General features: G+C 72.4%; 55 protein-coding genes (1 of these 55 running past the window's edge). 13 read left to right on the top strand and 42 right to left on the bottom strand.

Features of this window, described 5'->3' with window-relative positions:
* Positions 1–51 carry the 3' end of a GtrA family protein gene (locus tag IF04_RS0132065; protein WP_030265949.1) on the top strand. Its footprint begins 468 nt before the window's first position, so the window shows 51 of its 519 coding nt (coding positions 469–519); its start codon lies off the left edge, out of view; its stop codon occupies positions 49–51.
* Here the strand turns inward: IF04_RS0132065 and IF04_RS0132060 are convergent.
* Together IF04_RS0132060 and IF04_RS0132055 are read right to left on the bottom strand one after the other, a co-directional pair.
* The gene (locus tag IF04_RS0132060) at positions 37–1,317 is read right to left on the bottom strand and encodes an ATP-binding protein (protein ID WP_030265946.1); all 1,281 of its coding nucleotides are present in this window, start codon (positions 1,315–1,317) and stop codon (positions 37–39) included. The two genes, IF04_RS0132065 and IF04_RS0132060, sit on opposite strands and share 15 nt — an antisense overlap.
* A gap of 40 nt (positions 1,318–1,357) precedes the next feature.
* Positions 1,358–2,038 carry a response regulator transcription factor gene (locus IF04_RS0132055; protein ID WP_030265943.1) on the bottom strand — a complete coding sequence of 227 codons (681 nt, stop codon included), beginning with the start codon at positions 2,036–2,038 and terminating at the stop codon, positions 1,358–1,360.
* 441 nt (positions 2,039–2,479) lie between these two features.
* Between IF04_RS0132055 and IF04_RS0132050 the strand changes: the two genes are divergently transcribed.
* On the top strand, positions 2,480–4,006 hold the full coding sequence (locus IF04_RS0132050) for a peptide MFS transporter (RefSeq protein ID WP_030265940.1): 1,527 nt from the start codon (positions 2,480–2,482) through the stop codon (positions 4,004–4,006).
* 74 nt (positions 4,007–4,080) lie between these two features.
* Here the strand turns inward: IF04_RS0132050 and IF04_RS0132045 are convergent, their stop codons facing one another.
* Positions 4,081–4,446, bottom strand: a complete 366-nt coding sequence (locus tag IF04_RS0132045) for a hypothetical protein (RefSeq protein WP_030265936.1) — start codon at positions 4,444–4,446, stop codon at positions 4,081–4,083.
* Positions 4,447–4,600: 154 nt separating this feature from the next.
* Here IF04_RS0132045 and IF04_RS36225 point away from each other — a divergent pair, with 154 nt between their 5' ends.
* Positions 4,601–5,497 carry an alpha/beta hydrolase family protein gene (locus IF04_RS36225; protein ID WP_063829561.1) on the top strand — a complete coding sequence of 299 codons (897 nt, stop codon included), beginning with the start codon at positions 4,601–4,603 and terminating at the stop codon, positions 5,495–5,497.
* Positions 5,498–5,551: 54 nt separating this feature from the next.
* Here IF04_RS36225 and IF04_RS39400 read toward each other — a convergent pair whose 3' ends face one another.
* The 6 genes from IF04_RS39400 to IF04_RS0132010 form a co-directional block, all read right to left on the bottom strand.
* Positions 5,552–6,970 carry a hypothetical protein gene (locus IF04_RS39400; RefSeq protein WP_078601064.1) on the bottom strand — a complete coding sequence of 473 codons (1,419 nt, stop codon included), beginning with the start codon at positions 6,968–6,970 and terminating at the stop codon, positions 5,552–5,554.
* On the bottom strand, positions 6,970–7,980 hold the full coding sequence (locus tag IF04_RS0132030) for a hypothetical protein (protein WP_051831759.1): 1,011 nt from the start codon (positions 7,978–7,980) through the stop codon (positions 6,970–6,972). The genes IF04_RS39400 and IF04_RS0132030 overlap by 1 nt, the downstream gene beginning before the upstream one ends.
* Positions 7,977–8,867 carry a COG1470 family protein gene (locus tag IF04_RS0132025; RefSeq protein WP_078601071.1) on the bottom strand — a complete coding sequence of 297 codons (891 nt, stop codon included), beginning with the start codon at positions 8,865–8,867 and terminating at the stop codon, positions 7,977–7,979. The genes IF04_RS0132030 and IF04_RS0132025 overlap by 4 nt, the downstream gene beginning before the upstream one ends.
* 6 nt (positions 8,868–8,873) lie before the next feature.
* On the bottom strand, positions 8,874–9,560 hold the full coding sequence (locus tag IF04_RS0132020; RefSeq protein ID WP_030265921.1) for an LPXTG cell wall anchor domain-containing protein: 687 nt from the start codon (positions 9,558–9,560) through the stop codon (positions 8,874–8,876).
* A 182-nt stretch (positions 9,561–9,742) separates the two neighbouring features.
* Positions 9,743–10,243 carry an ATP-binding protein gene (locus tag IF04_RS0132015; protein ID WP_030265918.1) on the bottom strand — a complete coding sequence of 167 codons (501 nt, stop codon included), beginning with the start codon at positions 10,241–10,243 and terminating at the stop codon, positions 9,743–9,745.
* Between the two features lie 195 nt (positions 10,244–10,438).
* Positions 10,439–10,810, bottom strand: a complete 372-nt coding sequence (locus IF04_RS0132010) for an STAS domain-containing protein (RefSeq protein ID WP_030265916.1) — start codon at positions 10,808–10,810, stop codon at positions 10,439–10,441.
* A gap of 262 nt (positions 10,811–11,072) precedes the next feature.
* Between IF04_RS0132010 and IF04_RS0132005 the strand changes: the two genes are divergently transcribed.
* On the top strand, positions 11,073–12,005 hold the full coding sequence (locus IF04_RS0132005; protein WP_030265913.1) for an RNA polymerase sigma factor SigF: 933 nt from the start codon (positions 11,073–11,075) through the stop codon (positions 12,003–12,005).
* A 165-nt stretch (positions 12,006–12,170) separates the two neighbouring features.
* Here IF04_RS0132005 and hutI read toward each other — a convergent pair whose 3' ends face one another.
* The 4 genes from hutI to hutU form a co-directional block, all read right to left on the bottom strand.
* Positions 12,171–13,337 (bottom strand): imidazolonepropionase, encoded by a 1,167-nt coding sequence (gene hutI / locus IF04_RS0132000; RefSeq protein ID WP_030265911.1) that lies wholly within the window; start codon positions 13,335–13,337, stop codon positions 12,171–12,173.
* Between the two features lie 83 nt (positions 13,338–13,420).
* On the bottom strand, positions 13,421–14,761 hold the full coding sequence (locus IF04_RS0131995) for a formimidoylglutamate deiminase (protein WP_425428481.1): 1,341 nt from the start codon (positions 14,759–14,761) through the stop codon (positions 13,421–13,423).
* Entirely contained in the window at positions 14,758–15,945 is a 1,188-nt protein-coding gene (locus tag IF04_RS0131990) for an allantoate amidohydrolase (RefSeq protein WP_030265903.1), read from the bottom strand. Before IF04_RS0131990 ends, IF04_RS0131995 begins: the two co-directional genes overlap by 4 nt.
* Positions 15,946–15,962: 17 nt before the next feature.
* Positions 15,963–17,627 (bottom strand): urocanate hydratase, encoded by a 1,665-nt coding sequence (hutU, locus tag IF04_RS0131985; protein WP_030265901.1) that lies wholly within the window; start codon positions 17,625–17,627, stop codon positions 15,963–15,965.
* A gap of 132 nt (positions 17,628–17,759) precedes the next feature.
* On the opposite strand from hutU, the gene IF04_RS0131980 reads away from it, so the two are divergent.
* A complete protein-coding gene (locus tag IF04_RS0131980; protein WP_030265898.1) occupies positions 17,760–19,103 on the top strand; it encodes a type III PLP-dependent enzyme domain-containing protein in 1,344 nt (447 codons plus the stop codon).
* A 108-nt stretch (positions 19,104–19,211) separates the two neighbouring features.
* Positions 19,212–20,594, top strand: a complete 1,383-nt coding sequence (locus IF04_RS0131975) for an APC family permease (protein WP_030265895.1) — start codon at positions 19,212–19,214, stop codon at positions 20,592–20,594.
* 40 nt (positions 20,595–20,634) lie between these two features.
* Here IF04_RS0131975 and IF04_RS0131970 read toward each other — a convergent pair whose 3' ends face one another.
* Entirely contained in the window at positions 20,635–21,507 is an 873-nt protein-coding gene (locus tag IF04_RS0131970; RefSeq protein WP_051831758.1) for a MurR/RpiR family transcriptional regulator, read from the bottom strand.
* 189 nt (positions 21,508–21,696) lie between these two features.
* Here IF04_RS0131970 and IF04_RS0131965 point away from each other — a divergent pair, with 189 nt between their 5' ends.
* Positions 21,697–23,109 (top strand): purine-cytosine permease family protein, encoded by a 1,413-nt coding sequence (locus IF04_RS0131965; RefSeq protein ID WP_051831757.1) that lies wholly within the window; start codon positions 21,697–21,699, stop codon positions 23,107–23,109.
* 245 nt (positions 23,110–23,354) lie between these two features.
* Here IF04_RS0131965 and IF04_RS0131960 read toward each other — a convergent pair whose 3' ends face one another.
* Positions 23,355–24,746 carry a cystathionine beta-synthase gene (locus IF04_RS0131960; RefSeq protein ID WP_030265886.1) on the bottom strand — a complete coding sequence of 464 codons (1,392 nt, stop codon included), beginning with the start codon at positions 24,744–24,746 and terminating at the stop codon, positions 23,355–23,357.
* A gap of 209 nt (positions 24,747–24,955) precedes the next feature.
* On the opposite strand from IF04_RS0131960, the gene IF04_RS0131955 reads away from it, so the two are divergent.
* The 3 genes from IF04_RS0131955 to IF04_RS0131945 all read left to right on the top strand — a co-directional run bounded on the left by IF04_RS0131955 (position 24,956) and on the right by IF04_RS0131945 (position 28,683).
* Entirely contained in the window at positions 24,956–25,975 is a 1,020-nt protein-coding gene (locus IF04_RS0131955; RefSeq protein ID WP_030265883.1) for an SGNH/GDSL hydrolase family protein, read from the top strand.
* Between the two features lie 195 nt (positions 25,976–26,170).
* Positions 26,171–27,391: an acetyl-CoA C-acetyltransferase gene (locus tag IF04_RS0131950; RefSeq protein WP_030265881.1), complete on the top strand. Its 1,221-nt coding sequence runs from the start codon at positions 26,171–26,173 to the stop codon at positions 27,389–27,391.
* 401 nt (positions 27,392–27,792) lie between these two features.
* On the top strand, positions 27,793–28,683 hold the full coding sequence (locus IF04_RS0131945) for a hypothetical protein (protein ID WP_030265878.1): 891 nt from the start codon (positions 27,793–27,795) through the stop codon (positions 28,681–28,683).
* Between the two features lie 98 nt (positions 28,684–28,781).
* Here IF04_RS0131945 and IF04_RS0131940 read toward each other — a convergent pair whose 3' ends face one another.
* Positions 28,782–29,102, bottom strand: coding sequence for a hypothetical protein (locus IF04_RS0131940; protein WP_030265875.1), 321 nt, complete (start codon positions 29,100–29,102; stop codon positions 28,782–28,784).
* Between the two features lie 98 nt (positions 29,103–29,200).
* Between IF04_RS0131940 and IF04_RS0131935 the strand changes: the two genes are divergently transcribed.
* On the top strand, positions 29,201–29,428 hold the full coding sequence (locus tag IF04_RS0131935; RefSeq protein ID WP_030265873.1) for a DUF4287 domain-containing protein: 228 nt from the start codon (positions 29,201–29,203) through the stop codon (positions 29,426–29,428).
* 129 nt (positions 29,429–29,557) lie between these two features.
* On the opposite strand, the gene IF04_RS0131930 is transcribed toward IF04_RS0131935, so the two are convergent.
* The 7 genes from IF04_RS0131930 to IF04_RS38495 all read right to left on the bottom strand — a co-directional run bounded on the left by IF04_RS0131930 (position 29,558) and on the right by IF04_RS38495 (position 35,512).
* On the bottom strand, positions 29,558–30,442 hold the full coding sequence (locus tag IF04_RS0131930; RefSeq protein WP_030265870.1) for a Bax inhibitor-1/YccA family protein: 885 nt from the start codon (positions 30,440–30,442) through the stop codon (positions 29,558–29,560).
* Between the two features lie 279 nt (positions 30,443–30,721).
* Complete coding sequence (locus tag IF04_RS0131925; protein WP_030265867.1) at positions 30,722–31,648, bottom strand: LLM class flavin-dependent oxidoreductase; 927 nt, start codon at positions 31,646–31,648, stop codon at positions 30,722–30,724.
* Positions 31,649–31,764: 116 nt separating this feature from the next.
* Positions 31,765–32,349 (bottom strand): NADPH-dependent FMN reductase, encoded by a 585-nt coding sequence (locus IF04_RS0131920; RefSeq protein ID WP_030265863.1) that lies wholly within the window; start codon positions 32,347–32,349, stop codon positions 31,765–31,767.
* 188 nt (positions 32,350–32,537) lie between these two features.
* The gene (locus tag IF04_RS0131915) at positions 32,538–33,137 is read right to left on the bottom strand and encodes a DsbA family oxidoreductase (RefSeq protein WP_030265860.1); all 600 of its coding nucleotides are present in this window, start codon (positions 33,135–33,137) and stop codon (positions 32,538–32,540) included.
* 41 nt (positions 33,138–33,178) lie between these two features.
* Positions 33,179–34,435, bottom strand: a complete 1,257-nt coding sequence (locus tag IF04_RS0131910) for an MFS transporter (protein WP_051831755.1) — start codon at positions 34,433–34,435, stop codon at positions 33,179–33,181.
* Positions 34,432–35,121 carry a YczE/YyaS/YitT family protein gene (locus tag IF04_RS0131905; RefSeq protein WP_030265854.1) on the bottom strand — a complete coding sequence of 230 codons (690 nt, stop codon included), beginning with the start codon at positions 35,119–35,121 and terminating at the stop codon, positions 34,432–34,434. Before IF04_RS0131905 ends, IF04_RS0131910 begins: the two co-directional genes overlap by 4 nt.
* 64 nt (positions 35,122–35,185) lie before the next feature.
* Positions 35,186–35,512 (bottom strand): VOC family protein, encoded by a 327-nt coding sequence (locus IF04_RS38495; protein ID WP_051831754.1) that lies wholly within the window; start codon positions 35,510–35,512, stop codon positions 35,186–35,188.
* A 175-nt stretch (positions 35,513–35,687) separates the two neighbouring features.
* On the opposite strand from IF04_RS38495, the gene IF04_RS0131895 reads away from it, so the two are divergent.
* Complete coding sequence (locus tag IF04_RS0131895) at positions 35,688–36,356, top strand: TetR/AcrR family transcriptional regulator (RefSeq protein WP_030265849.1); 669 nt, start codon at positions 35,688–35,690, stop codon at positions 36,354–36,356.
* Between the two features lie 217 nt (positions 36,357–36,573).
* Positions 36,574–37,350: a response regulator transcription factor gene (locus IF04_RS0131890; protein WP_030265846.1), complete on the top strand. Its 777-nt coding sequence runs from the start codon at positions 36,574–36,576 to the stop codon at positions 37,348–37,350.
* Between the two features lie 183 nt (positions 37,351–37,533).
* Here the strand turns inward: IF04_RS0131890 and IF04_RS0131885 are convergent, their stop codons facing one another.
* From IF04_RS0131885 to IF04_RS0131795, 19 genes are all read right to left on the bottom strand, one after another.
* Positions 37,534–38,817, bottom strand: a complete 1,284-nt coding sequence (locus IF04_RS0131885) for an MFS transporter (RefSeq protein WP_051831753.1) — start codon at positions 38,815–38,817, stop codon at positions 37,534–37,536.
* Positions 38,814–39,725: an alpha/beta fold hydrolase gene (locus tag IF04_RS0131880; RefSeq protein WP_030265841.1), complete on the bottom strand. Its 912-nt coding sequence runs from the start codon at positions 39,723–39,725 to the stop codon at positions 38,814–38,816. Before IF04_RS0131880 ends, IF04_RS0131885 begins: the two co-directional genes overlap by 4 nt.
* Before the next feature lie 107 nt (positions 39,726–39,832).
* A complete protein-coding gene (locus IF04_RS40185) occupies positions 39,833–39,964 on the bottom strand; it encodes a hypothetical protein (protein ID WP_263301759.1) in 132 nt (43 codons plus the stop codon).
* A gap of 27 nt (positions 39,965–39,991) precedes the next feature.
* A complete protein-coding gene (locus IF04_RS0131870; protein ID WP_030265839.1) occupies positions 39,992–40,198 on the bottom strand; it encodes an acyl-CoA carboxylase subunit epsilon in 207 nt (68 codons plus the stop codon).
* 10 nt (positions 40,199–40,208) lie between these two features.
* Complete coding sequence (locus IF04_RS0131865; RefSeq protein WP_051831763.1) at positions 40,209–41,714, bottom strand: acyl-CoA carboxylase subunit beta; 1,506 nt, start codon at positions 41,712–41,714, stop codon at positions 40,209–40,211.
* 127 nt (positions 41,715–41,841) lie between these two features.
* Complete coding sequence (locus IF04_RS0131860) at positions 41,842–42,588, bottom strand: 4'-phosphopantetheinyl transferase family protein (RefSeq protein ID WP_063829559.1); 747 nt, start codon at positions 42,586–42,588, stop codon at positions 41,842–41,844.
* Complete coding sequence (locus IF04_RS36810; RefSeq protein ID WP_051831752.1) at positions 42,585–43,064, bottom strand: acyl carrier protein; 480 nt, start codon at positions 43,062–43,064, stop codon at positions 42,585–42,587. Before IF04_RS36810 ends, IF04_RS0131860 begins: the two co-directional genes overlap by 4 nt.
* Positions 43,061–44,455 (bottom strand): MFS transporter, encoded by a 1,395-nt coding sequence (locus tag IF04_RS0131850; RefSeq protein WP_245654579.1) that lies wholly within the window; start codon positions 44,453–44,455, stop codon positions 43,061–43,063. Before IF04_RS0131850 ends, IF04_RS36810 begins: the two co-directional genes overlap by 4 nt.
* A 128-nt stretch (positions 44,456–44,583) precedes the next feature.
* Complete coding sequence (locus IF04_RS0131845; RefSeq protein ID WP_030265822.1) at positions 44,584–46,887, bottom strand: SDR family oxidoreductase; 2,304 nt, start codon at positions 46,885–46,887, stop codon at positions 44,584–44,586.
* 1 nt (position 46,888) lies between these two features.
* Positions 46,889–47,824: an aromatase/cyclase gene (locus tag IF04_RS0131840; RefSeq protein WP_030265820.1), complete on the bottom strand. Its 936-nt coding sequence runs from the start codon at positions 47,822–47,824 to the stop codon at positions 46,889–46,891.
* A 51-nt stretch (positions 47,825–47,875) separates the two neighbouring features.
* Entirely contained in the window at positions 47,876–48,661 is a 786-nt protein-coding gene (gene fabG, locus IF04_RS0131835) for a 3-oxoacyl-ACP reductase FabG (protein WP_030265818.1), read from the bottom strand.
* A gap of 101 nt (positions 48,662–48,762) precedes the next feature.
* Positions 48,763–49,026 (bottom strand): acyl carrier protein, encoded by a 264-nt coding sequence (locus IF04_RS0131830; protein ID WP_030265815.1) that lies wholly within the window; start codon positions 49,024–49,026, stop codon positions 48,763–48,765.
* Positions 49,027–49,086: 60 nt separating this feature from the next.
* Positions 49,087–50,301 (bottom strand): ketosynthase chain-length factor, encoded by a 1,215-nt coding sequence (locus tag IF04_RS0131825; RefSeq protein WP_030265812.1) that lies wholly within the window; start codon positions 50,299–50,301, stop codon positions 49,087–49,089.
* Complete coding sequence (locus tag IF04_RS0131820) at positions 50,298–51,569, bottom strand: beta-ketoacyl-[acyl-carrier-protein] synthase family protein (protein WP_030265810.1); 1,272 nt, start codon at positions 51,567–51,569, stop codon at positions 50,298–50,300. Before IF04_RS0131820 ends, IF04_RS0131825 begins: the two co-directional genes overlap by 4 nt.
* On the bottom strand, positions 51,566–51,895 hold the full coding sequence (locus IF04_RS0131815; RefSeq protein WP_030265807.1) for a TcmI family type II polyketide cyclase: 330 nt from the start codon (positions 51,893–51,895) through the stop codon (positions 51,566–51,568). The genes IF04_RS0131820 and IF04_RS0131815 overlap by 4 nt, the downstream gene beginning before the upstream one ends.
* Positions 51,896–51,945: 50 nt before the next feature.
* Positions 51,946–53,418, bottom strand: coding sequence for an FAD-dependent monooxygenase (locus tag IF04_RS0131810; RefSeq protein ID WP_030265805.1), 1,473 nt, complete (start codon positions 53,416–53,418; stop codon positions 51,946–51,948).
* A gap of 80 nt (positions 53,419–53,498) precedes the next feature.
* Positions 53,499–54,368, bottom strand: a complete 870-nt coding sequence (locus IF04_RS0131805) for an SCO6745 family protein (protein ID WP_030265804.1) — start codon at positions 54,366–54,368, stop codon at positions 53,499–53,501.
* Positions 54,365–55,009, bottom strand: coding sequence for an antibiotic biosynthesis monooxygenase (locus IF04_RS40010; protein WP_051831751.1), 645 nt, complete (start codon positions 55,007–55,009; stop codon positions 54,365–54,367). The genes IF04_RS0131805 and IF04_RS40010 overlap by 4 nt, the downstream gene beginning before the upstream one ends.
* A 3-nt stretch (positions 55,010–55,012) precedes the next feature.
* The coding region (locus IF04_RS0131795) for a biotin/lipoyl-containing protein (protein WP_157847737.1) at positions 55,013–55,754 on the bottom strand (742 nt) is incomplete at its 5' end.

Here is a 55,754-nt window from a genome sequence, read left to right as displayed (position 1 = left end):
ACGGAGAAGGGCCGCTCCGAGGCGTCCCGGCGCGGCTCATCGCGGTCCTGACCCGTCCCCCTCGGCCGACGCCGGCCGGTAATGCTCGGACTCCCGGCTGAGGAAGAGCGCGAAGACCGGCGGCTCCTGCTGGAGCAGCTCCAGCCGCCCGCCGTCCGCCTCCGCCAGGTCGCGGGCCACCGCGAGCCCCAGGCCCGTGGAGTTCCGGCCGCTCACCGTCCGCTCGAAGACCCGGGAGCCCAGGTCGGGCGGTACACCGGGGCCGGCATCCGTGACCTCGACGACGACCTGGTTCCCGGTGACCCGGGTACGCAGCGCCACCGTGCCGTCACCGTGCATCAGCGCGTTCTCGATCAGGGTCGCGAGCACCTGGGCCACCGCGCCCGGCGTCCCGACGGCCCGCAGATGCTTCTTGCCCGAGCGGACGATGGCCCGGCCCGCGCTGCGGTACGCCGGGCGCCACTCCTCGATCTGCTGCTTGACGACCTCGTCCAGGTCGAAGGCGACGGCGGAGCCTGAGCGCGGGTCGCGGGAGTTCGTCAGCAGCCGCTGGACGACGTCGCTGAGCCGGTCGACCTGCCCCAGCGCGATCGTCGCCTCCTCCTTCACCGTCTCCGGGTCATCGGTGAGGGTGATCTCCTCCAGCCGCATGGACAGCGCGGTCAGCGGCGTACGGAGCTGGTGGGAGGCGTCGGCGGCGAGCCGGCGCTCGGCGGTCAGCATCCGCGCGATCCGCTCGGCGGAGGCGTCCAGCACGTCGGCGACCCGGTCCAGCTCGTGCACGCCGTACCGGCGGTGCCGGGGCCTGGGGTCGCCGGAGCCGAGGCGCTCGGCGGTCTCGGCGAGGTCCGTGAGCGGGGCGGTCAGCCGGCGGGCCTGCCGTACGGCAAGGATCACGGCCGCCACGATGGCCAGCGCCGCGACCGCCAGGATGATCAGCAGCGTGCGGCCGATCTCGGCGCTGACGGCGGAGCGGGGCTCCTGCACGGTGACGGTCTCGCCCTGCTCACCGTGGACGGTGGAGGCGATGACGTCGCCGGAGGGCCGGCTGCCGATCTGTACGGGGGCGTGGCCCGGCACCTCGATCAGCGCGTACCGGTCTGTGGTGATCTGTTCCGACAGCACCTCGGCGGTGATCTTCTCGCCGCCGCTCAGTCGGCTCTCGACCATGCCCACCAGGCGCACGGCCTCCGCCCCCACGCTCTCCTGGGCCCCCGCCTGGATGGTGCGGGTCTCCACGATGACGAGCGAGACGCCGAAGACGGCGATCACGACGAGCACCACGGCGAGGGTGGAATTGATCAGTCGGCGGCGCACGGTGCCCTCCCGGGCGGGGTGGTGGTTCTGGGGGAGAGCTTCAGCTCTTCTCGAAGCGGAAGCCCACCCCGCGCACGGTGGCGATGTACCGCGGGTTGGCCGCGTCGTCGCCCAGCTTCTTCCGCAGCCAGGAGATGTGCATGTCGAGCGTCTTCGTCGAGGACCACCAGGTGGTGTCCCAGACCTCGCGCATCAGCTGATCGCGGGTCACCACCCGGCCGGCGTCCCGCACCAGCACCCGCAGCAGGTCGAACTCCTTCGCCGTGAGCTGCAGTTCCTCCTCGCCCATCCAGGCGCGGTGGGACTCCACGTCGATCCGTACGCCATGGGTGGCCGGCGGCTGCTGGGGCTCGGCGGTCGTGCCGCGGCGGAGCAGGGCCCGGACCCGCGCGAGCAGTTCCGCCAGCCGGAAGGGCTTGGTGACGTAGTCGTCGGCGCCGGCGTCCAGGCCGACCACGGTGTCCACCTCGTCCGCGCGGGCCGTGAGGACCAGGATCGGGAAGGAGTGGCCTTCGTTGCGCAGCCGGCGGGCGACCTCCAGGCCATCCATACCGGGCAGGCCCAGGTCGAGTACGAGCAGGTCGATATTGCCCTGCAGACCGGCGTCGAGCGCCGTGGGGCCGTCCTCACGCACCTCGACTTCGTAACCCTCACGGCGGAGTGCGCGGGCCAGCGGCTCCGAGATGGACGCGTCGTCCTCGGCGAGCAGTACACGGGTCATGGCCCGATGGTAGTCCGACAGGTCACGGCCCCGATGCCCCTCCGGGGGTCCCGGGCTGCGGCGGTGGGCGCACCGCCCGGTTCCCCGCGCCGGGTGTGACCGTTGTCTCACTGAGCCCTACCTAAGCTACGCGCGTCGTACAGTGGCAGGAACGTCCGTTGTACACCCCGGGACCATGACGCTCATTTGACGTCACGGTCCCTGTTGTGTGCGGGGCCGGCACGACCGGACCCGCGGGCAAATGACCTCCTAGACCGGGTCCATCGCACGTAAAACGGGGGCGTGGATTCCGGTGTACGGCCGTCCTGTCGATTCCTCTCTCCACAGTGGTGTCGCACCCTCCTACCGGGCGTGGGCGGGCGGACGGCACTGCGCCGGTGCCGGTCAGCCGACCCGGGCGCGCAGCCCCACCTGTGCGTCCCGATCACCCAAGGATCGACCATGGCGTCCAGCCTGACGAAGGATTCCCCAGGGCAGGGAACCCCTGCCGGCGGCAAGACCTTCTTCGGCCACCCCCGCGGACTGGCCACCCTGTTCATGACCGAGATGTGGGAGCGCTTCAGCTTCTACGGCATGCGGGCCCTGCTGACCGTCTACTTGCTTTCCGGTGGCCCCGATGCGAAGCAAGGCAGCCTCGGCGGCGGACTGGCCATGGACTTGGCCACGACGACGGCCATCTACTCCATCTACATGGCCATGGTCTACCTGCTGACCATGCCCGGCGGCTGGCTCGCCGACCGGCTCTGGGGCCCCCGCAAGACGGTTGCCGTCGCGGCGGTCGTCATCATGCTGGGCCACCTCACGCTGGCCGGTCCCGGCGAGGGCTTCTTCTTCACGGGCCTCTGCCTCGTGGCCCTCGGCTCCGGCCTGCTGAAGGCCAACATCTCCACGATGGTGGGCCACCTCTACGACGGACCGAACGATCCCCGTCGTGACGGCGCCTTCACGATCTTCTACATGGGGATCAACGTCGGTGCCTTCCTCGCCCCGCTGATCATCGGCACCGTCGGCCAGACCGTGAACTGGCACCTCGGCTTTGCGATCGCCGCGATCGGCATGGGCCTGGGCCTGGTCCAGTTCCTGCTCGGCACCAAGCACCTGAGCCCGGAGAGCAACAGGGTCCCCACCCCGCTCACCGCCGAGGAGCGCAACTCCTGGCTGCGCAAGGGCCTGACCTGGCTCATCGTTGCCGCTGTCTTCTACGGCGTGGTCGTCTTCACCGGTCACTTCACCCTGAACTGGGCGATGATCCCGCTGAGCGTGCTCGGCATCCTCGTCCCGGCCGGTGTCCTTCTCCGCATCAAGCGCGACAAGGAGCTGTCCCAGAGCGAGCAGAGCAAGATGTCCGGGTACATCTGGTTCTTCATCGCCGCGGCCGCTTTCTGGATGATCTACGACCAGGGCGGTTCCACCGTCCAGGCCTTCGGCGAGACCAAGGCCTCCGGCTCGCTGCTCGGCTTCTCGTTCCCCTCCACGTGGTACCAGTCGCTGAACCCGGTGTTCGTCATGGCGCTGGCCCCGGTCTTCGCCTGGCTCTGGCTGTGGCTGAACCGGAAGGGCAAGGAGCCCAGCACCATCCTGAAGTTCGTCGCCGGTCTGTTCCTCATCGGCGTCTCGTTCTTCTTCTTCCTGGTCCCGATGGGCATGGCTGCCAGTGGTACGGCCGTCAGCCCGATGTGGGTGCTGGGCATCTACCTGATCCAGACCGTCGGTGAGCTCTGCCTCTCCCCGGTGGGTCTCTCGCTGACCACGAAGATGGCGCCGGTGAAGTACGCCAGCCAGATGATGGGCATCTGGTTCCTCGCGAACACCGCGGGCGACTCCGTCACCAGCCTGCTGTCCATCGGCGGCGTCGACATGAGCGGCTCGGGCGCGGTCCTGATCGAGGCGATCCTCGCGGCTCTCGCGGCGTTCGCGATCTACATGTACCGCAAGAAGGTCCGGACGCTCATGGGCGAGATCCACTGACGCCTCACCCACGGAACAACGGCGGCGGGCCGGCACGAATCGCTTCGTGCCGGCCCGCCGTCTCTGTCTGTCGGCTACTTGGTCACGACCCGCATGCTCCGCAGGAAGCTCCGGGTGCTGCACTTCACGTGCGACTTCTTGCCCGGCGACACCCACGGCCCGTAGAAGTCCCAGGGCACGGCGTGCTCCTGCCCTGCTCCCACGCCGCGGATGACGTCGCAAGTGAGCACGACGCGGTGCTTGTGCACCTTCTTGCCCGACTTGGACTTCTTGCACTGCGACCGGCCGGTCGGCCGGCCCCAGTCGAGGTGGCCGATGACCACCTTGCACTTGTACTTCGCGCCCGCGGCCTCGGCGGTACCCGCCGAGGCCAGCGTCAGCCCGGTGGTCATCATGATCGCCGCGAGAGCGCTGGTGGCGACCTTCTTACCTACGTTCACGTGTTCCCCAGTTTTTCTTGTGGTCAGTGCCCAGGGGGCACGTGAGTCACCCTATAAAGAATGATCTACATGTCCACGTCATTGGCCACGGCCATTTGAGTGGCGCCCCGGCCGGGCCGGGAGAGCCGGACCAGGGCGCGGTAACGATCGGCGTATGCGCCGAGGGAGTGTGTGGGCCGGGGTGTGCGGGGTCCTGGCCGCCGTGTGCCTGACGGTCCCGCAGGGGGGTCGGGCGGTCGGGGCGCCGGATGCCGCGTTCAAGGGGACGTACTCCTACGGTCCCCAGAAGCGGCAGACCATCGGGGCCTACCGGACCGCCGGCACGGACGTCCGGCCGGTGGTGATGATCCTGCACGGTGGGTACTGGGCGCGGGACTCCGACTGGAGCGGGTGGGCCCGGAAGCTGGCGGCGCGCGGGTTCGTCGTCTTCGACGTGGACTACCGGCTCAACACCGACGCGCGCTGGCACGCGCAGCGCACCGACGCGCTCGCCGCGCTGCGCTGGATCCGCGCGCAGGCCGTCCGCTTCCGGGCCGATCCCCGGCGGATCGTGCTGCTCGGCTCGTCGGCGGGCGGACAGATCGCGGCGAACACCGCGGAGTACACCGCCGGCACGGCCGAGCGGCCGGCGGGGGTGATCGCGCTGTCGCCGGTGGCCGATCCGTATCTGGCCTGGCGGGACGGCGCGCGCTCCGGCGCCTCGGCCGCCCAGCGCCGGCTGCGGCGCGAGGCACAGAAGCTGGCGGGGTGCGATCCGAGGAAGGCAGTCACGTGCCGCGCCGTGTGGGACGACATGGCAGCGCGGACCTGGGCGCCCGGAGGCCCGGAGCGGCCCGGCGGGCCCGGTATGCCGATGCTGCTGATGCACTTCGCGCACGACTTCGTCCCGGTGGCGCACTCCCGGGGCCTCGCGAAGGCCGAGCCGCAGGCCACGGTCTCGGTCCTGCCGGGCACGGGCCACGGCATGAAGGCCCTCACCCGGCCCGCGGTCGAGCGCCGGGTGCTGGCCTGGCTCATGGCGCGGGTGGAGCGGTCGGCGGACCGCGCGTAGCACGTACGGAGCGGAGATCCGTACGTCCTACGCGGATCACCGGCCGCCCGGCCGTCAGCGCCGCAGGTAGCGGCGCGGCATGAAGGTGAAGACGGCGCCGCCGAGCAGGATCACCGTGCCGGCGATCAGGCCGAGCGCCTGCAGGCCGCCGTGATCCTCGGCTCCGGTGTCGGCGAGCCCGCCGGAGCCGCCCGCCGCGCCCGCGGCCCCGCCGCTGCCTCCCGTACCACCGGTACCACCCGTCGCGGCGCCGCCCGAGTCGCCGCCCGAGGACGTGCCGCCGCTCGCGCCGCCCGGCTGGGCGCTGGTGTCCAGCTCCAGGGAGACGCCCGGGTCCTTCTCGGGCGTGCAGGTGGTGGTGGTCCCCATCGCCTTGACCGTCAGGACACCGGGCGTGAGCGTCGCCTTACCGCTCGCGCCGGGCTTGTAGGTGCCCTTGAGGTCGGGGATCTCGATGGGCTCGCCGGACTTGATCGGCTCCTTGTTGGTGGGCCCCTCGACGTGCACCGTGCCCTTGTCCACGCCGCCCAGCTTCACCTCCATCGACGGCTTGACCGAGTCCTTGGGGATGTCGGCCGGGCTGTCCATCACGGACTTGCGGAACTTGACGGTGAGGTCGAAGTCGCCGCCCTTCTTGGTGCCGTTGATCTGCACCGGCGAGGTGGCCTTCTTGTCCCCGATGGGCGTCTTGCAGGCGTAGGGGACCTGGACTTCCTTGCCCTTGTACGCGGTGCCGTCGGGGTCGCCGTTGCCGCCGCCGCTCGCTCCTCCGGAGCCGCCCGTACTCCCGCCCGTACCGCCACCCGTACCGCCGGAGTCACCGCCCGAGGCGCCCCCGGACGAGGACGACCCGCCCGACGAGGAGGTGCCACCCGACGAGGACGTGCCGCCCGAGTCCGACCCGCTGCCGTCCGTCACCTTGATCGTGAGCGCGGGCTCCACCTCGCCCTTGGGCGCGCACTTGGTGTCCGTCGAGACGGGCTTGTTGACGTTGATCGTGTACGCGCCCGGGGTCAGCGTGACCTCGCCCGGCTTCTCCAGCTTGAGCTTGCCCGTCATGTCGGGGAGCTGCATCGGGCTGTTCTTCGGGATGGGCGGGTTCTGCCGCGGGCCCTCCATCGGGACGTCGCCGGTCTGCGCGCCGCCCGCCTTGAGCACGCCGGTCGGCTTCACCGTGTCCTTGCCCAGGTCCAGTACGTCCGGGTTCTTCGACGCGGCGCCGACCGTCTTCCACACCACCTCGACCGTGTCGCCCACCTTCGCCGTGGCGGGCGCGGTGATCTCGACCTTGGTGGTGCCCTGCACCGGGTCCAGGCCGGAGATCGGCGGCGGGATGCACTCCGTCAGGTACGACACGGCAGCCGCCGGGCCGGGTACCGGGGCCGCCGCGGCGGTGCCGGACACCGCCACCAGGCCCGCGCCCGCGAGCATCAGCGCGCTCCCGGCCGCGGCCGCTCTCCTCCGTTGCCTCATCACAGGGAACCTTTCGACGTCGGTCGCTCGGTGAGTGTGGTGACGGACGGTGCGGTGTCCGGGGTGAACCAGGGCAGGCCGGCCGGCGCTTCGTCCCCCGCGCCGCCCTGGGCGGAGCGGTCGCGCGGCCGTACCTTGTCGACGATCGCCATGCCGATGCGGAAGACCGCGGCCGGCACCACGACGCAGAGCAGGATCCAGAAGAGCGTCACGCCCCACGGCCGGCCGACCTGCCAGGGCTGCTCGGCCAGGACCTTGCCGCCGTACTTCACGGCGACCGTGTAATCGCCGTGCGCGCCGGCCGCCAGCTCGACCGGCAGCGTGACCTGCGCTTTCCTACCGGCCTGGAGGGTGCCCCGCCACTGCTGGTCCGCCCACTGCGGGGCGAGGACGCCGTGCCGGGCGCCGACCTTGAAGACCGGGTTCTTCGCGGGCTCGGCGCCGAGGTTGCCGACCGTGAGGACCAGCTCGCGCTGCGGCGGCGCGCCGAACCAGGTCAGCAGGCCCGAACTGCCGCGCAGCCGGGCGGGCGCCAGCACGGCCAGCCGCCCGCCGCCGGTCCGCTCGGGCAGCGGGGCCACGGGGTGCCCGGCGACGGTGAACGGGGCGTCCGCCGCCGCGGCCCGGCCGGTCACGGTGGCGACGTGTACGACGCACGGACACGGCTTCGGCGGCTCGGCGACCGGCAGCTTGATGCGGAAGCGGCCGTCCTTGCCGGTGGTGACGGCGCGGCCGTCGCCGTTGGCGCAGGCGTTGGTGCCGCCGATCATGTTCTGCCCGCAGATCAGCAAGGTGAGCAGCGCCTTGGGGCGCCATCCGGCGCCGGTGACCGTGATCGAGCCGCCCTTGCCCGCCTGCCGCTGGGAGAGCTCGACGGCGGGGCGGCCGTCATCGGCGGCGCGGACCGTACCGGCCGGAGGAAGGACGAGGAGCAACGCGGCAACGGCGGCTGCCCAGGGGGCGCTTCGCCACCGGCCACCCGACACCAAGCCCGTACGTACTCCGCTCATGCCGTCACCCCCGTCGTCAACTCCCGTACCGGGACGCCCTCTTGGTCAGGTGTCTCGTCCGCACCCCTCCGACGCCGTCGCCTCAGGAACCACCCGCCCACCACAGCGCCGCCCCCGGCGCACACCAGCCCGACCGCGCCCCACGGCACCGCCGTGTACGTGGCGCGGCCCGTGCCGTGCGCGCCGCCCGCCGCGGTGGCCATGACGGTCACGTCCACGGAGTCCAGCGCGGGCGGGTCCGGCCAGACCTCGGTACGGGTGATCCGGCGGCCCGGCGGCAGTTCGGCGGGCAGCCGGTGCGCCGGGCGGCGCAGGGCGGTCCCGAGCAGCCCGTCGGCACGCACCGCGACCCGCGGATCCAGCGTCGTATTGCCGCGGTTGACCAGGTCGTACCGGATGACGGCCGCGCCGTCGCGCTCCCCCACCGACACGTTCTCCACGGTGAGCGCGGACAGCGTGGGACCGCTGACCCGCAGATGGATGCGTACGGCGCGCTCGGCCCCGCGCCGGTCGCGCACCCGGAGCGCGGCCGGGTGGTCGCCCGGTGCCGTGCCCGCCGGCACGGTGACGGTGAACGGCACCTCCGCGCGGGTACGGGCCGGTACCTCGACGGTCTTCGCCGCGGTGACGATCCAGGCGCCGGCTCCGGGCCCGGAGTTCCCGGTCACCGTGAACGTCCGCGCGCGGCCTGTGGGGTTGGTGAGTGCGAGCCGGTCCGTGAGGACGCTGCCGGGGCCGCCCTCCAGGTAGAAGTACGGCCGCTCGTGCGTGCCCGCGGGCGCCGCGCGCCAGCCGCCCGCCGCCGCTGCGGACGGTGGCGCGCACAGCAGCACGGCGACGGCCAGCGCGGCAGCGCCCGCGGCCACGGCACGGATACGGCGGGACACCGGCACTCAGACCCGCTGCTGCCGACGCCGCGTCAGCCAGAGCGTCCCCGCGACCCCGGCGAGCAGCACCGTGCCGCCGAGCGTGCCCAGCGCGACGGCGTCGTCGGCGGGCCCGGTCTGCGGCAGCTCACCGCCCGGTGCGGCCGGCCCGCCGCCGGTGCCCTTGACGTCCAGGGAGAGCGCCGGCTTCGGATCGTTGCTGGGTGTGCAGGTCGTGGTCGTGCCCAGCGCCTTGATGGTGAGCGTGGAGGCCGTGAAGGTGACCTTGCCGCTCTTCTTCGGTGTGTACGTACCGCTCAGATCGCTGATCTTGATCGGGGTGTTGGCGGGGATCGCCTTGTCGTTGGGCGGGCCGCTCACCGGTACGTCACCGGTCTCCGCGCCGCCGAGCTTGATCAGCGCGCTCGGCTTCATCGCGCCCTTGCCCAGCTCGACGGGGCTGGAGGAGACACCTTTCTGGAAGGACATCACGAGCTTGTAGCCGTCGCCGGACTCGGTGGACTTGATGTCGATGGGCGAGACGGCGCCCTTGTTCCCGATCGGCGTCTTGCACTGGTAGTCGACGTCGACGACTTCGGCGTGCGCGGCGGGGGCCGCGAAGAGCACCGACGCCGCGGCGGTGAGCAGCACGGCCGCCGCCGGTCCTGCCGGGCCCGTGCGGCGCCGGCTGCGCTGGGCGTTGAAGCGGGCCACCTCGATCTCCCCTTCTCCCGGTGAGCGCACCGCCGGAAGTTACTGACGGCACATCAGATTGGGCGTCAAGGTACGCCGGGGGCCTCGGAGAAGGAAGAGAGAGCACACAAGGAAAGCCGCCCCGCGGGGCGGCTCGAGCGATACGGGAAGGCGGCGGCCGGGTCTGGGGCACCGCCCACTCCCTACGACGGAGCAGCCAGCTCCGCCCATACGGTCTTGCCCGTGCCGTCGGGGTTGCGGACGACCCCCCAGTCCAGGCAGAGCCGCTGCACGATGAACATGCCGTGGCCGCCGGGGCGGCCGGCGCGGTGCGGGGTGCGCGGGGCCGGCGAGCCGGTGCCCAGGTCGGTGACCTCCAGGCGCAGCACCTTGGCATTGCAGCGCAGCCGCAGCTCCTCCGGGCCCTCGGCATGCAGGCAGGCGTTGGTGACCAGCTCGGAGACGACGAGCAGGACGTCCTCGGCGGCGGCGCGCTGATCGGCGCCCGCGGCCGGCAGCCAGCCCCAGTCGTGCAGCGCCTGCCGGGCGAAGTCACGACCACGGGCGACAGCGCCACGGGCGCCTGCGAGACGCAGCCTGCGGACCTGACCGGCCGGGACGGTGGCCGGGGAGACGGCGGCGGCGCCGGCGTTCCCCGAGTCCGGGCCCAGATCGCCCGGCGGGTACGGCCGGGTGGTGCTCATCAGCGCTTCACCTCACCGATTCGCCTTTTCACGGATGACGGATACCTGACGGGTTCAAAAAGATTCAGATGTCTCCTGCCCGGCCGGACCGTGAGAACACCCACTTCTTGGGGACGGAAGTTGTGAGGGAGCCAACGTGATCGGAAACGGTCCTTCCGGGAACCGTCCGCCACTGCCGCCCCCCACGCATCCGGCTCAGCCGGCGACAAGCGCCGCGTCAACCGTGTCGTGCACGGTGAAGACCGCTTCGGCGCCGGTGATCTCGAAGACCCGGGCCACCACCGGCTGCATCGCCGCCAGGTGCACCCCGCCGCCTTCGGCCTCCACCCTCAGCCTGGCCCCCAGCAGAACGTTCAACCCCGTGGAATCCATGAACTCCAGTTGCGAACAGTCCACGACCAGTCGCACATAGCCATCATCCGCACAACTGTCGAGTGACTCGCGCAACAACTCCGCGGTGTGGTGATCCAACTCACCCGCCGCGGTGACGACCGCACTGGCGCCGTGATGGCGGACCCCGACGTGGAGCCGTCCCCGGCTTGCACTGCCGACCGTCCCACGGTCCATGCGCGCGCACCCCTCTTGCTGTCTCGGCGTCTGGATTTGCTTACGACTGCGCACGTCGAAGCCTACGCCTTTGAGGGGCGGGCTGACACCCGAACAATGCGCGTACTAACACAAATACGGACAACACGCACTTGCCATCTTCAGGTGAACCCGGGTAGGCGTATAAGGAACACATTCGACTCGGCCGGCTTTGGAGGCGCCGCAGACCGCAGCTTCACGTACAGGCATCGGCAGCCATATGCCGAGAACGATGGAGGACACCATGTCACCCCGGCTCGACGAAGTGCGCACCGACCAGACCACGGACAACGCGTCGTCGACATCCCTGTCCGAACAGATCCCTGCCCAGCACCTGCCGATCGATGCAACCGGATTTCCCGGGATGCCGGAGATCGACGGCCTGCCCGAGATTCCGCCGTACGACGAGGTCGGACCGGTGGACGCGCGGGCGCTCTCCAAGACGCTCTTCGGGCGCCTGGAGACCCTGGAAGAGGGCACGCACGAGTACGCATACGTCCGCAACACCCTGGTAGAGCTCAACCTCGCCCTGGTGAAGTTCGCGGCCTCCCGGTTCCGCTCCCGCAGCGAGCCGATGGAGGACATCGTCCAGGTCGGCACCATAGGGCTGATCAAGGCGATCGACCGCTTCGAACTGGACCGCGGCGTAGAGTTCCCCACCTTCGCCATGCCGACCATCGTCGGCGAGATCAAGCGTTTCTTCCGTGACACCAGCTGGTCGGTACGGGTCCCGCGGCGCCTTCAGGAGCTGCGCCTGGACCTGGCCAAGGCCGGTGACGAACTGGCGCAGAAGCTCGACCGCGCACCCACCGTGAGCGAGCTGGCCGCACGCCTGTCCATCAGCAAGGACGAGGTCGTCGAGGGGATGGCCGCGAGCAACGCGTACACCGCGAGCTCGCTGGACGCCCAGCCGGAGGAGGACGACACCGAAGGTGCGCTGGCGGACCGCATCGGCTACGAGGACCACGGACTCGAGGGCATCGAGTACGTCGAGTCCCTGAAGCCGCTGATCGCGGAGCTCCCGCCGCGCGACCGCAAGATCCTCTCGCTCCGCTTCGTCGCGAACATGACGCAGTCGGAGATCGGCGAGGAGCTGGGCATCTCGCAGATGCACGTCTCCCGCCTGCTGTCCCGCACCTTGGTCCGGCTCCGCAAGGGCCTGATGATCGAGGAGTGAGCCGCCGCGGTCACGGCGTCCTGTACGGCTGACCGCGCGGAGGAGGGCCGGCCCCGAGTACCTCGGGGCGGGCCCCCTTTCGCTTTTCCGGGACGTTCAGCTCGCTTTTGCTGGGTGTACAGCGCCCCCGTGGGGGATTTCCGCCTGCCGCCGCTCCTGGGCTGCTCAGGCGGCGCGTACGCCCGCTCGCCAGACCTCTGTGACGAGGGGCACGCCCGGGCGGTACGCGAGGTGGACGTGGGACGGGGCGTCCAGGAGGGCCAGGTCGGCGCGGGCGCCGGGGGTGATGCGGCCCACGTCGGTACGGCGCAGGGCCTGCGCGCCGCCCGCCGTCGCCGACCAGATCGCCTCGTCGGGGGTCATCTTCATGTCCCGCACGGCGAGCGCGATGCAGAAGGGCATCGAGGACGTGAAGGACGAGCCGGGGTTGCAGTCCGTGGAGAGGGCGACCGTGGCACCCGCGTCCAGCAGCCGGCGGGCATCGGGCCACTCCGCACGCGTGGAGAACTCCGCGCCGGGGAGCAGCGTCGCCACCGTGTTGCCCTGGGCCAGCGCGTCCACGTCCGCGTCCGTGAGGTGCGTGCAGTGGTCGGCGGAGGCCGCGTCCAGCTCGACGCCGAGCTGCACGCCGGGCCCGTAGGAGAGCTGGTTGGCGTGGATGCGGGGCAACAGGCCGCGCTCCTTGCCCGCGGTGAGGATCGCGCGGGCCTGGTCGCCGTCGAAGGCGCCCTTCTCGCAGAAGACGTCGATCCAGCGGGCGTGCGGGGCGCAGGCGTCCAGCATCGGGCCGGTGACGAGGTCCACGTACCCGGCCGGGTCCTCGGCGTAGTCCGGGGAGACGATGTGCGCGCCGAGGTAGGTGACCTCGTCGGTGTGCGAGGCGGCGATGCGCAGCGCGCGGGCCTCGTCCTCGACCGTGAGGCCGTAGCCGGACTTGGTCTCGAAGGTGGTGGTGCCCTGGCGCAGCGCCTCCGCCATGTACTGGGCGACGTTGGCGGAGAGCTCCTCGTCGGTGGCGGCCCGGGTCGCGGCGACGGTCGTACGGATGCCGCCGGCCGAGTAAGCGCGCCCCGACATCCGGGCGTTGAACTCCTGCGTGCGGTCGCCGCCGAAGACCAGGTGGGAGTGGGAGTCGACGAAGCCGGGGATGGCGGCCCGGCCGCCCGCGTCGTGGACGGTGTCGGCGGCCGGCGCGCGGCCGCTGGGCCCCACCCAGGCGACGCGGTCGCCCTCGATGACGACGGCGGCGTCCTCGATCAGGCCGATCGGGCCGGCGCCGAGCGCCGGGTCGTTGGTGACCAGGCTGCCGATGTGCGTGATGGCGGTGGACATGCTGGGTTCCGGTTCCTCTCGGGGTGGGTGCTCCTGTACGCACGCGGGCCCCGCGTCCCCGGAGGGACACGGGGCCCGGGTGTTCAGGCGCGCAGGTCGTCGATGGCGGCGGCCAGCGCGGCGGGGACGTCGGGGACGAGGGTGTGCGCTCCGTCCCGGACGACCTGGCGGCCGCCGACGACGGTGTGCCGCACGTCGGCGTTGCTGGCCGCGAACACGGCCGTCTCGGCGCCCAGCCGGGGCAGCGGCCCCGCCGTACGGACGCTGTCCAGGGCGATCGTGACGAAGTCGGCGAGCGCGCCGGTGCGCAGCGCGCCCGCGTCCTCCCAGCCGAGCGCCCGGTGGCCGTCGGCGGACGCGGCGCGCAGCAGCGCGGCGGCGGTCCAGTGGCCCCGCGTACGGGTGCGCAGCCGCTCGTTCAGCTCCATCCCCCGCGCCTCTTCGAACAGGTCGATGACGGCGTGGCTGTCACTGCCCAGCGAGAGCGGGGAGCCCGCCTCCTGCACGGTGGTGGCCGGTCCGATGCCGTCGGCGAGGTCCCGCTCGGTGGTGGGGCACATGCACACGCCGGTGCCGCTCCCGCCGAGGAGCTGGATGTCCTCGCCGGTGAGGTGGGTGGCGTGCACGGCCGTCGTGCGCGGCCCGAGCACGCCGTGGTCGGCGAGCAGCCGGGTCGGCGTGCAGCCGTGCGCGGCCTGACAGGCGTCGTTCTCGGCGGTCTGCTCGGAGAGATGGACGTGCAGCGGGGCCTCGCGGTCCTGTGCCCACCGCGCGACCGTACCGAGCTGATCCGCGGGCACGGCGCGTACGGAGTGCACGGCGGCGCCGATACGGGCGTGCGCGCGGCCCTCCTTGAGCTGCCCGGCGCGCTCGGCCCAGCCCTGCGCGTCGCCGTCACTGAAGCGCAGCTGCTGCCGGTTGGGCGGCTCGCCGAAACCGGACGAGAGGTACGCGGTGTCCAGCAGCGTGATGCGGATGCCCGCCTCGCCGGCCGCGGCGATCAGCGCCTCGCCCATCGCGTTCGGGTCCTCGTAACGGCCGCCGCCGGGCGCGTGGTGCAGGTAGTGGAACTCGCCGACGCAGGTGATCCCGGCGAGCGCCATCTCCGCGTACACGGCGCGGGCCAGCTCGTGATAGCTGTCCGGCGTGAGCTGCGCGGCGGTCGCGTACATGACCTCGCGCCAGGTCCAGAACGTGCCGCTGCCCACCTGCACGGTGCCGCGCAGCGCGCGGTGGAAGGCGTGCGAGTGCGCGTTGGCGAGGCCCGGGAGCGTCAGCCCGCGCAGTATTTCGGCGCCCGGCGGCGGGGCCTCGACGCCGGTGCGGACGGCGGTGATCCGCCCGTCGCCGGTCTCCACGACCACCCCCGGCTCGACATGCGTGTCGAGCCAGGCGTGCTCCAGCCAGTACGTCGTCGGCGTCAGTTGCACGCCAAACCCTCCAGTACATCGGCGAGTGCGCGGACCCCCGCGACGCAGTCGTCCTCCGCCGCGTGCTCGGCGGGCGAGTGCGAGACGCCGGTGGGGTTGCGTACGAACAGCATGGCGGTCGGGACAGTGGCGGACAAAATACCCGCGTCGTGTCCCGCCCCCGTCGGCAGCACGGGTACGCCGCCGAGTGTCTTCGCGAGCCGGTCCCGCAGGTCGTGCGCGAACTCCACGACCGGCGTGAAGGACTCCCGGGTGACGTTCACGTCCACCCCGTCGGTCCGGCCCCGCTCGGCGGCGGCGCGCTCGATCCCGCCGACCACCGCGTCCAGCGTCTCCTGGTCGGCGGCGCGCGAGTCCAGCCAGCCGCGGACCAGGGACGGGATGGCGTTGACGCCGTTGGGCTCGACGCCGACCTTCCCGAAGGTGGCCAGCGCGCCGTGCCGGGCCGCGTACTCGCGCGCGGCGAGCACAGTCTGCGCATACGTGAGCATCGGGTCCCGGCGGTCTTCGAGGCGCGTCGTACCGGCGTGGTTGGCCTCGCCCCGGAAGTCGAACCGCCAGCGGCCGTGCGGCCAGATCGCGGACGCGACGCCCACCGGATCGCCGGACAGGTCCAGCGCCCGGCCCTGCTCGACGTGCAGCTCGACGAACGCGCCGATACGGGCAAGACGCTCGTCGTCGGCGCCGATCGCCTCCGGGTCGTATCCGGCCCGCTCCATGGCCTGCGGGAGGCTGATCCCGTCGGCGTCCGTCAGCTGATGGGCCTTCTCCACGCTCAGCTGACCTGCGGCGAGCCGCGACCCGACGCAGGCCAGCCCGAAGCGGGCGCCCTCCTCGTCACCGAAGTTGGTGATCGCCAGCGGCCGGGTGAACTCCGCCCCCCTCCCGCGGAGTTCGTCCAGCGCCGCGAAGGAGGACACCACGCCCAGCGGCCCGTCGAAGGCACCGCCGTCCGGTACGGAGTCCAGGTGCGACCCGGTGACGACGGCGTCCCCGGCGGCCGGGTCGCCGAGCCAGGCCCACTGGTTGCCGTTCCGGTCCACCTCGTACGTCAGCCCGCGGGCCTCCGCCTGCCCCCGGAACCAGGCCCGGCAGTCGGCGTCCGCGCCGGTCCAGGCATAGCGGCGGTAGCCCCGGCTGTCGGCGTCCTGGCCGATGGGGAGCAGGTCCCGCCACATCTCGAGGAACGAAGTACTCACTGGTCGCCGCCTTCGCGCATCGGGACGCGGACGCCGCGCTCGGCCGCGACGGAATCGGCGATGTCGTATCCGGCGTCGACGTGCCGGATGACGCCCATGCCGGGGTCGTTGGTCAGCACGCGGCGGATCTTCTCGCCCGCGAGCTTGGTGCCGTCGGCGACGGAGACCTGGCCGGCGTGGATGGAGCGGCCCATGCCGACGCCACCACCGTGGTGGAGGGAGACCCAGGACGCGCCCGAGGCGACGTTGACCATGGCGTTCAGCAGCGGCCAGTCCGCGATCGCGTCCGAGCCGTCCAGCATGGCCTCGGTCTCTCGGTAGGGGGACGCGACGGAGCCGCAGTCCAGGTGGTCGCGGCCGATGGCCAGGGGGGCCTGGAGCTCGCCGGACGCCACCATGTCGTTGAAGCGCTCACCGGCCTTGTCCCGCTCGCCGTAACCCAGCCAGCAGATCCGCGCGGGCAGGCCCTGGAAGTGGACCCGCTCGCCGGCCATCTTGATCCAGCGGTGCAGCGACTCGTTCTCCGGGAACAGATCGAGGATGGCCTTGTCGGTCTTGTGGATGTCCGACGCCTCACCGGACAGCGCGGCCCAGCGGAAGGGGCCCTTGCCCTCACAGAACAGCGGGCGAATGTAGGCGGGCACGAAGCCGGGGAAGGCAAAGGCCCGCTCGAAGCCTGCGAGCTGGGCCTCGCCACGGATGGAGTTGCCGTAGTCGAAGACCTCCGCCCCGGCGTCCATGAAGCCGACCATCGCCTCCACGTGGCGGGCCATCGACTCCCGGGCGCGGGTGGTGAACCCGGCCGGGTCCTTGGCCGCGTACGAAGCCATGTCGTCGAAGTCGACCCCCACCGGCAGGTAGGACAGCGGGTCGTGCGCCGAGGTCTGGTCAGTCACGATGTCGATCGGCGCGCCCTCGGCCAGCATCTGCGGCAGCAGCTCCGCCGCATTGCCCAGCAGACCGATGGACAGCGGGCGACGGGCGTCGCGGGCCTCGGTGGCCAGCTGCAGCGCATGCGCCAGATTGTCGGCGCGGACATCCAGGTACCGGTGCTCGATGCGCCGCTCGATCGCCCGCGGGTCGCAGTCGATGCAGATCGCCACACCGTCGTTCATCGTCACCGCCAGCGGCTGGGCACCGCCCATGCCACCGAGGCCGGCGGTGAGGGTGATCGTGCCGGCCAGGGTGCCGTTGAACTTCTTCGCGGCCACCGCGGCGAAGGTCTCGTAGGTGCCCTGCAGGATGCCCTGGGTGCCGATGTAGATCCACGAACCGGCCGTCATCTGCCCGTACATGGTCAGGCCGAGCTGCTCCAGGCGCCGGAACTCCTCCCAGTTCGCCCAGTCCCCCACCAGATTGGAGTTGGCGATCAGCACCCGCGGAGCCCACTCGTGCGTCTGCATGACACCCACCGGACGACCCGACTGCACCAGCATCGTCTCGTCCTGCTTCAGCGTGCGCAGCGTGCGCTGCATCGCATCGAACGAACGCCAGTCGCGGGCCGCCTTGCCGGTACCGCCGTAAACGACCAGCTTGTCCGGGTGCTCGGCCACCTCCGGGTCCAGATTGTTCTGGAGCATCCGCAGGGCGGCCTCCTGCTGCCAGCCCTGGGCGCTCAGTTCCGTACCACGCGATGCTCGCACGGGTCGCGGTCCTGACATGCGCTGCCTCCTGCCTCGGCGGTGCCCAGCACCCCACGGCACTGGATCGATATATTCACATCTTGTATTGAGTGAATATGGCTAGTCAATGGCGCCATGGCGGAGCCGCCCGTCAGGTGATGGAGTGAAGTCATGACCTTCACTGGCTTCACCGAACGGACCGAACGCCGGGAGCGCGCCGTCGCCGCGGCGGTGGCGCAGGGGCTGGTCGGCCCCGACACCCCGATCATCGGGCTGCTGGACGTGGCAGGCATCCGGGCGGGCGCCGAGGCGCTGCGGGCCGCGTTCGCCGCGGTCACCGACGCGCCGGTGCTGCACGCCTTCGCGGTCAAGGCGGCCCCGCTGGTCCCCGTCCTGCGGCTGCTGCACGAGGCGGGCATCGGGGCCGAGGTCGCGAGCCCCGGCGAGCTGGCGCTGGCCAGAGCGGCCGGGGTGCACGCCGCGCACACGGTCCTGGACTCGCCCGCCAAGACCCCTGCCGAGCTGCGGGAGGCGCTCGCGCTGGGCATCGCGGTCAACGCCGACAACCCGCAGGAGCTGGCCCGCATCGACGCGCTGGTCTCCTCGGCGCCCACCCGGTCACCCCTCGGTCTGCGGGTGAACGCGCAGGTCGGCGGGGGCAGCATCGAGGCGCTGTCCACGGCGACCGCGACGTCGAAGTTCGGCGTCGCGCTGCGTGACGAAGGCGCCCGCCAGTGGGTGATCGACGCCTACCGCGCGCGCCCCTGGCTGACCCGGCTGCACACCCACTCCGGCTCGCAGGGCGTGCCGCTGGAGCTGATGGCGCAGGGCATACGGGCGGTGTACGAGCTGGCCGAGGAGATCAACGAGGCGGTGGGCCGGCAGCAGATCGACACGATCGACATCGGCGGCGGCCTGCCGGTCAACTTCGCCTCCGATGCCGACGACCCCACCTACGAGGCGTACGCGCGGTCCCTCAAGGAGCAGGTGCCGGGGCTGCTGGACGGGCGGTACGGCCTGGTCACCGAGTTCGGCCGGTCGCTGCTGGCCAAGCACGGCACGGTGCTGGCGCGGGTGGAGTACGCCAAGAACTCCGGCGGCCGGCCGATCGCGGTCACCCACGCGGGCGTGCAGGTGGCCACGCGTACCGTCTACGCGCCCGCCGCCTGGCCGCTGCGGATCGCCGCGTTCGACGCCAAGGGCCTGCCGAAGAGCGGCGGGGAGCTCGCGCAGGACGTGGCGGGCCCGGCCTGCTTCGCGGGCGATCTGCTCGCCGAGAACCGCACGCTGCCGCCGCTGGCGCAGGGCGACTACGTGGCCGTGCTGGACACCGGCGCGTACTACTTCGCCCACCACTACGCCTACAACAGCCTGGCCCGGCCGGCCGTGCACGGCTTCGCCGAGGGCGCGGACGGCTCGGTCGGCTTCGCCACGGTCCGCCGGGCCCAGACGCTGGAGGAGATCGTCGCGGAGGCCGGCGGCGGCGCGGAGCGGGACGGCCTCGCCCAGCTCTGAACCTGCTCAGCTCTGCACTCGCCCAGCTCTGAACTTGCTCAACTTCCGCTTCGGGACGGCGAGGGCGGGCACTACCTCCCCCACATCAACTCTCGGGGGAGGTATCTGATGACGGACACCACCGATCCGGGCCCCACCGCACCGCCCGAGGAGACCGGCCTCAAGCGCGCCATCGGCCCCAAACTGCTGATCCTCTTCGTGATCGGCGACATCCTCGGCACCGGGATCTACGCCACCACCGGCAAGGTCGCGGGCAAGGTCGGCGGCGCGCTCTGGCTGCCGTTCGTGATCGGCTTCGTCGTGGCGATCCTGACCGCGGCCTCGTACGTGGAGCTGGTCGGCAAGTACCCCAGGGCGGCCGGCGCCGCGCTGTACACCCAGAAGGCGTTCAAGGTCCCCTTCCTGACCTTCATCGTCGCCTTCATGGTGATGTGCTCGGGGCTGTCCTCGGCGAGCGCGGCGGCCCGCGCGTTCGGCGGCGACTACCTCGCCGAGTTCACCGACGCGGTCCCGCCGACCCTCGTCGCGATCCTCTTCGTCCTAGCGCTCGCGGCGCTCAACCTGCGCGGCGTCTCGGAGTCGGTGAAGGCGAACGTCGTACTGACGCTGGTCGAGGTGACCGGGCTGCTGGTGATCCTGGCGATCGGGGCGTACGCGATCCTCACCGGGGACGGCGAGCCGGGGCGGCTGACCGAGTTCGAGGCGTCGGGCAGCGGTGGATACGCCCTGCTCACCGGCGTACTGGGCGCCACCGCGCTGGGCTTCTTCGCGTTCGTCGGCTTCGAGGACTCGGTGAACATGGCCGAGGAGACCCGGGATCCGGTGCGCACGTTCCCGCGCGCGATCTTCATCGGTGTGGGCGTCACGGGCACCGTCTACGTCCTGGTCGCGCTCGTCTCGTCGCTGCTGGTGGACCACCGCACGCTGGAGAAGTCCAGCGGGCCGCTGCTGGAGGTGGTCAAGGCCGGCGGCCTGGACTTCCCGCCGAAGCTCTTCGCACTGATCGCGCTGTTCGCCGTCACCAACTCGGCATTGATCAACATCATGATGGCCTCACGGCTCTGCTACGGCATGGCCAACGAGCGCATCCTGCCCAGGGCGATGGGCCGGGTGCTCGCGAAGCGGCGCACCCCCGTCACCGGCATCGTCTTCGTCTCGCTGCTGGCCATCGGCCTGGTCTGCACGGGCGAGATCGAAGGACTCGGCGACACCACGGCGTTCCTGCTGCTGTGCGTCTTCGCGGTGGTCAACATCGCGGTACTGGTGCTGCGCAAGGACCGCGTGGCGCACGCCCACTTCCGTACGCCGACGGTCCTGCCGGTACTCGGCGCGATCACGGCCGTGATCCTCGCCAGCCCGCTGGCGGACCGCCCGGCCGAGGTCTACATCCGGGCCGGCATCCTGCTGGCCATCGGCGTGGCGCTGTGGGGACTCAACAAACTGGTGATGAAGGCGCGCGGCGAGGAGCCCGCGGAGACCGGGAAGGGCTGAGGCCGGGGGCGGGTCCGCGGGGCGCGCCCCTCACTCCGCCTCACTCCGCGAACAGGCCGCGGGCCGCCGCCCGCGCGTCGAATGCCTCCAGGCTGGCCTGGGCGTCGGGCAGCGCGTCGCACATGGCCTCCAGCAGGACGCGGCCGAGGAGCATGGGGGCGCAGACCGTGTCGAAGGCCAGCCCCGTGCCGACCGCCGCGGGCAGCATGAGGTCGGTGTGGCGGGCGACCGGGGCGAAGGCGCTGTCGGCGACGGTGACGACGGTCAGCCCGGCGGAGCGGGCGTACGCCAGCGCCTCGATCACCTCGCGGGGGTGGCGCGGCAGCGCGAAGCAGAGCAGGACGCTCGCGCCCGCGCGCACCGCCCCGTCGATCCGGTCGGCGAGCATCGAGCCGCCCTCGTCCAGCAGCCGCACGTCCGGGTGGACCTTGCTCGCGAAGTACGCGAAGCCCGCGGCCTGGCCCATCGCGGCGCGCAGGCCGAGCACCGGCAGCACCGGGGAGGCCGCGAAGAGGCGGGCCGCCTCCTCTATCGGCGCGGGGTCGGCGAGCGCCGCCGACAGCTCCTGGAGGTTGCCGATCTCCTCCTGTACGGCCTGCTGGTACTCGTTGAGGGAGTCGGGGGCCGCCGCGGCGCGCTCCGGGGCCACGTCCCGCAGGTGGCGGCGGAGCGCCGGGTAGCCGTCGAAGCCGAGGGCGACCGCGAAGCGGGTCACCGAGGGCTGGCTGACGCCGGCCAGCTCGGCCAGCTCGACGCTGGAGAGAAAGGGCGCGTCGGCGGCCCGGCGCACCATGCAGTGCGCGATCCGGCGCTGGGTCGGCGTGAGCCGGTGCCCTTCGAAGAGCTTCTGCAGCCGCGCCGCCGCACCGGCGGTCGCCTCGGTGGCGCCTTCGCCCCCGTTGTCCCCGCTCATCGTGTCCTCTCGGTCCGGTCCCGGGCGTGTGCTGCCCGACTCTACGTAATCCCCGGCGTGACCTGCCCGGGCCCCGAGAGCCTGGGTCAGAGCCCTGGCCGTAACCAGGGATTTACTCTCAGCCTATTGCATTTTCATTCACTCGCACTTGATGCTGCATGGGTCCATTCAGCGAGAGAGGGACGGCCCATGGCAGGCGTGGTGGAACAACGCTCGATCGACGTCGTACCGGACTCCGAACGGCACGGCACCGCCTTCAGCCAGTTCACGCTCTGGCTGGGCGCCAACCTCCAGATCACCGCGGTGGTCACCGGTGCGCTCGCCGTCGTGTTCGGCGCGAACGCCTTCTGGTCGCTGATCGGACTGCTGCTCGGCAACCTGCTGGGCGGCGCGGTGATGGCCCTGCACTCGGCGCAGGGGCCGCGGCTCGGCCTGCCGCAGATGATCTCCTCGCGGGCCCAGTTCGGGGTGCGCGGCGCGGTCGTGCCGCTGGCCCTGGTCATCATCATGTACATCGGCTTCTTCGCCAGCGGCACCGTGCTCGCCGGGCAGGCGGTCGGCCATCTGACCCACCTCGGCGACACCACCGGCATCATCGCCTTCGGCGCGATCACCGCCTTCGCCGCGGCCGTCGGCTACCGCCTGATCCACGCGCTCGGCCGGATCGCCGGCCTCGTCTGCGCGGTGGCCTTCGTCTACCTCGGCGTGCGCCTGCTGGAGCGCACCGACCTGGCAGCCCTGCTGCACGACCGCGCCTTCGACTTCCCGGTCTTCCTGCTGGCCGTCTCGCTCTCCGCGTCCTGGCAGCTGGCCTTCGGCCCGTACGTCGCGGACTACTCCCGCTACCTGCCCCGCGACACCTCCGCGCGCGCGACCTTCTGGTGGACGCTCTCCGGCTCGGTGCTCGGCTCGCAGTGGTCGATGACCTTCGGCGCGCTGGCCGCGGCCGCGGCGCCCGCGGCCTTCGTCGGCCACGAGGTCTCGTACATCGTCGGGCTGGGCGGCACGGGCCTGATGGCCGCGGCGCTCTACTTCGTCATCGCCCTCGGCAAGCTGACGATCAACGTCCTGAACACGTACGGCAGCTTCATGTCGATGGTGACGAGCATCAGCGGCTTCCGCGGCCAGCGCACGCTCTCGCCGCGCGGCCGCAGCCTCTACTTCGCCGGGATCATGGTCGTCGGCACGGCGGTGTCCCTCCTCGGCAAGGACTCGTTCCTGACCGCCTTCAAGGACTTCCTGCTCTTCCTGCTGACGTTCTTCACGCCCTGGTCCGCGATCAACCTCGTCGACTACTACCTGATCTCCAAGGAACGCTACGACCTCGACGCCCTGCACGACCCCACCGGCCGCTACGGCGCCTGGAACGCCAAGGCCCTCGCCGTCTACGCCATCGGCGTCCTGACCCAGCTCCCCTTCCTGGTAACCCACTTCTACACAGGCCCCCTGGTAGCCCCCCTGGGCGGCGCGGACATCTCCTGGCTGATCGGCCTGGCGGTCCCGGCAACCCTGTACTGGTTCATCAGCCGGGACCGGGAAGGGGCGCGGGGAACTGCGCGAGCAACCACAACGGCGCCGCACCAGCCCACCGGCAGCAAGTAAAACGGCGCGGGGACCGCCGCACCCCGGCGCGCAAGCGCCAGGGGCGGGACGACGGCGGTCCCCGCGAAGGACGCGGACCGGGTCAGGGCCGGTCGGACGCGTCCTGGCGACTGGAGGTCCGGGAGCCGCTCCGGAGGTTCCTTGTCGCCGCACGGACCAATCTGCCCGACCCGTGTTAAGTCCGTGCTGCCTCCGCGTGACACATACGTACACCTTGCGTCGACGGGGAGTTGACCGACCCGGTCCTACTGCGCGCCCCGCGCGCCGGCGGCGAGGAACGCCAGCAGGTCCTGCCGGCTGACGACCCCGGTCGGCTTGCCCTCGACGAGCACGATCGCGGCGTCGGCGTTCTCCAGTACGGCCATCAGGTCGGCGACCGGCTCGCCCGCGCCGACCTGCGGCAGCGGCGCCGACATGTGCTTCTCCAGCGGATCGCCGAGCGAGGCGGTCTGGGTGAACAGCGCGTCCAGCAGCTCGCGTTCCACCACCGAGCCGATGACCTCGGCGGCCATCACGTCCGGGTGCCCGGCGCCCGGCTTCACGATCGGCATCTGGGAGACGCCGTACTCGCGCAGCACCTCGATGGCCTCGCCGACGGTCTCCTCGGGGTGCATGTGCACCAGTTCGGGGATGCCGCCGTGCTTGTTGTGCATGACGTCGGCGACCCGGTCGGTGTCCCCGGTCTCCAGGAAGCCGTAGTCGTTCATCCAGTCGTCGTTGAAGATCTTCGACAGGTACCCACGCCCGCTGTCCGGCAGCAGGACGACCACCACGTCGTCCTCGCCGAGCCCCTCGGCGGCCTTCAGCGCGCCCACCACGGCCATCCCGCAGGAGCCGCCGACCAGCAGGCCCTCCTCCTTGGCGAGCCGCCGGGTCATCTGGAAGGCGTCCTTGTCGGAGACCGCGATGATCTCGTCGGCGACGGTGCTGTCGTAGGCGGTGGGCCAGAAGTCCTCGCCGACGCCCTCGATCAGATACGGGCGCCCGGAGCCGCCGCTGTAGACCGAGCCCTCCGGGTCGGCGCCGATGACCTTGACCTTGCCGTCACTGACGTCCTTCAAGTACCGCCCGGTCCCGCTGATGGTGCCGCCGGTGCCCACGCCCGCCACGAAATGCGTGATTCGGCCGTCGGTCTGCTCCCACAGTTCGGGCCCCGTGGACTCGTAGTGCGACCGCGGGTTGTCCGGGTTGCTGTACTGGTCCGGCTTCCAGGCGCCGGGCGTCTCGCGTACCAGCCGGTCGGAGACGTTGTAGTACGAATGCGGGTGGTCGGGGTCGACGGCCGTGGGGCAGACCACGACCTCGGCGCCGTAGGCCCGGAGCACATTGATCTTGTCCGTCGACACCTTGTCGGGGCAGACGAAGATGCACTTGTAGCCCTTCTGCTGGGCCACGATCGCCAGGCCGACGCCGGTGTTCCCCGAGGTCGGCTCCACGATCGTGCCGCCCGGTTTCAGCGCGCCCGACCGCTCGGCGGCCTCGATCATGCGCACCGCGATCCGGTCCTTCACGGACCCGCCCGGGTTGAAGTACTCGACCTTGGCCAGGACGGTGGCCCGGATTCCCTCGGTCACACTTTTGAGCCGCACGAGCGGGGTGTTGCCGACCAGCTCAATCATGGATTCATAAACCTGCACGGTGGTCTCCGCGGTAGGGGGCGCGCTGTCCTGCGCCCGTCCGGCCAGCCTATTGCGCTCACCCCCACAGGGCAGGCGCGTTGCGGCGAAGGCCCTGCGGGGCAAGACGTTCTTGACACGAGTTTCGCGAGTCCGCGGAGCGCGCGCCGGGATTCACTCCCTTCGCACGCCCCGTGTACGCACTGCGGGGAGGTGCCCGGCCGATGCCGATGACCATGTCCAGGGCGAGGGTGGCACGCCGGATCGCCACGGCCGCGGCGGTCGGCGGCGGCGGAGCCGGGCTGCTCGGCGTCGCCGCGGTGGGCCTCCTGCTGACCGAGGTGCGGCTCGCCCGCCGTACGGTCGGCGGCTCCACCGAGCTGCCGCCGCCCGCCGACGGCCGGTACGGCGCCACGTTCTGGTACCGCACCGACCGGACCCCGCTGCGGCTCGGCTTCCTCGGCGACTCCACGGCCGCCGGGCAGGGCGTCACGCGGGCCCGCCAGACGCCCGGGGCACTGCTGGCCTCCGGTCTCGCCGCGATCGCCGAACGCCCGGTCGACCTGCGCAACGTCGCGCTGCCCGGCGCCCAGTCCGACGACCTGGAGCGCCAGGTGACGCTGCTGCTGGCGGACGGCCCGGCGCCGGACGTCTGCGTCATCATGATCGGCGCGAACGACGTCACGCACCGGATGCCGTTCGCCACCTCCGTCCGCATGCTGTCGGAGGCGGTGGCCCGGCTGCGCGAAGCGGGCTGCGAGGTGGTGGTGGGCACCTGCCCCGACCTCGGCACGATCGAGCCGGTGTACCAGCCGCTGCGCTGGGTGGCCCGGCGGCTGAGCCGGCAGCTCGCGGCGGCGCAGACCATCGGGGTCGTGGAGAACGGCGGGCGGACGGTGTCGCTGGGCGACCTGCTCGGCCCGGAGTTCGAGGCGAACCCACGGGAGCTGTTCAGTTCGGACAACTACCACCCCTCCGCCGAGGGGTACGCGACCGCGGCGATGGCCGTACTGCCCACGCTGTGCGCGGCGCTCGGCCTCTGGCCGGAAGAGGAGGAGCGCCCGGAGCCGGCGCGGCGCGAGGGCTTCCTGCCGGTCGAGGAGGCGGCGGCCCAGGCGGCGTCCGAGGGCGGCACCGAGGTCGCGGGCAGCCGGGCGCCGTGGGCGCTGCTCAAGCACCGCAGGCGGCAGCGGATCGCGGTACAGGCCGAAGAGCCGGCGACGGAGACCGAGGAGGAGCGGGCGCCCTGAGACCTGTCTCTGCTCATCGGCCGGGTGCCGCCCCCTTGCGCGGCACCCGTCCGATGGGTGAGCATCCGCTCAGTACAGAGGTAAGCAGCCGCTTAGAAAAGAGGCCCGCATCACAGCGCAGGGACCGTGACCTTCGCTGTACGTGCAGGTAGCTTCCCTCAAAGTCCTCGTTCTTCTCTCGTCTGGAGCCGCGTGATGCCCGAAGCCGTGATCGTCTCTGCCGCCCGCTCCCCGATCGGCCGCGCCTTCAAGGGCTCGCTGAAGGACCTGCGCCCGGACGACCTGACCGCCGAGATCATCAAGGCCGCGCTGGCCAAGGTCCCCGAGCTGGACCCGACGGACATCGACGACCTGATGCTCGGCTGCGGCCTGCCCGGCGGCGAGCAGGGCAACAACCTGGGCCGCATCGTGGCCGTGCAGATGGGGATGGACCACCTCCCCGGCTGCACGATCACCCGGTACTGCTCCTCGTCGCTGCAGACCTCGCGGATGGCGCTGCACGCCATCAAGGCGGGCGAGGGCGACGTCTTCATCTCGGCCGGCGTGGAGACCGTCTCCCGCTTCGCCAAGGGCAACTCCGACAGCCTGCCCGACACCCGCAACCCGCTCTTCGCGGAGGCCGAGGCCCGCACCGAGGCGGTCGCGCAGACCGAGGGCTCGACCTGGCACGACCCGCGCGAGGACGGCCTGGTCCCCGACCCGTACATCGCCATGGGCCAGACCGCGGAGAACCTCGCGCGCCTCAAGGGCGTCACCCGCCAGGACATGGACGAGTTCGGCGTGCGGTCGCAGAACCTCGCCGAGCAGGCCATCAAGAACGGCTTCTGGGAGCGGGAGATCACCCCGGTCACCCTGCCCGACGGCACGGTCGTCTCGAAGGACGACGGCCCGCGCGCGGGCGTCACCCTGGAGGGCGTGCAGGGCCTCAAGCCCGTCTTCCGCCCTGACGGCCTGGTCACCGCGGGCAACTGCTGCCCGCTCAACGACGGCGCGGCCGCGCTCGTGATCATGTCCGACACCAAGGCGCGCGAGCTGGGCCTGACCCCGCTGGCCCGGATCGTCTCCACCGGCGTCTCCGGCCTCTCCCCCGAGATCATGGGCCTGGGCCCGGTCGAGGCGTCGAAGCAGGCGCTGCGGCGCGCGGGCCTGTCGATCGGCGACATCGACCTGGTCGAGATCAACGAGGCGTTCGCCGCGCAGGTCATCCCGTCCTACCGGGACCTGGGCATCGACCTCGACAAGCTGAACGTCAACGGCGGCGCGATCGCGGTCGGCCACCCCTTCGGCATGACCGGCGCCCGCATCACCGGCACGCTGATCAACTCCCTGCAGTGGCACGACAAGCAGTTCGGCCTGGAGACCATGTGCGTCGGCGGCGGCCAGGGCATGGCGATGGTCATCGAGCGGCTGAGCTGAGCCGCAGCGGAGGGTAGGGGTCGCCCGAGGCACGAGGGCGGCACCTGCCCGCAGCGGAGGCGAAGCTCAGCGCGACCACAGGCACGAGCGGCTGAGCTGAACTGAGTCAAGACCACGCTGACCTGAGCTTTTTCGGGACCCTGCGTATCAACTGCGTTACGTACAGCGAGAACCGGTGACTCGCGTCACCGCGTGACAAGATCGTTGTACCGACTCCCCCAGGATTGTGACCAACACCCTGGGGGAGTCGCATTTCCCCAGGTCGCGCGGGGGTCACCCGAACGTATGAGGCCCAATGCCCCCTGCAATCCAGGACATAGTGCACTGCAAACGGTCGCCGACCTCCGGCAGGCTGATGTAGGAAGTTCTCCGGGGGACATTCTGCTACCGGGAGTACGTCAGTGACCGCCATCGCTTATGCACTGCTGCCGGCCGCGGCCATCGCCGTGGCGCTGGGAGCAGCCTCCCTGCACACCGCTCGCACCCTGCGCCGCGAGGTCGCCGGGCTGCGGGCCGAACTCAGCACCGCCCGTGAGGACGGTGCCGCGGCCCTCGCCGCCATTCCCGCCGCCCGCCCGGCACCCGCCGCCGAGACCCCGCTGGACGACATACGTGCCGCGGTGGCCGACGCGCTGGCCGAGGAGCGGGAGCGGGAGCTCGCCGAGGCGCGTGCCTTCTGGGCCGCGCAGGAGGCCAGAGACGCCGACTCGCCCTCGTCGCTGCTGCCGGGCCACCCCGCGCCGGGTGACGACACCGCGCCCGGCGACGGCTTCGACCGCTTCTACCTGCCGCGGCAGGCCGACTTCGCGGGCCTGGACCCGGACGTGCTGGGCTCCGAGCCGCTGTTCGGCATGGACGAGGTGGACCTCGAGCCGGTGGACGCCCCGACCGACGGGGCCATCGAGGACACCGAGTCCGCCGAGCTGGCCGCCGCCCGCCGGCGCCACCCCTCGCACCCCGACTTCTCGCCCTCCCCCGCCATCGGCGACCACGAGCGCACCGTGGCGCGCCTGGAGGAGCTGGCCGAGGACCGTACGCCGCTGGCCGACGTCCGGCCGGGCCCGCTGGGCACCCTCGACGTCTATGTCTTCGCCGACGGCACGACCGTCTGTATGACGCCGGGCCACCGCGAGACGGCCGAGCGGGTCGCCGAGGCGCTCCGCGAGGGCCACACCACCGTGCTGCTCGGCGGCTCGGGCGTCGCCGGCGCGTACGCGCTGACCTTCGCCTGGGGCGAGGGCCGCGACGACAGCGTCTACGTCCTCGCCGACCGGGTCATCGCCTCTCTCTGAGACGCGAGCCGACGCCGAGGCGAGAGCCCTCCTCCGAGGCGCGAGTCCTCGGGGCTTCCTTTCGGACCGGGCCCAGTACCCGCCCGGTCCAGGACCGCTCAGCAGCGCGCGGCGGTCCGCCGTACTTCTTCCACGGCCTGTGCCACATCCTCGGCACGGGCCGTTTCCGCGTCCCGCAGGGCGTACACCAAGTCATGACCGGCCACCGCCACTTGGTCGCCGACCGCGAACATCCCGGCGTCCGGCAGCTCGCGCGGCTCCGTTCCGGGCTCCTCCAGGCGCTGCGCGCGCAGCGCGAACTCCCTGGCGAGAGCCAGTCCTTCGGCCGCCGCGCCCCGCGTAAGGGCGCTCTGCGGCAGCGCCCTGAGCCGGTCGGCGAGGGTGTCAACAGCGGTCTGCAAAGGCATCACGTCAAGCACGCCGTGAGCCTATGCGCCACTCCCGGGTGGTTGCCAACGCCCGAACGCTCAGGCACGGTGTGCTGAAGGACCAGCATCGAACGCGTCCGGAGGCGCCGATGTCCCAAGTCTTCTCCGAAGAGACCCACCGGAACCTGCTCTCCCGTATCCCCCACTGCACCGGCCGCGAAGTCTCCGACTGGCTTCGCACCGTCGAGGAAGGCCCCGCTCTCTTCCGCTTCGAGGAGAAGGTCAGCTGGCTCCGTGGCGAGCACAACCTCGCCTATGGCCATGCCAAGGCGATCGTGCACGAGTACGACCTGCGGCGCGCGGCCCGGAAGTTCTAGCGGACGGTTACCGCGCGGGGCCCGGTCCCGTGACCGGACCGCGCCGGAAACCCGAAGGGCCCGCGGGAGGCGAACCTCCCGCGGGCCCTTCGCCGGGTCCGGCACCGCACGGCACCGGCCCCGGGCGTACTAATCGTCGCCGTTCAGGATGGCGACCAGCCGCAGCATCTCCAGGTAGATCCACACCAGGGTCATGGTGAGGCCGAAGGCCGCGAGCCAGGACTCCTCGCGCGGCGCGCCGTAGGCGATGCCGTCCTCGACCTGCTTGAAGTCCAGGGCGAGGAAGAGGGCGCCGAGCAGCACGCCGACGACGCCGAAGACGATGCCCAGGCCGCCGCTGCGGAAGCCGAGGCCGTCACCGCCGCCGAACGCCATGAACAGCAGGTTGACCACCTGCAGCAGCAGGAAGCCCATGGCGGCGATGATCACGAAGCGGGTGAAGCGTGCGTTCACCCGGACGATGCGGGTCTTGTAGGCGACGAGCATCACGACGAAGACCGCCATGGTGCCCAGCACCGCCTGCATGGGTGCGCCGGGGGCCACCCACTGGTTGATCGCGTTGCTGATCGCGCCGAGGAAGAGGCCCTCGAAGGCGGCGTACGCCAGGATCAGCGGCGGCGACGGCTTGCGCTTGAACGCCTGGACCAGGCCGAGCACCATCGCGACGAGCGCGGCGCCGATGGCCAGCCCCATGGAGAGGTCCATGATCCACGCCACGGCGGCGCCGGCGACGACGGTGCCGAGCGTGAGGCCCGTACGGACGACGACGTCGTCCATGGTCATCGGGCGGGTCTGCGGGACGTACGGCGGGGCCTGGGTGACGTCCTGCTGGCCCTGGGCGTACGGGTTACCACCCGCGTACGGGTTCGCGTCCGCGTAGGGGGCCTGTCCGGCGTACGGGTTCGTCCCCGCGTAAGGGTTGGCGGCGGCCCCGGCCTGCGGCGGCGCATTGAAGCCGGCGTAGCCGTTTCGGCTGAACCCCCGTCGCGAGAAGACCGGGTTGCTGCTCCTCATCTCACTCCTCCATGGCCGCCCTGCGCGGCCTTGGCCTCAAGGGTAATGGCTTGGCAAAGCCACGTCCCTACTCCTCAGGCAGGATCTTCACGTAAATCCCTCATCGCTGTGGTGCAGAGAACAGTGGTGTGGTGCAGAACAGTCCCACCGTAGGGGGCGGACGCGCCGGAAGGCAGGCCGGACGGGGGCGCCGGCCTGCCTTCCGGGGCGCGTCCCGCCCGGCCGGGGGTGCCGTCGGCGGAACACGGCAGGCGCTGGGGGACGCCTGCGGGAGGAGGGTCAGGAGATCTCGCGCAGGACGAGCTGCCGGGCCTCGCCGAGCAGGTCGGCGCAGCGGTGCCAGTCCGGCACGGGGGTGGTGAACACCAGGCTCTCGGCGCCCGCCCGGACGAAGTCCGTGAGCTGCTCGGCGACCTGCTCGGGGTCGCCGGTGACGGCCAGGGTGCGGGCGGTGCCGTGGTCCATGCCGTAGGACGCGGCGAGCGTGGTGGCGTAGCGGTCGCGCAGGCCGTCCGTGGCGCCGCGCGGGGCGAGCGCGCCGTGGATCATGGTGGCCAGCCGGGGCGCGGGGCGCTTCTCCTCGGCGGCCAGCTCCCGGAGCCGGTCACCCGTGGCGCGGAACGCGTCCGGGGTCCGCAGGGCGCCGAGCCAGCCGGTGCCGTACCGCACCGTGCGGCGCAGCGCCGCGGTGGCGAAGCCGCCGATCCACACCGGCGGGACGGGCACCGCGGGGGCCAGGACGCATTCCGGGGTGCCGGGGACGTCGGGGAGCGGGGTCGGGCTGCCGCCCAGGAGCTTCGGGAGGAGGCGGAGGAACGCGTCCGTACGGTGGCCCCGGTCGGCGTCGGTGGTACCCGCCGCGTGCCACTCCGCTCCCCCGCCGCCCACACCGATCCCCAGGTCGAGGCGGCCGTCGCCGGCGAGGTACTGCAGCGTGCCGATCTGGCGGCCCGCCCAGGAGACGCTGCGCAGCGAGGGCAGGTAGACGGACCAGCCGATCCCGAGGGTCCGCGTGGCGGCGGCCGCCGTGGCGAGGACGAGGCCGGAGTCGAGCGCGGGCGCCTCGCCGAGCGTGAGGTGGTCGCCCGCCCAGACGCCGTCCAGCCCGGCCTCCTCGGCCCGGCGGGCGGCCTGCGCCACGTCGGGGAGGACATCGCCGGGCGCGCCGATCGAGGGGAGGGTGATGCCTATCCGGGGGATGTTCACGGGGCCTCCAAGCGGCGGCCGGCCGCGCCCCGCTGACGGCGTTGCCGGGGCAGCGGGGCACGGGCCGGGTGCTGTCGGGTTCGGGACGGGTGGGTTTCCGCTCGCGGGTTCGCGGGTTACGCCTGGTAGGGCGTCTCGGCGCGGGCGGTGCGCAGCGCGCGGCCCCACCACGAGAGCTGGTCCAGGAGCTTCTTGGCGGCCCCGTCGGCGCCCTCGGGCGCGGCACCGTCCTCGAAGGCGCCCCAGGGGTTGTGGAAGCTGATCATCTCGCGGATGGTCATGGCGTGGACCTCGGCGAACACCTGGCGCAGGTGCTCGGCAGCGCGCAGGCCGCCGCCCATGCCGCCGTACGAGACGAGGCCGACCGGCTTGGCGGCCCACTCGCTCAGGTGCCAGTCGATGGCGTTCTTCAGCGAGGCGGGGAAGGAGTGGTTGTACTCCGGGGTGATCACGACGAAGGCGTCGGCCGCCTCGATGCGCGGGGTGATGCCGTCCTTGATCTGCTGGGTGGCGGCGTCCAGCTCCTGGCCGAAGCCGGGGATGGCCAGCGGCAGCGGGTGGTCGATCACGTCGATGACGTCGACCTCGACGTCGGGGTGCTGGGTGGCCTGGCGGACGAACCAGTCGCCGACCTTGGCGCCCAGGCGGTTCTCGCGCACGCTCCCGATCACGACGGCGAGCTTGAGGGGTGCAGTACTCATGGGTTCTCCACGTTTCAGAATGTGTGCGGTCAGAGTGGGTGCGAAAGGCAGGCGCGTGGCCGGTGTGCACGGGGCGGGGCCCGGTGCTGCCGCTGTCTGCCGGCCACGCTACTGGCGGGATGTCCCGCCCGGGCGGCTCGCGCCGTCGCCCTCAGCGGCTTTGGCAAGTCACTTGACGGTGCAAGGGGTTACGCGGCGCCGGCCAGCAGCTGCTCGAAGGCCGCCCGGCTCTGGTCGCCGACGAGGGGGGCGGTGCCGTTGGCGAGGAAGACCGGTACGGCGCGTACGGCCAGGGCCCGGGTCTGCTCCAGACGGCGCGTCAGTTCGGCCTCGTCGGTTGCGTCGGGGGCGCTGTGCAGGCCCGCTTCGGCGGCCAGCCGGCCGAGCGTGTCGGGGTCGGCGATGTCCAGGCCGTCGGTGAAGTGGGCGCGGAAGAGGCGCTCGGCCACCTCCTCGCCGCGGCCGTGCCGCTCGGCGTGGGTGATGAGGAGGTGCGCGGGGCGGGTGTTGGCGTTCACCGCGCGGTCGTAGTCCAGTACGAGGCCCTCGCCCGCCGCCTTCTTCGCCATCGCGGCCGCGGAGTCCAGCGCCGCGGGCCCGAACTTGCGCTGCAGGACGGTCTTGAGCGGTTCGGGGGCGGGCGGCGCCGCGGGGTCGAGCTGGAAGGGGAGGAAGGTCACCTCGGCGCTGCCGCCGGCCGCGCGGTGCGTCTGCAGGGCCTGCTGCAGGTGGTGGTAGGCGAGGTAGGAGTGGGCGCAGATGACGTCCAGGACCATGGTGATCTTCATCGGGGGCCTCCGGGGGCGTGGTTCGTGAGGAGCGGCGCGGGTCAGCGCACGGTCGCGGAGTGAGACGCGGCCGGAGCCTCGGTGGTGCCGGCAGCCGGATCGGCGCCGGCGGGCGGGGCGGTGCGGGTACCGCGGCGGGCGTTGCGGGTGAACAGGAGGGCGGCCAGGGCGAGGGCCGGCACCCCGGCGACCAGGAAGAAGCCTGCCTCGAAGCCGGTGGCGGCCAGCAGCGGGCCGACCAGCAGCGGCGAGACGAACTGCCCCGCGAAGGTGGCGGTTCCGGACAGCGAGGTGGCCTGGCCGCGGACGGCCTCGGGGACGCCCTCGCCGATCAGCACGGTCACGACCGGGAAGAACACGCCCTGACCGATGCCGAAGAGGACGGGGACCAGGAACAGCAGGACCGGCTGGCTGGTCACCGCGAGGAGGGCGAAGGCCACGACCCACAGGGCGACGGCCACGTGCAGCAGGGTGCGCTCGCCCAGCCGTTCGCGCAGCGGGGCGTAGCCCAGACCGATCAGGCTCATCACGGCGGACATGGCCACGGTGTACAGGGAGACCAGCATCGGGCTCGTGACGCCCGCGGCGGCGAGCTGCTGGGGCAGGAAGACCATCAGCGCGTACAGCAGCAGCGAGGAGAGGAACTGCAGGCCGTACCAGGCGAGCAGGATGCGGTGGCGGCGCAGCAGGGTCAGGGCGCCCATGGGCGCGCCGGCCGGGCCGCCGGCGGGCACGACGTGCTTCGGCAGGACGAAGAGGGTGGCGATGCCGAGCGGCACGGCGATCAGGTAGATCGCGAAGGGCAGGTGCCAGGAGATGCCGCCCACGGCACCGGCGGCCAGCGGCCACAGGACGCCGCCGAGGCTGGTGGCGGTGGACCGCCAGCCCATGGCCCGGTCCTTGGCGCGGCCCTGGTAGAGGGAGAGCAGCGCGACGGTGGTGCCGGCGAAGACGAAGGAGGCACCGGCGCCGAAGACGAGGCGGGCGACGATGAGCGCCGGGTAGCTGTCGATGAGTGCTCCGGCGCCGCCGGCCACGCCGTAGACCAGGAGGCCGAAGGCGAGCGGCACGCGGGTGCCGAAGCGGTCCAGGAGACGCCCGGCGAACGGGCTGACGAGGGCTATCCCGAGGCTGTGGACGGTGACGACCAGCCCGGCCGCCGTGCCGCTCACGCCCAGGTCACCGCGGAGGACCTCGATGACCGGGGAGAGCACCGAGCCGGCCATGACGGTCAGGGTGGAGGCGAACAGCAGGAGGGGGAACACGCCGGCGCGGGGCGTGGTGGTGGCGGCGGTCATCGGGCCACTCCGATCGCGAGGGAGCGCACGGGGGCGCGGGTGGGCAGGCCGTGGTTGGTCAGGCGCAGGACGCGGGCGTTGAAGGCCATCAGGGGCTGGATGAGGCCGTCGACGCAGATGAGGAAGGCGAGGGTGCCGATGCCGACCGGGCCGCCGAGCAGCCAGCCGAGGGTGAGCAGGACGCCCTCGATGCCGACCTTGGCGAGCCAGAACGGTACGTGCAGGCGCTGGTTGAGGCTGATGACCAGCAGGTCCATGGCGCGGATGCCGGTGCCGCTCATGATGATCAGCGCCGAGCCGTAGGCGCACAGCAGGACCGCGGTGACCAGCGCGGGCACCGAGGCCAGCCAGCCCAGGTCCGCCAGGCGGAACAGGTCGATCAGGGAGCCGCAGAGCAGGAAGGTCACGAAGGGCATCAGGACCGGGCGGCGGCGGTTCCAGACGGACCACACCAGGATGCAGACGGCGGCGATGGCGGCCTGGGCCAGTCCGATCGTGCCGGGCAGATGCTCCAGGAGCCCGAGGGAGAGGACGTCGAGGGGGTCCACGCCCATCCCGGCGTGGATGAAGAGCGTGGCTCCGGCGGCGAAGACGACACAGCCGACGAGGTAGAGCGCGTAGCGCGAGAGCCGGCTGCGGTGGGTGGGGTCGGCATCGGGGCGCGTGGGGGCGGAGGTGTGGGGCACGACGTTCTCCCTGGGCGTGGTGAGGAGGTCCGCGCTGCCGCCCGCTGCGGCGGGCGGCGCGCGTTCAGGCGTTGACGAAGATGAGGTTGTTGCCCTGCGGGTCGGTGATCTCGAACCGCTCGCCGGTCTTGTGCGGCGCGATGTCGGTGGCGCCCAGGTCGGCCAGCGCCTGGTGGGCCGCGGGGATGTCGACCTCGGTGAAGGCGATACTGATGGGCTGGTCGCCCTTGGTGTTGGTGACGATCAGCTCGCCGCCGTGCCCGGTGTCGAAGACGAAGGTGGTGCCCGGGTACTCCTGCAGGACCTTCAGGCCCAGCCGGTCGCGGTAGAAGGCGACCATGGCGTCCAGGTCGTCACAGAAGAGCTTCGTGACCGTGAGCTTGCCGAACATAGTGGTGTCCTTTCGTGGGGTCCCAGTGGCCGGTGGCGTGGGGCCGCCGGCGGAGAGGAGGTGGGACAGGAAGCGGGGTTCCGCGGGGTTTCCCGGCGGCTCCGACACGAAGTAAACTACACCGTGCAGTTCACCTTGTAAACCGCCCAGTGCAATTTGAGGAGCCCGGCCCGCCATGACGCCTTCCGCCACCCCCCGTACGACCCCCGAAACCGCGCCCACCGGCCGCCCCGGAAAGCGCGCCGCCATCGACTGCGCGGCCCGCACCGTCTTCGGGAGGGAGGGCTACAGCCGGGCCAGCGTCGACGCCATCGCCGCCGAGGCCGGGGTCTCCAAGCGCACGATCTACAACCACCACCAGGACAAGGAGCACCTCTTCCTCGCGGTCGTGCAGCAGAGCTCCCAGGCCGTCGCCGCACACCAGGAAGAGGTCATCGACCACCACCTGGGCAGCCCCGACACCGACCTGACCGCCGCGCTCACCGCCCTCGGCCGCGCGCTGGCCGTCCCGCAGACCGACTTCGAGAGCCACTTCGCGCTGGTCCGCGTGATCTTCGCCGAGGCCCCGCACCTGCCGCCGCACGTCATCGAGAGCTGGCGCGGCACCGGCCCCGGCCGGGTGCGCGCCCGGCTGGCCGAGCGGCTCGGCGGACTGGTGAAGGCCGGCGCGCTGCGCGACAGCACCACTCCGGAGACCCTGGCCGTCCACTTCACCCAGCTGGTCACCTCGGAGGTGTACGAGCGCTCCCTGCACGGTGCGCTGCCGCTGCCGGCGGACGAGACGGAAGCGCTGGTCGAGTCCGGCGTCGCGGCCTTCCTCGCCCTGCACGGCCCCGCCTCCTGAGGGACGGAACGAGCCACGGGCGGGCTCAACCTAGGTGCTATCAACCGTTCCGCCCGGCCGCTCGCGTGCCACTGTGCTCTGGGCAGCGCCCGAGGGGCGCATCGACGGGGGAACATGCCCGTACTCCGTCATGCGCACGGGCGGTACCGCAGCGCCGCGGCCGCCGTCCGCACCCTCCTCGCAGCCCGCGTCCACCCGCGAACTCCAGGAGGAGCCCGTGTCACAGACGGTCAGGTCACTCCCCCATCCGTCCACTGCGTCACCGGCCCGCCCCGGCCCCCCGCCGCTCACCGCGCAGCCGGCCGGGCCGTGGCGGGTACTCGTCGTCGAGAACGACGCCCGCACCGCCCAGACCCTCACCCGCAGCCTGGAGCGCCACGGCCACCAGGTCAGGACCGCCGCGACCGGCGCCGCGGCGCTGCGCGAGCACCACCACGCCGATGTGATCCTGATCGACCTGGAACTGCCCGACGTGGACGGGCTGGAGATCTGCCGGTCCATCACCGCCGTGTGCGACACCCCGCTGCTCGCGGTCACCGCCCGGGACAGCGAGGTCGACCGGGTGCTCGGGCTCCAGGCCGGCGCCGACGACTACCTGGTCAAGCCCTACGGATTCCGCGAACTGCTGGCCAGAATGGGCGCGGTGATGCGCCGGGCCCGCCCCGCGGCCACGGCCGGCGCGGTCCTGCAGCTGGGGCCGCTCGTCGTCGAGCAGACCACCCGCACCGTACGGCTGCACGGCCGGCCCGTCCCGCTCACCCGCAAGGAGTTCGACCTGCTGCTGCTCCTGGCCTCCCGGCCCGGCGCCGTGGTCACCCGGCGGCAGATCCTCCAGCAGGTCTGGCAGGACACCGACACCCCGCGCAGCCGCACGCTGGACACCCACGTCAACGGACTGCGCCGCAAGCTCGGTTCCGGCGACTGGATCGTCACCGTGCGCGGTGTCGGCTTCCGGCTCGGCCAGCCCTGGAACTCCCCCTCCCCGGCGAAGTGAGGACCTCCGCATGACCCCTACCGGTACCGGTCTCGCCGCCCGCCGCGGTTGCCGCCGGCCCGCCGCGGCACCCGTCCACGCATGCGTGAGCGCCGCCCCTGCGCCCCTGACGAGCGCGGTACGGCGCCGGCCACGCGGCACAGCGGGCGGTCGGCCACGCGGCGGACCGGACCGTGAAGCCGCCTATCCGGATGAGGCGGACGCCCGTTCGTCCGCTTCCGGGCGGACCGGGACGGGACGGGCGCCGGACCGCCGGCCGCGCGGTGCGGCGAGGGCACAGGCGCCCAGCGCCCCCGCCAGGCAGATCACGCCCGCCACCCACAGACCGCTGCGCGCGCCCGCGGCGCCCGCCAGCCAGCCGGTCAGCAGGGCGCCGACCGGGGTGGTGCCCTGGTAGATGACGGTGTAGAGCGCCATGACGCGGCCGCGGTAGGCGGACTCGGTGCCGAGCTGTATGCGGTGGTTGGCCGCCTGCGAGAACACGATCATGGCGAAGCCGGTCAGGGCCAGGGACAGCAGCGCGACGGGGAAGGTGGGCGCCAGCCCGGAAGCGATCTCCGCGACGCCGAAGGCCACCGCCGCGGCCAGCACGACGCGCTGCCGCGGCCGTCCCCGGCGCACGGTCGTGACCAGCGCCGCCACCAGCGAACCGGCCGCCATCGCCGCGGTCAGCAGTCCGAAGGTGCCGGCCCCGGTGCCGAAGACCGTTCTGGCCAGCAGCGGCAGCGTGACCTGGAAGTTGAACCCGACCAGCGCCAGCAGGGCCACCAGGGCGAGCGGCAGCAGCAGGTCGCGCCGCGCGGCGACGTACCGCAGTCCGGCCACGACGCCGCCGCGGGCCGCCCGGGCGGTGCCCCGGTACAGCTCCTGCGGGCGCATCCGCGCCAGCGCGACCACCGTGCCCAGGTAGCTGACGGTGTTGAGCAGCATCACCGCCGGGGCGCCCCACACGCTGATGAGCGCGCCCGCGGCGGCGGGCCCCAGCACCCGGGCCGTGTTGAAGTACGCGGCGCTCAACGCCGAGGCGTTCGGCAGCAGTTCACCGCCGACCATCTCGCTGACGAAGGACATCCGCGCAGGGATCTCCACCGCGTTGACCACGCCCAGGCCCGCCGCGCAGCCGATGATGTGCCACAGCCGCAGCTCGCCGCTGAGCGCCGCGGCCGCCAGCAGGCAGGCCAGTACCGCGGAGGCGAGATTGGCCGCCAGCAGCAGCCGGCGCTTGTCGTACCGGTCCGCCATCCGGCCGCCCAGCAGCGTCAGCAGCAGGACGGGGGCGAACTGGGCCGCGGTGACGGCGCTGAGCGCGGCGGCCGAATCCCCGGTCAGCCGCAGCACGAGCCAGTCCTGCGCGGTGAACATCATCCAGGTGCCGGTCACCGAGGCGAGCTGACCCAGCGTGAACAGCCGGAAGTTGCGCACCCGCAGCGACGCGGTCATGCCGCGCAGTACGGCGCCGCCGCTCATCGCGCGCCCGCTTCGGCACGCGCCACGCACTCCTCCAGGAACGCCAGGACGCCCAGGTGGTAGCCGCGCGCCGTCCGCCCCAGGCTGATGTTGTGGCCCGCGCAGGCCAGCCGCTCGACGCGGACGAGGGGCGAGGCCAGCCGGGCCGTCATCGCCTCCACCGTCCACCGGTCGGAGCGCCACCACTTCTCGTGCTCGGCGAAGGTGAAGCGCACCGGCACCCGGACGTCACGGGCCACCGACGGGTAGGTACGCGGCCAGCACGGCACGTCCCGCAGCTCGTTGCGGGGTATCGGGCCCACCAGCGGCTCGGCCATCCGGAAGGTGCCCGGCGGGTAGAGGGCCAGCGGGCCCCAGTGCAGCCGGTGGCCGCGGCGGCCGACGGGGTCCGCCAGCCGGTCGGAGCCGACGGCCCAGCGGTCGCTGATGCCGGACACGTCGACGCCGAGCAGCCGCTGCGCGCCCGCGCCGGCGCCGTCCCGGGCCGCGGTCATCAGGGCGAGCTTCCCGCCCATCGAGTGCCCCAGCAGGAAGAAGCCGGCCCCCACCGGGTGTTCGCGCGCATGGCTCTCCAGGGCCGCCAGGACGTACCCGGCCTGCTCGGCCAGCGGCAGGCCGTCGGGCAGCGCGGCCGCCGAACTCCCGTACCCGGGCCGGTCCAGCGCGAGTGCCGCGTACCCGCAGGCGGCCGCGAGGGAGAGCATCGAGGTGGCCGGGTCGGCCCGGCCGTGGAAGTAGCCGGCCCGCATCCCGCCGCCGTGCAGCGCGACGAGCACGGCACGCGGCGGGGCGCCGGCCGGCAGGGCGAGCAGGCCGGACAGGCGCAGCGGACCCGCTTCGACCTCGACGGCACGGACCGGATCGTCCGGCGGGGTGGGCGGTGCCTCGGGCGGCAGCAGCTGGGGCATGGAAGTACTCCAAGTCGGTGGGTGCCCGGTGGTGGCGGGGGAAGAAGGGGCAGCGGACGTGCGCGGGCGGGCGCCGGGGTAGCGGCGCCCGCCCGGGATGCGGCCGGTCAGTCCGTACCGCGGATGATGTGCGGTTCGGCGTCGAAGTCGTCCTCGGCTTCGAGGGGCGGCAGCTGCCACCCGGCCCGTGGCGGGCCGGTGTCCTCGACGGTGCCGGGCGCTTCCTGTGTCACGGTCACGGTGTTTCCTCCTCGTACGGCTCGGCGCTACGCGGCCAGTTCCTGCCAGCTGCGCGGGCCGGGGCCGCGGTCGGCGCGTTCCAGGCGGCGCCAGCGGGCGGTGGCGGGCCGGAGCGGCGCGGGGTCTTCGGGAGCGGCGGCCATGACCCGAAGCAGGACGGCGGTGACGGCCGCCAGCTCTTCGGGGGTGGGCGAGCCCTTCTCCACACGGATCACGTCGCGTGCTTCGCTCACTCGGTACTCCTTACTGGGGCGGGTTGCCGTGCTTGCGGGAGGGCAGGCCGGCGTGCTTGCTGCGCAGCATCGCCAGCGACCGGGCGATGACCTGGCGCGTGCTGCGCGGGTCGATGACGTCGTCCACCAGGCCGCGTTCGGCGGCGTAGTAGGGGTGCATCAGCTCCTCGCGGTACTCGCGGATCTTCTGGGCGCGGGTCTCCTCCGGGTCGGCGGAGGCGGCGATCTCCCGGCGGAAGATGACGTTGGCCGCGCCCTCCGCGCCCATCACGGCGATCTCGTTGCTCGGCCAGGCCAGCGCGAGGTCGGTGCCGATCGAGCGGGAGTCCATGACGATGTACGCGCCGCCGTACGCCTTGCGCAGCACCAGGGAGATCCGCGGGACCGTGGCGTTGCAGTACGCGTACAGGAGCTTGGCGCCGCGCCGGATGATGCCGTTGTGCTCCTGGTCGACGCCGGGCAGGAAGCCGGGCACGTCCACGAGTGTGACGAGGGGGATGTTGAAGGCGTCGCAGAACTGCACGAAGCGCGCCGCCTTCTCGCTGGCCTCGATGTCCAGGACGCCGGCGAAGTGGGCGGGCTGGTTGGCGACGATGCCGGCCACCTCGCCGTTGAAGCGGGTCAGGGCGCACACGATGTTGCCCGCCCACCCCGGGTGCACCTCGAAGTACTCGCCGTCGTCGGCGATCTCCTCGATGACCTGCCGGATGTCGTACGTGCGGCCCGGCTCGGCGGGGACCACGTCCAGCAGCGCCTCGCACGGCCGGTCGACGGGGTCGGTGGCCGGTGCGGAGGGCGGCAGTTCGCGGTTGTTGGAGGGCAGCAGCGAGAGGAGGTAGCGGACCTCTTCGAGGCAGGTGCGCTCGTCGTCGTACGCGAAGTGGGCCACGCCGGAGGTCTCGGCGTGCACGTCCGCGCCGCCCAGCCCGTTCTGGGTGATCTCCTCGCCGGTCACCGCGCGGACCACGTCCGGGCCGGTGATGAACATCTGCGAGGTGTCGCGGACCATGAAGACGAAGTCGGTGAGGGCGGGCGAGTAGGCCGCGCCACCGGCGCAGGGGCCCAGCATGACGCTGATCTGCGGGATGACGCCGCTCGCCTTGGTGTTGCGCTGGAAGATGCCGCCGTATCCGGCGAGCGCGGAGACGCCTTCCTGGATACGGGCGCCGGCGCCGTCGTTCAGCGACACCAGGGGCGCGCCGGCCTGGAGGGCCATGTCCATGATCTTGTGGATCTTCTGCGCGTGGGCCTCGCCCAGCGCGCCGCCGAAGATCCGGAAGTCGTGTGCGTACACGAAGACGGTACGGCCGTGGACGGTGCCCCAGCCGGTGATCACACCGTCGGTGTAGGGCCGCTTGTCCTCCAGGCCGAAGCCGGTCGCGCGGTGCCGGCGCAGCGGCTCGACCTCCGTGAACGAGCCCTCGTCCAGGAGCAGTTCGATGCGTTCGTGCGCGGTGAGTTTGCCCCGGGCGTGCTGCCGCTCGGTGGCGGCCGGATCCGGTCCCTGGCGGGCCATCTCCTTGAGCGTTTCCAGCTCCGCCAGGTGGGCCTCGGGCGGCAGCACGGTGGGGGTGACATCGGTGACGGTCACTGAGCTCTCCTCTTGCGGTCGGTGGGGTACGTCGGGCCGTGTGCCGCGCCGGTCAGGCGGCGGGCTGCAGGGCCGGGGTGCCGGTGGCGGCCGGCACGGACGCACCGCCGGGCAGCAGTACGGCGGCGGGCAGCCGGTGCACGGCGCGGGGCGCTTCGGCCACGCCCCGGTAGGCGATCGCACCGTCGTGGTGCGGGCCGCAGTCGAGGTCCAGGACGGACCAGCCCGGCGGGCGCCGCGGGACGTCGGCGCCGAGGTAGTCGGCGGCCGGCGAGCGGCTGAGCCCGGTGCCCAGGGCCTTGAGGTACGCCTCCTTGCGCGTCCAGACGCGGCCGAAGGCGGCGCAGTGGCCGGGCGGCGGCACGTCCTCGATCTCGGCGCGTTCGGCCGGGTGGAGCGAGGGGGTGCACACCTCGACGGTGCCGGGGCGCGGCCGGCGCTCCACGTCGGCGCCGACGGTCTCGGAGGCGACGGCGACGAGCACCATGCCGCTGCTGTGCGAGAGCGAGAAGTGCAGCGGCGGGTCGGGGTGGGCCACGGCGGGGCGCCCGTGGGGGTCGCCGCAGCCGGGACACGGTTCGCGGACGAACGGAACGCGTTCCGGCGCGAGTTGGAGGTAGTGGCCGAGGACCCGGCGCAGGGCGATGTGCGCCGAGGCGTACAGCACGCCGTCGTGGGGCCGGGTGAAGGAGCGGCGGCGGGCCTCCTCGCGTGCGTCCAGTTCCGAGTGCTCGAGCAGCGGTCCGAGCTGGTCGGGGCGGGGCAGGCGGAGCAGCCAGGCGTCGAGGAAACCGTTCATGCGTGCTGCCTGACGCGGTGGCCGTGACCGGTGCCGTGGCCGTTTCCGTGGCCCTCGGGGCCCAGCTGGCCGGCGAGGCAGTCGATGAGCTCCTGGGCGCTGTTGGCCAGCAGCAGCATCTGGAGGTTCACCTCCACCTCCAGCGCGCGTTCGATGCGGTTCTGCAGCTGGAGGCCTGCCACGGAGCCGACACCGAGGCTGTTCATCGTGCGGCCGGAGACGTCGATGTCACGCGGGGGCACGAGGAGAACGCGGGCGAGTTCCCGGCGGATGTAGGCGTCGATGATGCGGGTGCGCTCTTCGAGGGAGAGCGTCACCATCACGGACCGGCCGGGCACCGCGACCTCCGGCCCGAGCAGCGTGTCCTCGGCGTCGTCGTCGAACTCCCAGCCGTCGACGTCCCAGGCATCGACGTCCCAGGCGTCGAGGTCCCAGGCGTCGACGTCCCAGGCCGTACGGCTGTCTTGGACGGTCATCCGGATTCCTTCGGTGAGTGGCGGACGGGGGTGGGAGCGGCGAGGCCGGCCAGTGCCGTGACCACGCCGAGCAGGCCGACGGCGGCGACGAGCAGATGGGCGGCGCGGTGGTCCGGCGTTCCGGTGCCGGCCGTCAGCAGCGCCGCGGCCAGCGCCGGCATGAGCGCGGCACCGGCCTGGACGGCCGTCTGGTACGCCGCGCCCGCGACGGCCTTGTCGCTGTCGGCCGCCTCGGAGACGGCCTGGGTGTTCAGGGCGGTGAAGGCCAGCACGAAGCCGGCGCCCACCAGGAGCAGGCTGGGCAGCAGCCCGGTGACGTACGAGGTGCTCTCCCGCAGCAGCAGGAGGTACCCGGCGAACGCGGCCAGGGACCCGAGGGCGATGAGCGGCCGGGCCCCGAAGCGCGCGACCATCGCCCCGGAGTGCAGGGCGGTCAGGGCCAGCGGCAGGCTCGCGGGCAGGAAGGCCAGCGCCGTCTGCAGAGGGCTGCGGCCGAGTTCGTCCTGCAGCTGCAGCGTGGCGATGAACAGCATGCCCAGGTAGGACCCGTTGAGGCAGGCGGCGCCCAGCGCGGACCGGCGCAGCGCGGCGCTGGTGCGTACGGAGGCGGGCAGCAGCGGGGCCGCCGCGCGGCGTTCCCGTACCACCAGCAGGACATAGAGGACCGCGGCCGTCAGGAGCAGTCCGGCCGTGCGCGGGCCGGTCCAGCCATCGGTGGGTACGAGAGCGATCCCGCCGACCAGGGCCGCGGTGCCCGCGGTCAGCAGCAGGACCCGCACCAGGGGCAGCGGCTGCCGCGCGGCCCCGGGTTCCTGCGCGGGGATGAGTCGCAGCCCCGCGACGAACAGCACGGCCACCACCGGCGCGGGGAAGGCCAGGGTGAAGCGCCAGTCCCAGCCGGTCAGCAGCCCGGAGAGCAGCAGGCCCGTGGCGAAGCCGCTGGCTCCGAAGAGCGTGTACACGGAGATCGCGCGCCGCCGCGCCGGGCCGTCGGGGAAGGTGGACATGATGATCGCCAGCCCCATCGGCGCCGTCAGCGCGGCGCAGCCGCCCTTGACGAAGCGGGTGGCCACCAGCAGTACCGGATCGGTGGCGAGGCCCGCGACGAGGGAGGCGACGGCGAAGACGGCCAGCGCGGTCAGGTACAGGCGCCGCCTGCCCCAGCGGGCGGCCAGCTGCGGTCCGAGCAGCAGCAGACCCGCGAAGCCCAGGGCGAAACCGCTCATGGTCCACTGCGTGCCGGCCGGTGCCAGATGCAGATCGGCGCCGATGGCGGGCGCCGCCACGACCAGTACGGACACCTCCAGGGCGTCGATGAGCATATTGCCGGCGAGGACGGTCAGCAGGCCCCACCGCCGGGTACCGGCGGCGGCCGCGGCGGGGCGGGACACGGAAGGAGTCGTAGACGTCATGGTGGTCTTCCCGGTGGAAGGGGTGGCTGGTGCTGGGGCGCGGGGTCCGGACGTCCGGGTGTCCGGACCCCGCGGCCGAAGAGGGCGGCCGCGCCGGCCCGCCCGGTTCACCCCAGGAGGGTGCCGCCGCTGGCGTCGAGGAAGGCGCCGGTGACCCACCGGGCGTCGTCGGTGGCGAGGAAGGTGACGACGTCGGCGACGTCCTCGGGCTCACCGACCCGGTTGAACGCGGAGAGCTGCGCCATCTGCTCCACCGCCTCGGGGATGTCGAACACCGGGTTGCCGTTGCGGGTGATGCCCGGCGCGACGCTGTTGACGGTGATGTTGCGCGGCCCCAGGAGCTTGGCGAAGTGCAGCGCGAGCTGCTCGACCGCGCCCTTGGTCATCGCGTACGCGATCTCCTCGGGGTTGGCGAAGTGGGTCAGCCCGGAGGAGATGTTGATGATCCGGCCGCCGTCCGGCATGTTCTTCAGCGCCCGCCGGATGAGGAAGAACGGCGCCTTGGCGTTGACGGCGACCAGCCGGTCGAACTTCTCCGGGGTGGTGTCCTCGACCGAGACGCCGCCCATCTCGCCCGCGTTGTTGACCAGGATGTCCAGGTCGGTGGTGCCGGTCCGCTCCTTGAGGCCGGCCTCAAGGCCGAGGAACAGCTCGTGCACATCGCCGGGCACGCCCAGCTCGGCGCGGACCGTGAAGGCCCGGCCGCCCTCCGTCTCGATGAGGGCGACGGTCTCGGCGGCGGCCTCCTTGTTGTTCGTGTAGTGCACGGCGACCAGCGCGCCCTCGCGCGCCAGCCGCACGGCGGTGGCCCGCCCCATGCCGCGGCTGGAGCCGGTGACCAGTGCCGTCTTTCCGTTGAGCCTGCCCATGGTGTTCCCTCCCTGCGCGGCCGCGGACGCGGCCGGGTTCGTCAGTGGTGCGGCCGGCCCGGTGAGGCCGAACCAGCGGTACAGCGCGGCGTCCAGGCCGTCGGTCGTCCGGCCCGTCCACACGAGGTGGCCGTCGGGCCGGACCAGCACGGCCCCTGCCCCGGCCAGGGGGTGGTCGTCCGCGCCGCCGGCCAGGCGGGCGGAGAGCACGGTGACCCGGTCCTCGCGGCCCGCGGCCGCCCGGTGCAGCGGCGCGTCGCCGTCCTGCTCGCCGGACAGGTCCAGCAGCAGGCCGCGGCCGGTGCGCAGCAGGGCCGCCGCGGTGGTGGCGCTGCCGTCGGCGCGGAGCAGCGGGGTGTGCGGGAGCCGGGCGCCCAGCAGCGGGTGGCCGCCGGTGCCGACGTCGTACCGGACGTCCAGGCCGGAGATCATCCCCGCCAGGTGGGCGCGTACCGGCTCCTTGGCGATCAGCTCGGCCAGTACGGAGCGCACCGCCTCCACCTCGGGGCCGCCCAGCAGCAGCATGGCCTGCGCCTGGATGTTGGACCGCACGCGGGCGCCGACCGCGTGCCGTTCGTCGTGGTAGCTGTCCAGCAGGCCCTCGCTGCCGAGCCTGCGGACCTGGATGGCGAGTTTCCAGCCGAGGTTGACCGCGTCCTGGAGCCCCAGGTTCAACGCCTGCCCGCCGATGGGCATCTGCTGGTGCGCGGCGTCACCGGCCAGCAGGACGCGCCCGTCGCGGTAGGCGGTGGCCTGTCGGTCGGCGTCGCCGAAGGCGTTGACCCACAGCGGGGTGCCGCCGCTGATGTCCTCGCCCGTGACCCGCTCCCAGACCGCCGCGACCTCGGCGAAGTCCGGGTCGCCGGTGCGCGTGCCGGCCGGCCGGCCGAACTCGTGCACCATGACGCGGGTGACGCCGTCGTCCCGCCGGGCGGCGATGGCCAGCCCCTTCTCCAGCCTCTCGAAGCGCCGGTTGGGGATGTCCAGGCCCGCCACGTCCGCGCGCAGCAGCTCGCGGGTGGCGTCCCGGCCGGGGAAGGCGGCGCCGGCCAGCCGGCGCACGGTGCTGTTCTCGCCGTCGCAGCCGACGACGCAGAGCGCCGAGAGCGTGACGGTGGATCCGTCCGCCTTCACCGACTCGACCTCGACGCGGTCGTCGAGGACCGACAGGCCGCGGACCTCGTGCCCGCGGCGTACGTCGGCGCCGAGCGACCGGGCCCACTCCTCCAGCAGTTCCTCGGTACGGTGCTGGAGGACCTTCCACTGGCCGGGGTGGCTGCTGTCGAGGGTGAGGTCCAGGGGGATGCCGCCGAAGTGGCCGCGGGGCTCGCGGGGCGGGGTGCCCAGCTCCTCCAGCAGCCCGCGGGAGTCGAGGATCTCCATGGTGCGGGCGTGCAGGGTGGAGGCCCGCGACTCGGTGGTGGGGGCCGTGCGTGCTTCCAGCACGACGACCTCCGCACCGCCCAGCCGCAGTTCCCCGGCGAGCATCAGCCCTACGGGGCCCGCCCCGACGACGATGACCTGGGTGTCCAGTGCGGCCATCTCAGCGTCGCGCCTCGGCGTGGTCCTTGGCGTGGCCCAGCGTGGCCCGGCTGTTGGTGCTGAGCGCGGTGCGCACGTACTCCGTGGCCTCGGCGACGCCGGCCTCGGGCCCGAGAATCTTGGTGATGTTCTCGGTGTTCAGGACGACCGTGTGCTGCGAGGTCGCGGCCACCCCGTCCGCGGTCTCCTCGAACGTCCACCGGCCGGTGTGCAGGGTCATCAGCGCCGGCAGCGTGACCTGCTTGTACGCGATCTTGTGGTGCGGGAAGCAGACCCGGTACGACTTCGTGGTGTGCGTGGAGCCGTCCTTGGCGCGGGTGTCCATCTCCAGGCTCTGCAGCCCGGGGGTGGTCTCCTCCAGGCGTACCGAGGCCACGTGCGGGAGCCGCTCCTGCCAGAGGTGGGCCTCGTTGATGAAGTCGTACGCGTCCTTGGCGGAGCCGGCGATGTGGACCGTGTCCTCGAAGGAGAAGGTCAGGTCCGCCGAGGCGTGGGCCAGTTCGACGTTGGTCTTCAGCGCGGCCAGCTCCGAGCGGGAGTTGCGGTCGACGGCCTGGTCGATCCACTCCAGGGAGGCCGGGTCGTCGTCGATCGCGCGGTAGTCGTGCAGCAGCCGGATCCGGGACTCGTCCGCGCCGAGCGGCTCGATGATCCAGGTGCCGCCCATGGCGGCGACCGGCGGCGCCGACACCTCCTGGCGGAAGGTGATCCGCAGGGCCTCGGGGTCGAGGGTGCGGCGGGAAGTCCAGTTCTTGGCCTCGCCGTTGGCGGTGGCCCAGATCCGGATGCGCTCCTCGTTGGCGCCCTGCTCGACGTGGTCGACGTAGAGGGTCGGCGGGAAGATGCGGGGCCAGTTCTCCACCTCGGCGAGCAGGCGGTAGACCTCGGCGGCGGGGGCCTGCACGGTGATCTCGTGCTCGACCTCACGGACCGTCATGTTGAACTCCTTGGGGAAGCCTTGGAAAGCCTTGGGAAGAGGAAGCGGGGATCAGAAGTTGCCGAGGCCGCCGCAGACGTTGAGCGCCTGCGAGGTGATGGAGGCGGCGGTGTCGGAGGCGAGGTAGCCGACCAGTCCGGCGACCTCCTCCGGGGTGGAGTAGCGGCCGAGCGGGATCTTGGACTGGAACTTCTCGAGGATGGCGTCCTCGGTGGCGTTGTACGCCGCGGCGTAGCCCTGGCGGACGCGCTGGGCCATCGGGGTCTCGACGTAGCCGGGGCACACGGCGTTGACGGTGATACCGGTCGGCGCGAGCTCGTTGCCGAGGGCCTTCGTGAAGCCGACGACGCCGTGCTTGGAGGCGGAGTACGGGGCGCCGAGGACGACGCCCTGCTTGCCCGCCGTGGAGGCGATGTTGATGATGCGGCCGCGGCTCTTGTGGCGCATCCGGCCGGTGTTGAGCACCTCGCGGGTCATGCGGAAGACGCTGTTGAGGTTGGTGTCGATGACGTCGTGCCACAGCTCGGTGGCGATGTCGGCGGTGACGCCGCCACCGCTGCGGCCGGCGTTGTTGACCAGTACGTCGACGCTGCCGTGGCGGTCGACGGCGGCCTGCACGAAGGCGTGCACGCTCGCGTCGTCGCGGACGTCCAGCTCGGCGCCGTCGGCCTCGATGCCGTCCTCGCGCAGCTGCTTGACGGTCCGCGCCACGTTCTCGGCGTTGCGGGCGCCGAGGAAGACGGTGTGACCCTGCTCGCCCAGCAGGCGCGCTGCGGCCAGGCCGATGCCGCTGGTGCCGCCGGTGATGAGGGCGAGGCGTCCGGTGGTACGGGACATGAAGGGACTCCTTGTGTCAGGGCCCGGGCGGTGCCGGGAGGGGAGAGAGGTACCGGGGTCCGGGGCGGCCGCGGGTCGGGCGCGGCCGCCCCGGGTGCGGGTCAGGCCGCGGAGAGGGCCAGGTGGGCGTTGACCGTCTCGATGAGCGCGCGCGGCGTGGCGGCGTCGGTCAGCGCCGAGTCGTCCAGCGTGATGCCCCACTCGCGCTCGATGCGGCCGCCGGTCTCCAGCAGGGCCAGGGACTCGTAGCCCAGCTCCTCGAAGTCGGTGTCGAGGATGTCGCCGTCCAGGTCGACGCCCTCGTCGGCGCCGGCGCCCTCCAGGAGGATGCGCTTGAGGTCGTCCAGGGTGAATACAGCAGACATGTGCGTTCCTTCGGGTTCGGATCTTGGGTGTCCCGCGCCGTTGCGGGACACAGCGGGAGGTCAGCCGTCGGCGCGGAGCACGACGGCGGAGTTGAAGCCGCCGTGGCCGCGGGCCAGCACCAGCGCGGTGCGGACCTCGGCGGTGCGCGGCTGGCCGACGACCAGGTCGAGGCCGTAGGCGGGATCGGGGTCGGTGTGCACGGTGGGCGGGATCAGGCCCTCGTCCATGGCCAGCAGGGCGGCGGCCACGTCCAGCGGCGCGGCGCCCGAGTACAGCCGGCCGGTCATGGTCTTCGGCGCGGTCACCGGTACGCCCCGGGTGCCGAAGACGGCGCGCAGCGCGTCCGCCTCGGCCCGGTCCAGCTCGACGGTCCCGGCGGCGTCCGCGAAGACGACGTCCACGTCCTGCGGGGCGCAGTCCGCCTCGTTCAGGGCCAGCTCGATGGCGCGGCGCAGCCCCGGCTCCCCGCCGGTGCCCGGCTTGGGGTCGAACGTCGCGGCGTACCCGACGAGTTCGCCGTAGATACGGGCGCCGCGGGCGCGGGCCGCCTCGGTGTCCTCCATGACGAGGAGGGCGCCGCCCTCGCCCGGCACATGGCCGCTCGCGGCCGCGTCGAAGGGCACATAGGCGCGGTCGGGGTTGTCGCTGGTGGACAGGCGCCCGCTGGTGAGCTGGGCGGCCCAGCCCCAGGGGCAGATCGAGGCGTCCACGGCACCGGAGACGATCAGCGGGGTGCCCTTGCGGATCTGGCGGCGGGCCTGGGCCAGCGCGTCGAGCCCGCCGGCCTGGTCGCTGACGAGGACGCCGCTGGGGCCCTTCATACCGTTGCGGATGGAGATCTGCCCGCTGTTGACGGCGTAGAACCAGGCGAAGGACTGGTACGCGCTGACGTACTGGCTGCCCTGGCTCCACAGCTTCTGGAGCTCGTTCTGGCCGAACTCGAAGCCGCCGGAGGAGCTGGCGGTGATCACGCCCATGTCGAACTCGGGCTGCTCGCCGGGGACGATGCCGGCGTCGGCCAGCGCCCAGTCCGCCGCCACCAGTGCCATGCGCGTCATGTGGTCGGTCTGCGGGATCAGCCGGCTGGGCAGGTGGGCGGCGGCGTCGAAGCCGGGCACCTCGCCGGCCAGCGTCGCCGGGTAGGACGAGGCGTCGAAGCGGCTGACGCGGCCGATGCCGCTCTTGCCGATCCGGGTGGCCGCCCAGAAGTCCTGGGTGCCGAGGCCATTGGGAGACGCGACTCCCAGACCGGTCACTGCCACGGAGGTGGTCATGCCTCGCTCCTCTCGGGCCGGGCGAGCACCATCGCGGACTGGAAGCCGCCGAAGCCGCTGCCCACGGTCAGCACGGCGTCGGTGCGCTGCTCGCGCGCGGTGACCGGGACGTAGTCCAGGTCGCATTCGGGGTCGGGGGTGTGCAGGTTGGCCGTGGGCGGGACGACGTGGTGCTCCATGGCCAGCGCGCTGGCGGCGATCTCGATGGAGCCGATGGCGCCCAGCGAGTGGCCGACCATGGACTTGATGGAGCTGACCGGCGTCGCGTAGGCGTGGTCGCCCAGGCTCTTCTTGAACGCGGCGGTCTCGTGGCGGTCGTTCTGCTTGGTGCCCGAGCCGTGCGCGTTGATGTAGTCGATGTCCTCGGCGTTCAGCCGCGCCTCGGCCATGGCGACGCGGATGGCCTCGGCCATCTCCGCGCCGTCCGGGCGCAGACCGGTCATGTGGTACGCGTTGGAGCGGGTCGCGTAGCCGGCGATCTCGGCGTAGATGTGCGCGCCGCGCGCCTGGGCCGCGCCGAGCTCCTCCAGGACGAAGAAGGCCGAACCCTCGCCCAGTACGAAGCCGTTGCGGGTGTTGTCGAAGGGCCGGGAGGCCGTCTCGGGGCTGTCCTGGCGGGGCGTGGTCGCCTTGATCGCGTCGAAGCACGCCATCGTGATGGGCGAGATCGGGGCGTCCGAGGAGCCGGCGATCATGACGTCGGCGCTGCCCTCGCGGATCAGCTCGACGGCGTGGCCGACCGAGTCGATGCCGGAGGTGCAGCCGGTGGAGACCACGGTGGCCGGGCCCTGCGCGCCGGTCGCCCAGGCGACCTCGGCAGCGAACGAGCTGGGGACGAGGTAGTCGTACAGGTGCGGTACGGCGTAGGTGTGGTCGACCAGGTCCAGCCGGCCGCCGTCGCTGACGGTGCGGTACTCGGTGTCCAGGCCCATGGTGGCGCCGACGGCGCTGCCGACCGTGACACCGGTGCGGAACGGGTCGAGGTCCGCGAACTCCAGGCCGCTGTCGCCGAGGGCCTCGCGGGCCGCGACGACGGCGAACTGGGCGGCCCGGTCCATCCGGCGGATTTCCTGGGGAGACAGGCCGTGCAGCTCGGGGTCGAAGTCGATCTCCGCCGCCACCCGGGAGCGGAAGGAGGAGGCGTCGAAGAAGGTGATGGCGCGGGTCGCGGTGCGGCCCTCGCTCAGCAGGCTCCAGAAGTTCTTGGTGCCGACACCGCCCGGGGCGAGGACCCCGATGCCGGTGATGGCCACGCGTCGGGCGCTCACGCGGACGCCTCCCAGTTGTAGAAGCGGGTCGCCATGGCGTCGGAGGGCGAGCGCCAGGTGGCCGGGTCGTACGCCTCGATGAAGGGCTTGAGGTCGTCGCTGATCTGCACGAAGCGGGGGTCGGTCTTCGCTTCCTCGATCAGCGCGCCGCCGTTGTCGGTGTCGAAGTCCTGCAGGTGGAAGTAGAGGCCGCGGTACGAGAAGAGCTGTCGGCGGCGGGTGCCCATGCGGTGGGGCATCTCGGTGCCGTCGAACTCCCCGAAGAGGCGGGCGACGTCCTCGGCGGACTGCGGGTTCATCCGCGCGACGATGAGGGTGCTGTGCATAGGTGGGATCTCCTTGTCGGCCGGAGGGAATCCGGCGCTGTGGGCGTGGCTCAGCGGGCGGGGCCGAACCACCGCTCCAGGGACATGGGCAGGTCGTCGTGGCTGCCGGGCGCGGCCCAGGCGACGTAGCCGTCGGGGCGGACCAGTACGGCGGTGGTGCCGGCCAGGTCGCTGCCCTCGGCAGGGGTGGCGGTGGCGGTGATCACGTCCACGCGGTCCGACCAGCCGGCCGCGCGGCCCCGCAGTACGGGGTTGTCGGCCAGGTCGAGCAGGACGCCGCGGCCGGAGTGGAGCAGCGCGGTGCTGCCCGTGGTGCGGCCGTCGGGGCGGGTCAGTTCCAGGTCGGGCATCCGGCGGCCGAGCAGCGGGTGGGTGCCGCCACTGGTCTCGTACCGGATCTCCAGCCCGCTGACCATCGCGGCCAGGTGGCGGCTGACGTCCTCGTAGCCGATCAGCTCGTTCAGGACGTCGCGCAGCGGCTGGATCTCGGCGCCGGAGAGGAACAGCAGGCCCTGGGCCCGGGTGTTCATCAGCAGCCGCCGGCCGACCGCGTGCCGCTCCTCGTGGTACGTGTCCAGCAGCGCCTCGGGGGCGCGCCCCTGGACGACGGCGGCGAGCTTCCAGCCGAGGTTGACCGCGTCCTGGATGCTGGTGTTCATGCCCTGGCCGCCGGCCGGCAGGTGGATGTGGGCTGCGTCGCCGGCGAGGACGACGCGGCCGCGGCGGTACTCGGTGACCTGGCGGGTGGCGTCCCCGAAGGAGCTGACCCAGACCGGTTCACCGTGCGAGATGTCCTGACCGGTGACGCGCTTCCAGCCGGCGACGATCTCCTCGTACGAGGGGGCGCTGCTGCGGCGCTGCGGCGGGGTGCCGCGCTCGCAGAGGATGAGGCGGGTGATGCCGCCGGGCAGCGGCCCCACCATCACCATGCCGCCGTCGAACGTCTCGCCGATCATGCGCGGGTCCAGGTCCAGGCCCTTGACGTCGGCGAGGAACATCTCCAGCGTCGACGCGGTGCCGGGGAAGTCGAACCCCGCCGCCTTGCGGACGGTGCTCCGGCCGCCGTCGCAGCCGACCAGGTAGCCGGTACGCAGCGTCTGCGTGTCCCCGCCGGGCGTACGGACGGTGACCTCCACCGCGTCGCCCTTGTCGAGGAAGGAGACCAGTTCGTGGCCGCGGCGCAGGTCGGTGCCCAGCTCGCCCACCCACGCCTCCAGCACCGCTTCGGTCTGGGACTGCGGGATGGTCTTGGCGGCCTGGTGCGCGCCCTCCAGTACACCGAAGTCGACGGGCAGGCCGCCGAAGTGGCCGACGTTGCTGGTCTCGATGTCACCGAAGCGGGGCAGCAGCCCGCGCTGGTCGAAGATCTCCATGGTGCGCGCGGTGAAGCCCAGCCCGCGGGACTCACCGGTCCGCTCGGGCAGCCGCTCCAGGACGATCACGTCGACCCCGGCGAGCCGCAGCTCTCCCGCGAGCATGAGACCGGCCGGGCCGGCCCCCACAACTATCACTGCAGCGTCCATTGCCTCTTTCTCCTTGGGTGGGCGGGGTGTTCCGTCGCGCGCGACGGTTCGCGCCGGGGTCCGGCGGTCGGGGGCCGCGGTCACGCGTCGGCGAAGACCGGCAGCAGCGGGGCGGGAAAGACCCCGGTGCCGGCGGCGGTGGTCACCAGGCGGCGGCACAGGGTGGTGAGCCGGGCGACGCCTTCGGCGCCCAGGTGTGCGTACGGAGCGGCGTCCAGGCGGTCGGTGTCCCGCTCGACCTGTGCGCGCAGTTCCAGGCCGCGGGCGGTCAGCGCGCCCGCGGCGTCCAACAGGCCGCGGTTGCGCAGCCGTTCCTCGGCGGCGGACCAGTCCTCGTCGGTCCAGCCGCGCTTGGTCATCACGAAGGCACGGGGCATGCCCCCGGGCCCTGCGGAGTGCGAGACGAGCCCGTCCAGACCGGCCAGTCCCGCGTGGCTCAGTACCGCGAAGTGCCCGTCGCCCCGGTACTCCCGCAGCAGGGTCGCGGCGTGCCAGAGCGCCAGATGCGGCTGGTCCGGTACGGGGAGGTCGGCGTGGGCCGCGTACATCGGGCGGCCGGCCCGTTCGCAGCCCTCCGCGGCGCGCAGCGCCAGCTCGGCGGCCTCGGCGGTCTCGGGCGCCTCGGCGATCTCCTCGCCCAGGCAGCGGCGCAGCGTCGTGTCGGCCGCGCGCAGCCGTTCCGCGAGCACCTTGGCGGGAGCCACCCGGTCCCACAGGGCGGGGAAGTGCCCGGCGATCAGCCGGTGGTGGAAGCCGTTGGTGACGGCGGTGACGGCGCCGGGGCCGACCGGGCCCAGAGCGGCGGTGCGGGCGGCGAAGTACCCGGCCATCGGGTCGTCGACGCCGTGCGCCGCCAGGTTCTCGTCGAGGTCGGGGGTGAAGTAGAGGAGCGAGTGAAGGGAGTTGAGATAGAACTGGCAGCGGTTGGCAGGAGTGGCGTCGATGGTCACGGCCGCACCGCGCTGTGGTGGAGGTGGTAGCGGGTGTAGCCGATGGGCCGCACGCCGGGGATGGCCTCGTAGGAGGCGCGGGCCCGGCCGGAGCAGGCATCCCGCAGGAAGGTCTCGTGGGCCTCGTCGGTGGTCCACTCCGCGTAGTTGAGCACCCGGGTGCCGTCCACACTGGTGTGGAAGTGCGTAGCGAGCAACCCGTCCTTCGCGCGGGGGCCTTCACGCCCGACGGTGCCGATGATCTGCTCGATCACATGGCGCTGGCACAGCGGGCCGTCGGTGTCGAAGGTCGCGGCGACCATGCAGCCGGGGGGCTCGGTGGTGGCGCCGTCCGGTACGAAGCTGCGGTGCAGCCGGTACTCCACCGCCTCCGCGGACGCGGGCCCGGCCAGGGCGCGGGTGAAGGGGCGGTAGGCGGCGCCGGACGCGCACTGGGCGTAGGTCAGTACGGTGTTGCCGCTGGTGCTCAGGTAGCTGCTGAAGGAGAGGATGTCGGCCGGCCACTCGGTGGTCTCCCACTCGGCGGTGACCTCGTCCAGGTCCTTCAGGGCCGCGGTGCGGTCGGGCACGTACCAGTGGCTGACGAACACCGCCGCGGTCCCGGCGTGGCGTATGTCCGGGAGGGTCGGGTGGCACAGCATTTTTTACTGCCCTCTCTGTTGGCGGTGGTCTCGTGACGGTGGTCCCGTGGCGGTGGAAATTCGCTCCGGATTTCCGGAGCGGTGCGCGTTGAGCGGCTGCTCCATCTTCATGGCCTCCAGGACGACGACCAGGTCGCCTTCCTTGACCTCCTGGCCCTCCTCCACCGCGATCTTCACGATGGTGCCCTGCATGGGAGAGGCGAGCGCGTCGCCGGAGGCGGCGGAGCCGGACTTCTTGCCGGCCTTGCGCTTGGGCTTGGCACCCCCGGCCACCGCGGCCCGCGCCAGCGGCATCCCGAGCGAGGCGGGCAGCGAGACCTCCAGGCGCTTGCCACCGACCTCGACGACCACGGCCTCGCGGCCATCGGCCTCGGCCTCTTCCCCGGCCGGGGCGGTGAACGGGGCGATCTCGTTCTTGAACTCGGTCTCGATCCAGCGGGTGTGCACGGCGAACGGGTCCGCGGTGAACGCCTCGTCCTCGACCACGGCACGGTGGAACGGGATCGCGGTGGCCATCCCGTCGACCACGAACTCCGCCAGCGCACGCCGCGCCCGCTCCAGCGCCTGCTCACGCGTGGCGCCGGTGACGATGAGCTTGGCGAGCAGGGAGTCCCAGGCCGGGCCGATGACCGAGCCGGATTCCACACCGGCGTCCAGGCGCACGCCGGGGCCGGCGGGGGCCTCGAACTTGGTGACGGTGCCGGGCGCGGGCAGGAAGTTGCGGCCGGGGTCCTCGCCGTTGATG

The organism is Streptomyces violens, from assembly GCF_000717745.1.
Taxonomy (GTDB): Bacteria; Actinomycetota; Actinomycetes; order Streptomycetales; family Streptomycetaceae; genus Streptomyces; species Streptomyces violens.
This window is presented reverse-complemented; position numbering and strand designations above follow the sequence as displayed.

Coding starts and splice junctions, on each gene's coding strand:
- IF04_RS39400 (WP_078601064.1), bottom strand. CDS start 6,970: ATGAGGCAACGGAGGAGAGCGGCCGCGGCCGGGAGCGCGCTGATGCTC.
- IF04_RS0131845 (WP_030265822.1), bottom strand. CDS start 46,887: ATGGCCGCACTGGACACCCAGGTCATCGTCGTCGGGGCGGGCCCCGTA.
- IF04_RS0131830 (WP_030265815.1), bottom strand. CDS start 49,026: ATGTCTGCTGTATTCACCCTGGACGACCTCAAGCGCATCCTCCTGGAG.
- IF04_RS36225 (WP_063829561.1), top strand. CDS start 4,601: ATGCGCCGAGGGAGTGTGTGGGCCGGGGTGTGCGGGGTCCTGGCCGCC.
- IF04_RS0131815 (WP_030265807.1), bottom strand. CDS start 51,895: ATGCACAGCACCCTCATCGTCGCGCGGATGAACCCGCAGTCCGCCGAG.
- IF04_RS0131910 (WP_051831755.1), bottom strand. CDS start 34,435: ATGACCGCCGCCACCACCACGCCCCGCGCCGGCGTGTTCCCCCTCCTG.
- IF04_RS0131915 (WP_030265860.1), bottom strand. CDS start 33,137: ATGAAGATCACCATGGTCCTGGACGTCATCTGCGCCCACTCCTACCTC.
- hutI (WP_030265911.1), bottom strand. CDS start 13,337: ATGTCCACCGCCATCACGCACATCGGCAGCCTGGTCACCAACGACCCG.
- IF04_RS0131865 (WP_051831763.1), bottom strand. CDS start 41,714: ATGGCCCGCCAGGGACCGGATCCGGCCGCCACCGAGCGGCAGCACGCC.
- IF04_RS0131990 (WP_030265903.1), bottom strand. CDS start 15,945: ATGTGGCGGGACCTGCTCCCCATCGGCCAGGACGCCGACAGCCGGGGC.
- IF04_RS0131880 (WP_030265841.1), bottom strand. CDS start 39,725: ATGCCCCAGCTGCTGCCGCCCGAGGCACCGCCCACCCCGCCGGACGAT.
- IF04_RS0131950 (WP_030265881.1), top strand. CDS start 26,171: ATGCCCGAAGCCGTGATCGTCTCTGCCGCCCGCTCCCCGATCGGCCGC.
- IF04_RS0132005 (WP_030265913.1), top strand. CDS start 11,073: ATGTCACCCCGGCTCGACGAAGTGCGCACCGACCAGACCACGGACAAC.
- IF04_RS0132010 (WP_030265916.1), bottom strand. CDS start 10,810: ATGGACCGTGGGACGGTCGGCAGTGCAAGCCGGGGACGGCTCCACGTC.
- IF04_RS0132030 (WP_051831759.1), bottom strand. CDS start 7,980: ATGAGCGGAGTACGTACGGGCTTGGTGTCGGGTGGCCGGTGGCGAAGC.
- IF04_RS0131935 (WP_030265873.1), top strand. CDS start 29,201: ATGTCCCAAGTCTTCTCCGAAGAGACCCACCGGAACCTGCTCTCCCGT.
- IF04_RS0131955 (WP_030265883.1), top strand. CDS start 24,956: ATGACCATGTCCAGGGCGAGGGTGGCACGCCGGATCGCCACGGCCGCG.
- IF04_RS0131840 (WP_030265820.1), bottom strand. CDS start 47,824: ATGACGGTCCGTGAGGTCGAGCACGAGATCACCGTGCAGGCCCCCGCC.
- IF04_RS38495 (WP_051831754.1), bottom strand. CDS start 35,512: ATGTTCGGCAAGCTCACGGTCACGAAGCTCTTCTGTGACGACCTGGAC.
- IF04_RS0131895 (WP_030265849.1), top strand. CDS start 35,688: ATGACGCCTTCCGCCACCCCCCGTACGACCCCCGAAACCGCGCCCACC.
- IF04_RS0131885 (WP_051831753.1), bottom strand. CDS start 38,817: ATGAGCGGCGGCGCCGTACTGCGCGGCATGACCGCGTCGCTGCGGGTG.
- IF04_RS0132015 (WP_030265918.1), bottom strand. CDS start 10,243: ATGAGCACCACCCGGCCGTACCCGCCGGGCGATCTGGGCCCGGACTCG.
- IF04_RS0132055 (WP_030265943.1), bottom strand. CDS start 2,038: ATGACCCGTGTACTGCTCGCCGAGGACGACGCGTCCATCTCGGAGCCG.
- IF04_RS0131825 (WP_030265812.1), bottom strand. CDS start 50,301: ATGACCACCTCCGTGGCAGTGACCGGTCTGGGAGTCGCGTCTCCCAAT.
- IF04_RS0131970 (WP_051831758.1), bottom strand. CDS start 21,507: ATGAGCGGGGACAACGGGGGCGAAGGCGCCACCGAGGCGACCGCCGGT.
- IF04_RS0131975 (WP_030265895.1), top strand. CDS start 19,212: ATGACGGACACCACCGATCCGGGCCCCACCGCACCGCCCGAGGAGACC.
- IF04_RS40010 (WP_051831751.1), bottom strand. CDS start 55,009: ATGCTGTGCCACCCGACCCTCCCGGACATACGCCACGCCGGGACCGCG.
- hutU (WP_030265901.1), bottom strand. CDS start 17,627: ATGTCAGGACCGCGACCCGTGCGAGCATCGCGTGGTACGGAACTGAGC.
- IF04_RS0131930 (WP_030265870.1), bottom strand. CDS start 30,442: ATGAGGAGCAGCAACCCGGTCTTCTCGCGACGGGGGTTCAGCCGAAAC.
- IF04_RS0131920 (WP_030265863.1), bottom strand. CDS start 32,349: ATGAGTACTGCACCCCTCAAGCTCGCCGTCGTGATCGGGAGCGTGCGC.
- fabG (WP_030265818.1), bottom strand. CDS start 48,661: ATGTCCCGTACCACCGGACGCCTCGCCCTCATCACCGGCGGCACCAGC.
- IF04_RS0132050 (WP_030265940.1), top strand. CDS start 2,480: ATGGCGTCCAGCCTGACGAAGGATTCCCCAGGGCAGGGAACCCCTGCC.
- IF04_RS0131810 (WP_030265805.1), bottom strand. CDS start 53,418: ATGGACGCTGCAGTGATAGTTGTGGGGGCCGGCCCGGCCGGTCTCATG.
- IF04_RS0131980 (WP_030265898.1), top strand. CDS start 17,760: ATGACCTTCACTGGCTTCACCGAACGGACCGAACGCCGGGAGCGCGCC.
- IF04_RS0131860 (WP_063829559.1), bottom strand. CDS start 42,588: ATGAACGGTTTCCTCGACGCCTGGCTGCTCCGCCTGCCCCGCCCCGAC.
- IF04_RS36810 (WP_051831752.1), bottom strand. CDS start 43,064: ATGACCGTCCAAGACAGCCGTACGGCCTGGGACGTCGACGCCTGGGAC.
- IF04_RS0131965 (WP_051831757.1), top strand. CDS start 21,697: ATGGCAGGCGTGGTGGAACAACGCTCGATCGACGTCGTACCGGACTCC.